Here is a 50,368-nt window from a genome sequence, read left to right on the forward strand (position 1 = left end):
GCTCGCCCAGGTGGTGCGCGTCTACGAAGGCATCCAGGACACGTTCAACGCCACCGGCGGTGCGCAGGTGTCCTTCGCCGATCTGGTCGTCCTCGGCGGTGCGGTCGGTGTCGAACAGGCCGCTCAGGCCGCCGGTTTCCCGGTGACGGTGCCGTTCACGCCAGGCCGCACCGATGCGACCCAGGCCCAGACCGACGTCGAGTCGTTCGACGCGCTCGAGACCCAGGCCGACGGGTTCCGCAACTACGTGTCCAAGGACGCGCAGATCCCCGCGGAGTTCCTGCTCATCGACAAGGCGAACCTGCTCACGCTCAGCGCGCCGGAGATGACCGTGTTGATCGGTGGTCTGCGCGTGCTCGGCGCGAACTACCAGTCCTCGCCGCTCGGCGTCTTCACTCAGACCCCGGGTGCGTTGACGAACGACTTCTTCGTCAACCTTCTCGACATGGGTACCGAGTGGGCACCGTCGACCACCGACGACAACGTCTACGAAGGCCGCGACCGCGCCTCCAACGCGGTCACCTGGACCGGTAGCCGGGTCGACCTGGTCTTCGGCTCCAACTCGCAGCTGCGAGCCGTGGCCGAGGCCTACGCGACCGACGACGCGAAGGAGAAGTTCGTCCACGACTTCGTCGCCGCGTGGACCAAGGTGAGCAACCTGGACCGGTTCGACGTCACAGCCTGATCCGAACAGCGAAACACCCTGCGGCGCAGGGTGTTTCGCTGTTGGTCAGGACTCGGCTAGCTCGGCCAGCCGGTCCACCGACGCCTGCAGCTTGTCGGCTGTGGTGGCCTTGGCCCGTACCTGACGCAGCTCGTCGTGCAGTGCGGTCCAGTCGTAGGTGTGGGTCACCCGGGTGTGGGTCTCGTCGATCGGCTCGAGTTCCCAGCGCCACAGGTGTCCGGGCGGGGTCTTGTCGCGCTCGGACGGATTCCACGCGATGCGGCGGCCCTCCTCGAACTCGACGATGTGGTTGTCGCGGTCGGCACCGTTGGTGAGCGTGGTGGTGAACACGTCACCGACCGCGCGGACCCGCTGGCCCGCGCTCGCCTGCGCGAGGTTGTCGTTGCCGTCCCAGCGCGGCTGCTGCTCGGGATCGGCGATCAGGTCGAAGATCGCGGCGGGGCTCGCCGCGATCTCTCTGGAGGCGTGGACGATGCGTGGCACGTCGATGGTTTCGGTCACCCGGCCGATAGAACCAGCAGCTCACCCACCCCGGCAACCATTCCGCTCGAGCGCGCGACTAATCGACGCAGACGCGCGGCGTTCCTCAGCTGCGCATGGCCGGCGCGCATGCGGAGGCACGCCTAACTCGTTCGGTACACCGCGAAGACGGGAATCTCGCGACTGGTGTTGTCGCGGTACTCGGCGATCACCTGGTCGTTGAAAGCGTTCATCATGGTCCTCTCGTCAGGTTGCTCCCCTGCCCCAACGATGTAGGTGCGCCCCGCATTCCAGCGCTGTCCACGGCATATGCGCCGAAGTCGTGACGTACTCTAACGTTGCGGGGTGCTAGGACATTCACATGCGACGAGCGGGGCGCTGGCCTGGGCCGGTACTGCCGCCGCGCTACCGCTCACAGTCGCCGCTTTCCCGCTGTTCGACAGCGACACAACGAAATTCGGCATCGCCGAACTCATCATGGGCACGCTGCTCACCGCGGGTGCCGCGCTGCTGCCGGACGCGGATCATCCCAACGGCACCATCTCGCACGTGCTCGGCCCGGTGTCACATCACCTGTGCCGGTTGATCTCCTGGGTGTCGGGCGGACATCGCCACGGCACGCATTCGCTGCTGTTCGTCGTTGCCGCGGTCGCGGCGACCTGGGCGGGCGAGCACTATCTCGGTAGGCCGTTCACGCTGGGCCTGGTGTTCTTCCTCCTCGCGCTGGCGGTGCGTTCGCTGCACCTGTGCCCGCCGGGCAAGAGCGTTCGGACCTACGGGACGGTGATCGTGCTGGCGACGGCGGGGACCTTCGCTGTCGACCACTGGATCGTCGACCGGCCGGTGTGGCTCCCGATCTGCGTGGGTCTCGGATGTCTGGCACACCTGCTCGGTGACTGCCTGACGGATCGGGGCTGCCGATTGCTGTGGCCGTTTCCGTTGCGCACCCGGGTGCCGCTGATCGAGCGGACCGGGAATCGGGTCGAGACCTGGGTCATCTCTCCCCTGTTCGTGCTCGGCACGATGGGCGCGCTCTGGTACGCGATCATGCACCGGCCGTGATCGCCGGGACGGCGGGGCTCCCCGCCGTCCCGAGCCGGCCGGCGCAGCCGGTCCTTCCAGTCATACTGCTGTTGCCACATAAGTTGATGCGCATATCGAAGTATCACGATGTTCATTGTGACCTGCCCCAGCCCCGAATGCCGGGCATCGTCGCAGGTCTCGAAGCTGCCCCGAACCCAACGCCTTTCAGTGCACAGTTGTACTCTCGGCCTGTGACGGAGCAGCTCCCCCAATCCCAGGCCGAAGTACAGGCGCTCACACGCCTCGCCGGTGACGAGTTCGTCGGCGCGGTCGACGGGATCGCGGCCATCCACCGCGCCATCTCCGATCGGGTGTTCGCGGCGGTGCGGTTAGGCGTGGGGCCCGCGGCGGCTCCGGTGAAGATCGTGCACGACGCCATCACCGATGGCGTGTACGCGGCCGTCAGCGGCACCGGCTTCGTGGTCGGCGAGGTCGCGAGCGCGATCCAGCTGCCCGGCCTCACCGCACCGTCGCGCACCGTGTGGGGTGCCGGCGTGCTGGCCGCGATCCAAGGGCTGATCGGTGACACATTGGCGGACGAGAAGCCGATCCTCGCCTCCCCCATGACCTTTCGTGTCGACGGTGTCCCGGTTCCGCCCGAACAGTTCGCCGCCCATGTCCCGGTGCCGACGACGCGGCTCGTCGTGCTCCTGCACGGACTCGTGGAGACCGAACACGCCTGGCGCCTCGGTAACCGCCCCACCTACGGCGAGCGCCTGGAAGACGACCTCGGTTACACCCCGGTCTTCGTTCGCTTCAATTCCGGCCTGCACATCTCCGAGAACGCCGCCCAGCTCAGCGCTCTGCTGTCACGCCTGGTCGACAGCTGGCCGATGCCGGTGCACGAGATCTGCCTGATCGGGCACTCGATGGGCGGACTGGTCATGCGCAGCGCCTGCCATCAAGCCGAGGAGTCGGGCCAGAAGTGGGTGCGATCGGTGCGACAGGTGGTGTGCCTCGGTTCACCGCACCACGGTGCGCCACTCGAACAGTTCGTGCACTACACGTCGGCCGCACTCGATCTCCTGCCCGAGACCCGGCCGCTGAGCACACTGTTGCGTAGGCGCAGCGCGGGCATCCGGGACCTGCGGCAGGGTTCGCTGGTCGACGAGGACTGGCGCGACCTCCACGTGGACACCCTGCGCGCGCGAGCGGTCAAGGAAGTGCCGCTGCTCCCCGGCGCCGAGCACTACTTCGTCACCACGACCATCACTCACAGCCCGAAGCATCCGCTCGGCGTGATCATCGGCGACGGCATGGTTCTCAGCGGAAGCGGGTCGGGGCGCGGCCGGACCAGGCGCCTCGATTTCGACGCGGTCAACGGCCTGCACATCCCCGCGGCGAACCACTTCAGCCTGCTCAATCACGATGCTGTCTACGAGGCACTGCGCAGTTGGTTGACGAGCATGCCCCGCCGCCCGCGTCAGGTGGATACGCTGTGGCCATGACTCTCGACCACGGCGACCCGGGCGACGCACCTGCCATTCCGCTGCCGACCGCTCCCCTGGCCAACGAGGCCCGCCCCTCGCCGGCCGAAGAAGCCAGAACGATCGCGGCGGGCACCAATACCGGCACCCTGGCGAGCCTCACCGCCGACGGCGCACCATGGGCGTCGTTCATCACCTACGGATTGCTCGACGGCGCTCCGGTGCTGAGCGTGTCACGTCTGGCCGAACACGGCCGCAACCTGGCCGCCGATCCCCGCGCCAGCATCGCGATCGTCACGCCCGACATCCCGGCCGACCCGCTGGCAGGCACCCGGATCACCCTCGCGGGTTTCGTGGAACGGCCCACCGGCGCCGAAGCCGAAGCGGCCCGTGCGGCCCACCTGACGGCGATCCCGGCGGCCAAGTACTACATCGACTACAGCGACTTCACGCTCTGGGTGCTGCGGATCGAACGGGTGCGCTGGGTCGGCGGGTACGGGCGGATGGATTCGGCCTCGGCCGCCGATTACCTTGCCGCACAGCCGGATCCGATCGTTGCGCACGCCGGGCCCGGCATCGCGCACCTCAACGCCGACCATGCCGAAGCCTTGCTGGCGATGGCCCAGCAGCTCGGCGGCTTTCCCGACGCCATCGCCGCCACCTGCGAGCGCGCCGACCGCTACGGCCTCGACTTGCGCGTGGAATCCCCCCGCGGTGTGGCGCGTACCAGGGTCGGCTACGCCGCGCCGCTGTCGGAGATCAGCGAATTGCGCGCGGCGACGGTCGAATTGGCCCGGCGGGCCCGCGCGACGGACTGATCACGCCTCGTACAGCTCGAGCGGCAGGTCGTCCGGATCGAAGAAGAAGGCCATCTGCTTGCCGGTGTGTTCATCGGTGCGCAGTTCTTCGGTCCGGACGCCGCGTGCCCGCAGCTCGCGCAGGGCAGCGGGCACACTCGTGACCGCCAACGCCAGGTGCCGCAAGCCCGCCGCTTCCGGCCTGCTCGGACGTGCGGGCGGGTCGGGGAACGAGAACAGTTCGACGCGAACCCCGCCGGGTAACTCGATGTCGAGCTTCCACGAATCGCGGTCGGCCCGGTAGTTCTCGGCCAGCACGGCGCCGCCGAGGGTTTCGGTATAGAAACGCTTCGAGCGGACGTAATCGGTGGCGATGATCGCGATGTGGTGGATGCCGAGAAATTGCACGGCGGTCAGGTCCACAGCACGGCGACCAGCACGTTCACGATGGCGAGGCCACCGGCGGCGTCGGTCATCCAGTCGATCTGCTTGCCCCGCTTCGCATCACCCCTGCCCATTTCGGCGAACGCGGCCACCGCCACCGCGACAACCAGCTTCACAGCCAGTTTCGTCGTGTCAGGGTCCTTGTCGAGCGAGTCGATTCCCGAGGCCATCCCGGCCAGGATCACGCCGGTGATCAGCTGCGCGCGAGCACCCCACACCATCAGCTCCGACACCACCGGACGCGACGCGACATAGCCACCGACCACCGCGGCCATGCCGAGCAGATGGCTGACGACCACCAGGTTGTACACGAATTCCATGGTTTCGAAGCCTAGTTCAGACGAAAGCGGCCGGTGCCCGAAGGCACCGGCCGGTTCAGACGAACTTTTCCGTGGGGAGCTCAGCCCACCTGCTGGTCCAGCAGGTGCGCGTCCTTTTTGACGCCGAAGGCGGTGATGATTTCCATGACACCGATGATGATCAGGAAGATGCCGACGACCCAGACCAGGGTGGCCAGCGACGTGATCGGCCACACGATCAGGATGACACCGGCCAGCGCGCTGATGAGGCCGTAGAAGATCTGCCAGCCACGGCCGGGGACGCCCGACTCCGAGATGGCGGCGAACAGGACGGCGACGCCACGGAACAGCCAGCTGATGCCGATGAACAAGCCGAGCAACATAATCGAGGCGAGGTCGTCGCGGAAGCAGAACACACCGATGATCAGCGACAGCACACCACTGATGAAGGACAACACGCGAAAGCTCGTGCTCGGCAGATGGGTGAAGGCGGCGATCAGCTGGAAGATGCCGCTGACAACCATGTAGATGCCGAACAGGATGCCCGCCACGAGCAGTGACGGACCGGGCCACACCAGCACGATGATCCCGAGGACCACCGCGAGGAGGCCGGTGACCAGAATTGTTTGCCAGGTCTTCTTGGCAAGAGCCGTCAACGGGCTCCCCAGCACGGTATTTGTCGTCATAACGTGATGTTATGCCCGGTCGCTCTGGTTATCCGGAAAATAGCTGGCGCTGTGATCGTGTCGCGATCGCGCATGGCCCGCCGCGTGGGCCGGGAAGCGGGCCACCACATCGTTGCCCTCGCGAAAGTTTGGTCCGCGACAGTCCCGGGTAGATGAAGAATGTGTCGGTTGTACTCGTGCTGCAAGCTCGGGGCCTCGGTGAGCTTCTCTCCGCGGTCCCGGCTCTGCGTGCCCTGCGCCGGGCCGAACCACAGAGCCGGATCGTCCTGGCGGCGCCACATCGACTGGAGCAGATCGTCGACCTGATCTCCTCGGTCGACGAACTCGTCGCCACCGCCGATCCGGCCGCCTTGATCTGGGATGGTCCCGCGCCCGAATTGGCGGTGAACCTGCACGGTCCCGACGGCGCCAGCGCGCGAGCACTGGCCGATACCGGGGCCGCGCGGATCATCGGTCACCGCACACCCGCCCTGCCCAAGCTCGCCGGTCCGCGCTGGGATCCCGAAGCGCATGTGGTCGACCGGTGGTGCCGACTGCTCGAGGGCGAGGGCATCGACGCGGATCGACGCAACCTCGGGCTGGTGCCACCGGTGGCCTCCATCAGCCGTCGCGATTGCATCGTCGTCCACATCGGCGCGGGTGCGCCCGCGCGGCGGTGGCCGCCGGAGCGGTTCGCCGCGGTGGTGCGGCACCTGCTGGTGCTCGGCCGCGACGTGGTGCTCACGGGCGACCCGTTCGAGCACGACATCGCTCGACAGGTGGCCGCGCAGGCGGGCTTGCCCGACGACCGGGTCCTCGCGGGTCGGCAGAACCTCACCGATCTCGCGGCGACGGTGGCCGAGGCCGCCCTCGTGATCAGCGGCGATACCGGTGTCGCACATCTGGCGACGGCGTTCGGCACCCGCACGGTCCTGCTGTTCGGTCCGACGCCGCCGCGCCGGGGCGGCCCGCCCGCACACCTGCTCGGCAGGCATGCCGTGCTGTGGGCCGGACAGGTCGGCGATCCGGACGGCTTGTCGCCCGACCCCGGCTTGCTGCGGATCGGGGTGCCCGAGGTGATCTCAGCGGTCGATATGCAACTGGCCAAGCAGGCATGGGCCGAATCCGGCAGGTCGCGCTACCGCCGCGTGGGCTGAGCCGGGTCGGCATCGGCCGCGTCCCGTAGCGCGGCGGCATGGGCCGCCAGCGCGCTGGGCCAGTACTTGTCGAGATAGTCACGGGCGTCGTTGAGGCCGCGGGGGTCAAGCGAGTAGAGGTGCCGGTTGCCGTCGCGGCGCATGCGGACGAGGTGGGCCTCACGCAGGACACGCAGGTGCTGAGACGCGGCTGAGCTGGTGATTCCGGTGGCGGCGGCGAGGTCGGCCACCGAGCGGGGACCCTGCGGCAACGATTCGAAGATCGCGCGCCGGGTGGGATCGGATAACGCCGTGATGGCACGGACTCCGTTAGCGGCCACTGAATCAGTGTCCCCGGGATGCGGAGTTTCGGCAACGATCTTGAGCAGGGGAATTTCACCCGGTGAGTCCAAGGATGTTGGCTATTCGTTAGGGTATTGTTATAGATCAACTGGGGTTATAGCGCTTCGTGATCGCGACCACAGGATTGGCCGCGAAGGTTACGGTTTAGCTACGTTCATAAACATGTTCGTGACCAACCCGTTATCTGCTCGAGTCTCCGACGCCTTCGCAGGTCGTTGGGGAGGCGTGGTCGCGGGTGCGGTGGCCCTGTCCGCACTCGTGGGTACCTCCGTCGCCACTTTCAGTGAGCCCGAGAGCCCTGTCCCCACTACCACGATCGCCGCGGATGCCACCGAGGCCATCAACACCGGCCAGTCGCCGTACCGCTTCACCGCGTACACCCCCGCCGAGGCCCAGGGCCCGCAGGGCGAGACCCCCGCGTCCGCCCCGATCGCGTGGGAGGAGCACCGCGAAGCGGTCGGCCTGGAATTGCCGCCGCTGCCGGTCCTCGCTCCCCCGCCGCCCCCGCGCCCGCAGACCGTTCGCCCGGTCACCGGCAGGCTGACCTCCTACTACGGCGCCCGCTGGGGCACCGCGCACAACGGCATCGACTTCGGTGACCCGATCGGCGCACCGATCTTCGCCGTCACCGACGGTACCGTGATCGAGGCCGGTCCGGCTTCGGGCTTCGGCCTGTGGGTCCGCGTCCAGCAGGATGACGGCACCATCGGCGTGTTCGGCCACGTGAACGACATCCTGGTTCAGGTCGGTCAGCACGTCAGTGCCGGTGAGACCATCGCCACCGTCGGTAACCGTGGCAACTCCACCGGCCCCCACCTGCACTACGAGGTGCATGTGCCGGACGGCTCGCTCTACGGCGCCCCGATCGATCCCCACCCGTGGCTCGCCGCGCGTGGCATCGATGCCGGCGTCGCCCAGGACTGATCCCTCGCTCATCCACTGATCGCCGCCCGGCGCGCGATCAGAAATTCCCGAAGCCGCGCGACCGCGAGCGTCGAGTTATGGTCTCCCGAGACCAGACCGACCTCGCGGTCGCGTTCGCCATCGATGGGTATCACCGCCAGGTCGGGATTGGCGACCTCGGCGGCGGGCAGCAGCGCGACCCCCTGCCCGAGCGCGACCAGTGCGCGCAGGGTTTCGAACTCGGTGATCTCGAACACCACTCGCGGTGTGAAACCCGCTGCGGCACACCAGGTGTCGAGCAGAGTGCGCAGCTGATAGCTGGGCGGGTTCGCGATGAACGTCTCGTCGGCCAGTTCGGCGAGGTCGATGTGGGTGCGCCGGGCCAGTGGATGCGTGCGTGAGACGTGCAGGTCGATGCGCTGACGTCCGAGGTCGACGGTCGGCAGGTCGGCGGGCGGCGGGATCATCACCGCGAGGTCGAGCCTGCCGTCGCGCACCTGCTCGGCCAATGCCTCGCCGTGTGCCTGGACCAGGTGCAGCCGGATCCGCGGCGCGCGGGTGTGGAACTGCGCGAGCAGCGAGGGAATACTGATCGGGCCCAGCGTGAGCGGGAACCCGAACCGCACCAGCCCGCTGTCAGGGTCGGCGTCGGCACGCACCCGGTGCACCGCGTCGTCGAGTGCGCGCACCAGTCCACGTGTTCGTTCATAGAGGTCGCGGCCAGCCGGGGTGAGGGCGACCCCGCGCCCGACCGGCTGGAACAAGGTCACGCCGAGTAGCTGCTCGATTGTTTTGATGCGGCGGCTGAGCGAAGACTGCGGCACCCCGAGCCGCTGGGCGGCCCGGGTGAAGTGACCTTCTTCGGCCGCCGCGTCGAAGGCAGACAGCAGCGGAGCCAGCGTATGCGCGCCCAACTCCGTTGAATCATCCATATTCGGATCATATATTTGGCGATTCCGTGTTGGACGGATCACTACTCCCGGCGTGACGATAGCGGTACACAGCTCACGGGAGGTTCGACCATGAACGACACCACACCCACACCGCTCGAATCCGGCAGTGGCGACGACATTCTCGACGCGGTGCTGATCGGTGGCGGCATTATGTCGGCCACGCTCGGGGCGCTGCTGAGCACTCTCGCGCCGGACTGGTCGATCGCACTGTTCGAGCGCCTCGGCGAACCGGCGGCCGAGAGCAGTCATCCGTGGAACAACGCGGGCACGGGGCACTCGGGGCTGTGCGAGCTCAACTACATGCCCGACGCGAGCGATGGCGCCAAGGCGGCCGGGATCGCCGACCAGTTCGCGCTCTCGCGCCGGTTCTGGTCCGCACTGGCGCACCGCGGCGAGCTGGAGCCCGCCACGTTTCTTACCCCGACACCGCACGTCACGGCCGTATTCGGCGAGCGCGATATCGCCTACTTGCGGCAGCGGTACGCGACGCTGCGGGAACTGCCGGCGTTCGCGGAGATGGAATACACCGAGGACCGTGCGGTGATCGCCGACTGGGCGCCGCTGCTCGTGCGCGGCCGCGCCGACGGCGACGCGATGGCGGCCACCCGGCACGTCGCGGGCACCGATGTCGACTTCAGGGCGCTGACCAGGTCGTTGTTGTCGACGATGCGTTCGGCGGGCAATGCGGTCCGGATGCATCGCGAGATCACCGGACTCACCCGAGGCAAAGACGGGCTGTGGACCGTGCGCGGGCGCGATCTCGACAGTGGACGGCGGTTCCAGGTGCGGGCCCGGTTCGTGTTCGTCGGCGCGGGCGGATACGCGTTGCGGCTGTTGCAGCGGGCAGGTCTGCCCGAAGTGCGGGGGTACGGGGTGTTCCCGCTGGGTGCGCAGTTCCTGCGGACCGACAATCCCGAGGTCGTCGCCGAGCACCACGCCAAGGTCTACAGCCAGGCGGCGCTGGGCGCACCGCCGATGTCGGTGCCGCACCTGGATCGTCGCGAGGTCGACGGCGCGGGCGCATTGCTGTTCGGCCCCTACGCCACGTTCAGCACCCGCCTGCTGCGCCACGGCAAACTCACCGACCTGTTCACCACCCTGCGCCCGCACAATATCGTCCCGCTGGTCGCGGTCGGCCTGCGGAATTTCGATCTGGTCCGTTACCTCGTGACCGAACTACTGGCCTCACCCCGGCGCAAGTTCGCGCAACTCCAACGCTTCTACCCGACCGCCGACCCCGCCGATTGGACCTTGGTCAACGCCGGGCAACGCGCCCAACTGGTGAAACCCGATCGCCGGCGCGGCGGAGTCCTCGAATTCGGCACCGAACTGGTCACCGGCGCGGACGGCAGCATCGCCGGTCTGCTCGGTGCCTCCCCCGGCGCCTCCATCGCACCGTCGATCATGCGGGACCTGCTCGAGCGCTGCTTCCCCGAACGCCGATACGAGTGGGCCCCCCTACTCGCGGAATTGCTCCCGCCGGTCGGTTCGGCCACCGAGTTCGCTTCGTAAACAACTGTTGGACAAGCGAATCCGCACTCCGGCTACAGCCGGGGTGCGGTGCGCGGTCACCGTGGGGACGCTAGGAGGGCGTCGATCAGGCGGTGGCTGCGGGCGGTCATCTGGGTGGCCGTCTGGTCGGGGTGGCGTAACCACCACAGGACCAGCGAGGTCACCGCGCCCATCCAGACGTCGGTCAGCGCGGACAGGTCGGTGGGGTCGGTGAGGTCGACGGCACCGATGGCGTCGGCGACACCGCGGGCGGCTTGGGCGGCGATCCGGCGGCGTGCGGCGCGGACGGCGTCGGCGGCGGGTCCGTCATCGGGGTGGGAGCGGTCGAAGAGCACGGTCCAGTCGTGCGGGCGCGGTTCCAGCGCGACGAAGATCGCGTCGAGGGTGCGTTCGGCCTTGGTGAGACCACCCGCTCCGGCGATGGCTGATTCGATCGCGTCGAACAGGACAGCCGCCGCCCGGTCCACACAGGCGATGTAGAGCCCGTCCTTGGACTGGAAGTAGGTGTAGACCAGCGGCTTGGACACCCCCGCGCGCTGGGCGACGTCGGCGAGGGACAGCCCCGCGTAACCCACGCGGCCGATCTCGGCGACGGCGGCGTCGAGGATCTGCTGTTCGCGCTCGGGGCGCGGGACGCCCTTGGTACCGGCTGTGCTCACCCATTTATCCAACCATTCGACCCAGCGCCGGTTGACACCCAATTGCCCACTTTGTAATTTACTATTCAGTAAATTGACCCGCCGCTCGACACGACAGGAGACCCCGTGTTCGCCGAAGTCGCACAATCGGTGCTGCTCAACCCGCCCGCGCTCCCCGGCATGATCGCCCGATTGGTCCGTGCTGAGCGGCAGGAGATCGCCGGGAAGACTGTGGTGCTCACGGGAGCCTCGTCGGGCGTCGGCAAAGCCGCGGCGCACGCTCTCGGCCGGGAGGGCGCGCGGGTGGTTCTCGTCGCCAGGAATGCCGAACCGCTCGCCGAGGTGCGCGATGCGGTCCGCGCCGAAGGCGGCGACGCCGAGATGATCACCTGCGACCTCGCCGACGCCGAGCAGAACGACGCACTGGCCAAAGCTCTGCTCGAGCAGTTCGGGACCGTCGACGTGCTGGTGAACAACGCGGGCCGTTCGATCCGCCGCGGGGCCGCCGACACCACCGACCGGTTCCACGATTACGAGCGCACCATGGCACTGAACTACTTCGGGGCGACGCGGCTCACGATGGGGCTGCTGCCGTCGATGCTCGACGCGGGCGCCGGGCACATCGTCAATGTCGCGACGTGGGGTGTGGCCGCCGGGTCGATGCCGCTGTTCACCGCCTATCACGCGTCGAAGGCGGCGCTCGGCGCGTTCGGACGCAGTCTCGGCGCGGAGACAAGGCGCCGCGGCGTGCACGTCACCACGATCGGCTACCCGCTGGTGCGCACGGAGATGATCGCGCCCACCGGCAAATACGCCGACGCGGCGGCACTGTCGGCCGAGGAGGCCGCCGACTGGATCACCACCGCGATCCGGACCCGCCCGGTCGAGCTGTACCCGACCTACACCCGTGTCCTGCAGGCCCTCGCGCTCGTATCGCCCCGCGCGGTCGATGCCGCCATCTGGCGCATGGGAATCTGAGACAACCCCTAGAACTGGGGTAGGCCGACCCGTACCCGGGTATCGGAATCGAACCGTTCCGCAGCGGGACGTGGTGTGGCGCACCGGATTTCTACCTTCGATTCATGGCGACGATCGACCTCACCCAGACTCTGTCCCGCATCGGTTTCCGCACTGCGCGCGATGGCACCGACCGTGCTCCCTGGCACGGCCCGCTGCTGGTGAATTCCGCGCTCATGGCCGCGCTGGTCGTGGTGTCGATCGTCGGGATGGTGGTGGACGACCGGCTGTTGCTCGGCGAGTCGGTGTGGCTCAAGCCGGCCAAGTTCGGCCTCGCCTTCGCCCTCTACGGCGTGACCCTGGCCTGGATTCTGCGGTTGCCGCATCGCGGGCGGCGGGCCACCTGGTGGCTGGGCACCGTCTTCGCGATCACCGGGGTCGCCGATGTGGGGTTCATCGCGATGCAGGCGGCGCGCGGGACGTTCAGCCATTTCAACGACTCCACCGACCCGGTCAACGAGATCGGACAGCAAGTGTTCGCCTCCGGTGTGCCCGGGTTGTTCCTCGCGAATCTTGTCCTGGCGGTGATCATTTCCTGGCAGAAACTCGCCGATCGGCCGACCCGGATCGCGTTGAAGGCCGGGCTGTGGCTGGCGGTGACCGGGATGGCGCTCGGGTACCTGATGGGGTTGACCGGGCCGCAGCTCGTCCGTCAAGCGGACGGCACCGTGGTGGGGCTGGTCGCCGGGCACACGGTGCGGCCCGGCGATACCGCACGTGACAGTGCCGCGGGCATGCCGATCACCCACTGGAGCACCATCGGCGGCGACCTGCGCATCCCGCACTTCGTCGGCCTGCACGGCATCCAGGTCCTGCTGCTGCTCGCCGTCGTCTTGGTCGCCCTAGCTCCCCGTTACCCCTGGTTGCGCACCGAAACGACCCGCGCCGCCCTGCTCGTGGTTGCCGTCCTCGGCTACTTCGGCTTGCTCACGCTCGTGGCGTGGCAGGCCCTGCGCGGACAGGCCATCACCAGCCCCGACCTCGCGACCGCCGGTGCCGCCGCGGCCCTCGCGCTCTTCGTCGCAGGGGGCGTCACGGCCGTGTACCTGCGCGCCAGAGAGACATTGTCGACCTAGCGCCGTTGTCGCCCACCCGTCCCGTGTTCCCACTGATTACCGTGGGGAACACGGGATTTCGCGCGATCAGCGCAGCCGTTCGGCTTCCCGGGCCAACTGCACCAGGGTCGCGCTCAACTCCGACAACTCCGCCGGGGAGGCACCCTCCCCCACCGCCGTCGCCACATCCTCGGCCGCACACCGCGCCGCGAACCACCGATCGGCAAGATCGGCGGCCTCCTGCGCGGTGAGCACGACCGCGTCCTCGGGGATCCCGGTCCCCTTGAGACTGCTGCGGTGCTCATAGGCACGTTGGCGACACGATTGGCGGCAATAGCGGCGACGCCGACCCGACTCCGAATCCACGATCTCCCGCCCGCACCACAGGCAGGACAGCAGGCGACTGCGCGACATGATCGGAAACCCTATCGGCCCGCGAAGCGATTCGCCGGTTCAGGTCTCGCTGAGCGGGCACCCCCTCGGTACCGAACTACCGTCGGGCGCTGATTCGGGGGTAGCTCGGACGTGAAGGCCCTGCGACTACAATGGAACAGTTCAGACTTCCCGTGCGTTGAAGTAATACCAAGACCTGTTTTCGGCGCGCCTCCGCCGATGGACTGACCGAAGGGTGCGACGAAGGAGTACCCGTAGGGAGGGAAGAGGCGGAGTTCAGCGCCGAAAACCGCGGCCCCGGCCGCCAAAAAATACAGGAGCACACATGGCAGATCGCGTACTCCGGGGCAGCCGGCTCGGAGCGGTGAGCTACGAGACCGATCGCGACCACGACCTGGCCCCGCGCCGGATCGCCCGCTACCGCACCGACAACGGTGAGGAGTTCGACGTCCCGTTCGCCGACGACGCGGAGATCCCGCCCACCTGGTTGTGCCGCAACGGCCAAGAAGGTCAGCTCATGGAGGGCACCTCCGTGGAGACCAAGAAGGTCAAGCCGCCGCGCACCCACTGGGACATGCTGCTGGAACGTCGCAGCAAGGAAGAGCTCGAGGAACTGCTCAAGGAGCGCCTCGACCTCCTGAAGACCCGTCGCCGCGGGTAGAAGTTCGAACACACGACGCCGAAGGCCGCCTACCCGATTCGGGAAGGCGGCCTTCGGCGTTCTCGGCGCGCCAAGAATTCAGTGACTGGCGACCTTGCGGTACTGCAGTAGTGCCGCGGGCATCGCGATGGCGAGGATGACCAGCGAGCAGATGATCGCGTAGAGGATGCAGTTCTCGGCCGCCCAGCCCGTCGCCGGGACGAAGCTCGGGGGTGAGTCGTTCTCGAAGAGCTTGCGGCCCGCTGCCGAGACCGCGGTGATCGGGTTCCATTCGGCGATGGCGCGCAGCGGGCCCGGCAGCGTCTCGGCGGAGATGAACGCCGAGGAGATGAACGTCAGCGGGAACAGCCAGATCAGCCCAGCGCTCTGTGCCACTTCCACCGTCGGGGAGACCAGACCGGTCAGCGCGCCGACCCACGACATCGCGAACGCGAACAGCAAGATGATCGCGAACGCGATCACCGCGTCGCCGACGCTGCCGTGGATGCGCCACCCGACGATGTACCCGCAGATCGACATCACGCCCAGACTGACGATATTGACGACAAGGTCCGAGAGGGTGCGCCCCATCAGGACCGCCAGCCGCGACATCGGCAACGTCCGCATCCGGTCGATGATGCCCTTCTGCAGGTCACCGGCCAGCCCGACGGTGGTGAACGCGGCATTGAACGCCACGGTCTGGGTGAAGATGCCCGCCAGCAGGAATTCCCGGTACTGGTCGCCGCCGAGCGAGGCACCGAAGATGTAGGCGAACAGGAACACGAACATCAGCGGCTGGATGGTCGCGGTGACCAGCAGCGTCGGCACTCGCAGGATGGTCAGCAGGTTGCGGTAGGCGACGATCGCACTGTCACGCACGAACCGGGCCCGTGGTTCCCGCTCCTCGGAAGCGGAGGGACGGGGGGTGTTCGGCTGGATCGGCAGATCGCGGGTTTCGTACTCGTCCACCGTGACGTCGGGGGCACTCATGCCTGCACCTCGCTGACGCTCGGCTCCGGGATGACTGCCATGGCAGCAGTGTCTATCAACCGCTCGCTGCGCTCGCTCACGACAGGACCTCCTCTTGCACGTCGTCGGTTTCGGGTTCGGGGATCGGCGCCGCCGGGGTGCCGGTGAGGGAAAGGAAGACATCGTCGAGAGTGGGGCGCACGACGTTCGCGTCGAGGACGCAGACGCCGGCGTCGTCGAGGCGGCGCAGCGCTTCGACCATCGTGCGTGACCCGTTACCGACGACCACCGACACCTCGTCGCTGCCGGGTTCGTGGATGGGCTCGCCGACGCCGACCTGCTGCAGGACCGTGACCGCGGGCCACGGGCTCTGCCCGGCGGCCAGGGTGACGGTGAGCCGGTCACCGCCGATGGAGGTCTTGAGTTCGTCGGCGGAACCGCGGGCGATGACCGTGCCCTTGTCGATAACGGTGATCCGGTCGGCGAGCAGGTCGGCCTCTTCGAGGTACTGGGTGGTGAGCAGGACGGTGGTGCCGTCGTCGACGAGATCCCCGATCACCTGCCACATGTCCAGGCGACCGCGCGGATCGAGGCCCGTGGTCGGTTCGTCCAGCACCACCACCGGCGGCCGCGCCACCAGCGCACCGGCCAGGTCGAGCCGACGCGCCATGCCACCGGAGTAGGTGCCTGCCCGCCTGCCCGCCGCGTGGTCGAGTCCGAACGCGGTGAGCAATTCCTCCACGCGGGCGACGGACTGCTTGCGGCCCATGCCGTACAGCCGCGCCACCATGCGTAGGTTCTCGTAGCCGGTCAGGTTCGCGTCGACCGCCGCGTATTGGCCGGACAACCCGATCCTGGTGCGCGCGCTGGCCGGGTCGGCCAGCACATCGATACCGGCGACCCGCACCGAACCGGCGTCGGGCCGCAACAGTGTGGTGACGATCCGCACCGTGGTGGTCTTGCCCGCGCCGTTGGGTCCGAGCAGACCCAGCACGGTGCCCGCCGGGATCTCCAGGTCGATCTCCTTCAGTACGCGCACTTTGCCGTAACTCTTGGCAAGGCCGCGTACTTCTACCGCGAGGCTCACGGTCGCATCTCCTTCTGGCCGGTGCCGCACACGGTGATCTCCGGGACGGCGTCGAGGTGGCGATGCAGCACGGGGCCGATCACCGCCAGCGATTCCGGTGTGGTCATCGCCGCGTGCCTGCAGGGCAGGTCGTGGTTGTGGATGTTGCCGGTGACGAAGGGCTGCCAGGCCTGCGCGCACCGGCTCGGATCGGCGGCGTTGATCTCGTCCGCCACGGCGGTGAAGAACACGAGGTCGCCGTCGAAGGTGCGCGGCCGGAACCGGTTGGCCATGACGGTGCCGTCGGCGTACCCCGTGTAGAGGCGTTGCAGGTGGTCCACCGAGAGCGCGGCGAACGGGCCCGCCTGTGCCCGCAGTAGATCCGCCGCTTCGTGCAGGTCGAGGTCGGCGGGCAACGGTGCGCCGTCGACCAGATCGGCGCCGAACTCGCCGAGGATATCGGCGACGCTGGGCATCGAGGTGTCGAGCCAGCGGTCGCCGAGCTGGTAGCTGTCCATCATCGCCAGCAGCTCGACGTCTTCGCCCGCGTCTTGCAGCTGAACGGCGATCTCCTGCGCGATCAGGCCGCCGAGCGACCAGCCGAGCAGGTGGTAGGGCCCGTGTGGCTGGATCGACTTGATATGGGCGACATAGTGTCCGGCGGCCTCGGGAATCGAGGTGAAGCCGTCGTCGCCGGACACGTGCGGGGCCTGCAGGCCGTACACCGGGCGCTGCGGGGCGAGATGGGCAAGCAGTCCCGCGTAGCACCAGGCCAGACCGATCGCCGGGTGCACGCAGAACAGCGGGGTGTCGTGCGGGCTGGTGGACGGGCGGATAGCCAGCACCGGGCTGGTCGCCGCCTCGATCACCGCGTCCGGGTCGATGTCGTCGAGCTTGGCCGCGATGGCCGAGGGAGTGGCGTCGCCGAACATCATCTGGACGGGCATCTCGTAGCCCTGCTCACGCAGTGCCGCAACGACTTTGGTGGCCAGCAGGGAGTTGCCGCCGAGTTCGAAGAACCCGTCGTCCACGCCGACCCGCTCGACCCCGAGCACCTCGGCGAACACCGTGCACAGCGCTGTCTCGGCGGCGGTCACCGGTGCGCGGTAACCACCGGCCGCGATGAACACCGGCTCGGGCAGCCGGGCGCGATCGAGCTTGCCGACGGGACTCAGCGGCACTTCGTCGAGCAGCATGATCGCCTGCGGGACCATGTAGTTCGGCACGTGCGCCGCGACGTGCTCGAGCAGTTCGGGCACGCTCGGTGCGGTCCCGTTGCGCGCCTTCACGTACGAGACCAGGGCGGTCGCGCCGGCCTGCGTGGTGTGCCCGATGGTGAGCGCGAGCTCGACATGGGCGTGCCGGGCGAACGCGACGTCGATCTCGCCGAGTTCGATCCGGAAACCGCGGACCTTGACCTGATGGTCGGTGCGGCCGACGTACTCCACGTCCAGCGCCGACTTCGTGCCATTCCGCCAGCGCACCAGATCGCCTGTGCGGTACATCCGTTCGCCGGGTGCGCCATAGGGATCGGCGACGAACCGCTGGGCGGTGAGACCCGGCCGGTTGAGGTAGCCGCGGGCCAGGGCCGAGCCGGCCAACTGCAGTTCACCGGTGACACCGATGGGTGTCGGATGCAGTCGCCGGTCCAGCACCGTCGCCGCGACACCGCGGATCGGCCCACCGATGGTGATCGGCCCCTGCGGGCTCATCGGTTGCGGCATCAAGGTGACGATGGTCGTCTCGGTGGGGCCGTACACGTTGTAGAAGTTGCGCCCCGGCGCCCAGCGGGCGAGCAGGTCCGGCGGTAGCGCCTCACCGCCGGTGAGTACGTGGGCGAGCGAGTGCACGCCAGACGGATCGACGGTGCCGAGCGCGGCGGTGGTGATGAACGCGTGGGTGATCCGTTCCCGGATGAACACCTGCCGCAGATCCTCGCCGCCCACCACCCCGACCGGGGAGATCACCAGCGTCGCCGCACCACCGAGCGCGAACAGGATATCGAGCATCGCGGCGTCGAAGCTCGGGGTGGCGAAGTGCAGCACCCGGCTGCCGGGACGCACATCGAACCGGTCGGCGGTCTCGGCGGCGAAGTTCGACAGACCACCGTGGGTGACGACGACACCCTTCGGTGTACCGGTGGAGCCCGAGGTGTAGATCACGTACGCCGGATTGTGCAGGCGCAGTGGGCGAAGCCGATCGGCGTCGGTGATCGGCGAGTCGTCGGTGCCGAGCACGCTGGCCCGGGTCTGCGGGTCGTCCAGGACCAGCCAGCGGGTGTCGGTGGGCAGCAGATCGCGGTGCTCGAGCAGCGTCAAACCCAGTGCCGCAGCGGAATCGGTGAGCATGTGACTGATCCGCTGTGGCGGGTAATTCGGGTCGACCGGCACGAACGCGGCACCCGCCTTGGCGACGGCCAGCATGGTCGCCACCGATTCCACCGAACGCGGAATACCCAGTGCCACCAGGGTTTCCGGCCCGACGCCCTGACCGATGAGGACCCGGGCGAGCCGGTTGGTCCACCGGTCGAGCGCGTCGTAGGTGACCACTGTGTCGCCGGCGCACAGCGCGACACCGTCGCGGGAACGAGCGACGGCGGCACCGAAGACCGCGGGCAGCGTCACCGCCTGCTCGGCGCGGGTGCCGTGCACCGGCGCGAGCGCGGTCCACTCGACCGCGTCGAGCAATGCCAGGTCGCCCACCGCGGTGTTCGGGTCGGCGGCCACGGCGGTGAGCAGCCGGACCAGACGGTCGCCGAGCTTGCGCGCGGTGACCTCGTCGAACAGGTCGGCCGCGAAGTTCACCGACAGGCTGATGCCGTCGCCCACCCGGTGGGCGGTCTGGGTTTCGGTGAAGGTGAACTGCAGGTCGAACTTGGCGACACCGGCGTCGGCGTCGACCGCTTCGATCCGCAGGCCGGGCAGTTCCAGCATGCGCACGGGGGTGTTGCGCACCGACAGCATCACCTGGAACAGCGGGTGATGTGCCTGGGAACGCGCCGGATTGACCACTTCGACGAGCCGTTCGAACGGCAGGTCGGCATTGGCGAAGGCGTCGAGGTCGCCGTCGCGGACGGTGCGCAGCAGGTCGACGAACGCGCGCTCGTCGGCCACCTCGGTGCGCAGCACCAGGGTGTTGACGAACATGCCGATCATCGCGTCGAGCGCCGGATGCCCGCGCCCGGCGCTGGCGGTGCCGACGGCGATGTCGGAGGTGCCGGTCACCCGGTGCAGCAGGACCGCCAGTGCCGCGTGCAGCACCATGAACATGCTGACGTTGTTCGCGGTGGCGATGCCGCGCAGCGCCCGGTGGGTCGCCGCGTCGACCGCGCAGTCGACGGTGCCGCCCCGATAGGAGGGCACCGGCGGGCGCGACCGATCGGCGGGCACGGTGAGCAGTTCGGGCAGGCCGTCGAGCACGCCGCGCCAATGGTCGAGCTGCTTGCTGATCAGCGAGTCCGGATCGTCCTCGGTGCCGAGGAGTTCCTGTTGCCACAGGGTGTAGTCGGAGTACTGGATCTCCGGGATCTGTTCGCCGAACGGTTCACCGGTCTGGATGCCACGGTAGGCGGCGGCCACCTCGGCGGCGAGCGGCTCCAGCGACCAGCCGTCCATCGCGATGTGGTGCACGACCAGCACCAGCACGTGCTCCGTCGAACGCGCCACGGCGTATTTGGCCTTGGCCGGTGGCGACTGCCCGGTGTGGTCGACGCTGATCAGCGCCGCCCGCATCGGCACCGAGGCCGACAGGTCGAATCCCGGGGTGACGAAACGGGTCACCGCGGTGTCGACCTCGCTCGCGGTGGCCGTCGCGTGGAACAGCGTGACGGCGGCGATCGCCGGGTCGAGCACCAACTGCTCGGGCTCCCCTGAGCTTTCCGGGAACACCGTGCGCAGCGTCTCGTGCCGACGTTGCACCGTGTGCAATGCGGCGATGAGTGCATCGAGGTCGACGGTGCCGTGCAGACGCAGCACGACCGGGATGTTGTAGGCCCCCGACGAGTTGGTCTCGCCCGCGGAGCCGACGTTGAAGCGGTTGAGGAACCACAGCCGGCGCTGCGCCGCGGACAGCGGGATCCGCTCCGGCCGCTGCTGGGGCACCAGGTCGGGCCGGTGTTCGTCGCCGGACGGTCCGGATTCGATGAGCGCGGCGAGTTCGGCGACGGTGGGCGCCGCGAACACGGTGCGCACTTCCAGGCGCACATTGCTGGCCGCGGCCAGGCGGGCCACCAATTGAGTGGCCAGCAGCGAGTTGCCGCCGATGTCGAAGAAGCTGTCGGTGGCGCGAACTTCGCTCGCCCCGACCAGATCCTCGAATACCCGCGCGACCGTCCGCTCGGCGTCGGTCTGTGGTGCCCGCCCCGCCGCGGCGGTGAATTCCGGTTCGGGCAGCGCGGTGCGGTCCAGCTTGCCGACCGGTGTGAGCGGCACCCGGTCGATCAGGTTCAGCGACGCGGGCACCATGTGCCCGGCCAGCCGGACCATCGCGTGACGCTTCACCCCTGCCAGTTCGGCCGGGTCGATGCCCTCGTTCAGCTGGATCCAGGCGACGATCCGATCATCGCCCGCGATCCGCCGAACCTCGGTGTGTACGAAGCGGACCTCGGGGTGGCTGCCGAGGACGGCGCTGATCTCGCCGAGTTCGATCCGGAAACCGCGCACCTTGACCTGGTGGTCGCTGCGACCGAGGTAGTCGATCTCACCGCCCGCGGTCCAGCGCACCACGTCGCCGGTGCGATACATCCGGCTGCCCGCCGGGCCGAACGGGTCGGCGATGAATCGTCCCGCGGTCAGGCCGTAGCGCTCGTGATAGCCCTGGGCGATGCCCGCGCCACCGATGTAGAGCTCACCAGGTACCCCGGTGACGACCGGCCGCAACCGTTCGTCGAGGACGAGGGCCCGCGAACCGCGCACGGGCGTTCCGATGGCTACCGGGACACCCACCCGCAGCTCCGACATCGCGGCGATGACGGTGAACTCGGTGGGCCCGTAGGCGTTGACGAACCGCCGACCCGGTGCCCAGTTCTGCACCAGGTCCGGGGGTACCGCCTCGCCACCAGCCATCAGGCCGCGCAGCATCGGCAGCGGCCAGCGGGTGGCATCGATCGAGGCCAGCACCGCGGGCGTCAGGAAGGTGTGGGTGATCTGTTCGTGTTCCAGCAGGGCCCCGAGTTCGTCACCGCCGTAGATGTCGATCGGACCGATCACCATTTCGGCGCCCGAGTAGACGGCGAGGAGCATGTCGAGCACCGAGACGTCGAAACTGGGCGTGGAGAAGAAGAACGTTCTGGAGAACCGGTCAAGACCCATGCGTTCGCGCAGGTCGAGCGCGAGGCTGGTGAGACCGCAGTGGGTGACGGTCACACCCTTGGGCAGGCCGGTGGAACCGGATGTGTAGATCTGATAGGCCAGGTCGGCGGTGCGCACCGGACGGATCCGCTCGGCGTCGCTGATCCGGACGTCGTCGTAGCCCGCCAGCTCGGTGTTCAGCTCGTCGCCGTCGATCAGCAACCACTGGGTGTCGATCGGCCCGGCGGCCTCGCGCAGCGCGTCCGCGTCGGCGCGGGCGGTGATGACCGCGCGGGCACCGGAGTCGGTGAGCATGTGCCGCACCCGGTCGGCCGGATAGCGGGGGTCGACGGGGACGAACGCCGCACCACTGGCCGCGACGCCGAAGATGGCGAGGGCGCAGTCCAGTGAACGGGTCAGACCGACCGCCACCCGGTCGCCGGTGCCGATGCCACGGGCGATCAGCGCGCGGCCGAGACGGTGTGCCCGGCTCGCGACTTCGGCGTAGTCGAGCTCGCCCACTTCCCCGGCGACGCTGCCGTCGGCGAACCACCGCAGCGCGGGCCGGTGCGGATACTTCGCCGCGGCACGCTCGAGGATGTCGGCCAGGACGACCGGCGTGACCGGGGCCGGTCCCTGCGCGGGGACGTGGTCTCGGTGCTCGAGCACGGTGAGCGGGTCCAGATCGCACACCAGTTGCCGTGGGTCGGCAGTCACCTGGGTCAGGATCTGCACGAACCGGTCGGCGAGGGTCTCGATGGTGGCGGCGTCGAACAGTTCGGTGGCGTAGACGAACTCGAACCGCAGCCCGTCGTCGTCGGCGGGGGCGACCCGCAGTTCCAGGTCGAACTTGGCCAGGGCGATGTCGAGCTCTTGCGCGGCCAGCCGCAGTCCGGGCAGTTCCAGCGACGGTGTGCGGTTGTCCTGCATGCTCAGCGCGACCTGGAACAGCGGGTGCCGGTTGCTCGCCCTGCTCTCCCGGCCGAGCGCGTCGACGACGCGTTCGAACGGCACATCGGCGTGCGCGAGGGCGGCCAGCTCGGCGTCGCGGTCGGCGTGCAGCAGTTCGGTGAAGCTGCGGCCGGGGTCGACATCGGAGCGCAGGACCAGGGTGTTGACGAACATGCCGACGAGGTCGTCGAGCTGGATGTCGGTGCGCCCGGCGACCGGGGTACCGATGGGGATGTCGCGTCCGCCGGTGACGCTGCGCAGCAGCACCGACAGCGCCGAGCGCACCACCATGAACAGGCTCACACCGGTGTCGCTGGCCAGCTCGTCCAGTGCGTGTTGCAGCGGTGCCGAGACCTCGCAGGTCACGGTGCCCGCCGTCCCCGTCGGTTCGACGGGGCGGGGGCGGTCGAACGGCAGCGGCAGTTCGTCGGGCAGTTCGGACAGGGTTTCGCGCCAGAACGCGAGCTGGGTGGCGGTGATGCTGTCCGGATCGTCCTCGGTGCCGAGTACCGACCGCTGCCACAGGCTGAAGTCGGCGTACTGCACGGGAAGTGGCGCGCGCTCGGACGTGGTGCCGCCGGTCCGGGCCACGTAGGCCAGGGCGAGGTCGCGCGTCAGCGGGCCGAGCGACCAGCCGTCGGCGGCGATGTGGTGCACGACGACGCCGAGCAGGTGCTCGTCGGATGCGGTGCGCTGCAACGACACTCGCAGCGGCGTCTGCCGGGTGAGGTCGAAGCCCCTGCGCGCGAGCGCGGTCAGTGCCGCGTGCGCCTGATCCGGTGCGGTGTCGACGACCTCGACCGCAGGCATGGCCTGGGCGAGCGGCAGGATCACCTGCTGCGCGCCGGAGAGATCTTCGGGGAAGACCGTGCGCAGTACTTCGTGGCGCTCCACCAGGTCGCTGAGGGCGGCCCGCAGTGCGTCGACGTCCAGATCTCCGCCGATTCGCAAGACGAAAGCGATGTTGTAGGCGCTCGATTCGGGGGACAATCGGTTCAGGAACCACAGCCGTTGCTGCGGCAACGACAGTGGTATGCGTCCCGGGCGCGGGGTGTGTACCGCCAGCGCCACCCGCTGCGTCCGGGGCGCTTCCGTGATCAGCCGGGCGATGCCCGCCACCGTCGGCGCCTCGAAGATCTGCCGGACGGGCAGGTCCACCTCGAAGTCGGCGTGCAGCGCGGCAGCGAGCCGGGTGGCCAGCAGCGAGTTGCCGCCGATGTCGAAGAAGCTGTCCTCGGCACCGGGGATCTGGCGGCCCAGAATCTCGGTGAACACCGCGGCTACCCGCATCTCGAGGTGTGTGCGCGGCGCGCGCGACCCACCGTTGACCACGAATTCCGGTGCGGGCAGCGCCTTTCGGTCCAGTTTGCCGGCCGGGGTCACCGGCATCGCGTCGAGCACCGCCAGCGCAGCGGGCACCATGTAGCCGGGCAGCCTGCCGCGGGCCGTGTCGAGCAGGGCGGCCGGGTCGATCGGGCCGTCGGCGGTGACATAGGACGCGAGCCGCTGCTGGCCCTGCTCGTCGACGTGGACGACCGTGAGCGCGGACCGCACGCCCGGGTGTTCGCGCAGCACATGGTCGATTTCGCGCAGCTCGATGCGGAAACCACGGATCTTGATCTGGTCGTCGGCGCGGCCGAGGAACCGCAGGCGTCCGGTCATGTCGGCGACCACGAGATCGCCTGTGCGATACATTCTTTCGCCGACTCGTCCGTGTGGGTTGGCGACGAATCGCTGCGCGGTGAGCGCCAGCTTGCCGAGGTACCCGCGGGCCAGGCCCGGCCCCGAGACGTACAGCTCGCCCGGTGTCCCCGGCGGCACCGGGTTCATCCGGACGTCGAGTACGAACAACCGCATGCCACGCACGGGCGCGCCGAGCGGCACCGGCTCCCCCGGCATCATGGCCGCGCTCGCGGTGACCGCGACGGTGGCCTCCGACGGGCCGTACATGTTGTGCATCCGATACTTCGTGGCCCAGGCGTCGACGAGCTCGTCCGAGCAGGCCTCACCACCGACGATGACCGTGCCGAGGGCAGCGAAGTCGCCCGGGGGCACGGTGGCCAGCGCGGCGGGGGTGATGAACGCGTGGGTGATGCGTTCCGAGCGCAGGAAAGCGGCAAGTTCCGCACCACCGTAGAGGTCGGCCGGGGCAACCACGATCGTCGCACCCGCGGCGAACCCGAGCAGCAGTTCGAGCACCGAAGCGTCGAAGCTGGGCGAGGAGAAGTGCATGGTGCGCGCATGGTCGGTCACCTTGAACAGCTGGATCTGTTCGCTGGCGAGCGAGGCGATACCCGCGTGGGTGACCACGACGGCCTTGGGGGTACCGGTCGAGCCCGAGGTGTAGATGAGGTACGCGGGCTGACCCGCCCGCATCGGGTGCCTGCGGTCGGCATCGGAGAGCGGAGTGGCCGAACGCACCGCGCAGTCGGCCTCGAAATCGGCCGTCCCGAACACCATCCATTCCGGTGCCCGACGATGCTTTCCGGTGGCGGTGGGCAGCCCGGCGAGGTGTTCGGGCAGGGTGAGCCCGAGCGTCGCGCCGGAGTCACCGACCATGTGCGCGATGCGCTCGGCCGGGTAGGCGGGGTCGACGGGCACGTACGCGGCGCCGGTTTTGGCGACCGCCCAGATGGCGATGATCGACTCGAGGCTGCGCGGCAGCGCGACGGCGACCACCGTTTCGGGTGCGGCACCGTGCGCGATCAGGCTGCGCGCCAACCGGTTCGAGCGTTCGTCGAGTTCCCGGTAGGTGGTGTCGAAGCCGAGGTAGCGCACCGCCACCGAGTCGGGCAGGTGTTGCGCGGTGTCGCCGAGCAGCCGGGCCAGCGTGCCCGCCGGTTCGGCCGGTGCACCGGCCACCGGAACCAGCCGGGCGATCTCGCGGCGGTCGAGCACGTCGAGGTCGCCGATGGCCGTCGTGGGGGTCGCGACGGCCGCGGCCAGCAGCCTGGTGAAACGCCGGGCGATGGCCTCCACCGTGGCGCGATCGAAAACGTCGGTGGCGAAGCCGAATTCGGCGTGCAGCGGCCCGTCGTCGTGGTTGTCGCGGACCTCGAGCTGCAGGTCGAACTTGGCGACGCCGACCTCGATCGGCACCAGTTCCGCTGTGACACCGGGCAATTCGACGCGCAGTTCGGGGGTGCGGTCGTAGGACAGCATCACCTGGAACAGCGGGTGCCGGGTGGTCGAGCGATCGGGGTTGACCAGTTCCACGAGCCGTTCGAACGGCACGTCGGGGTTGGCGAAGGCATCGAGGTCGGCCTCGCGAACCAGGTCGAGGATACGGTCGAACCCGGCGCCTAGGTCCACGTCGGTACGCAACACCAGGGTGTTGACGAACATGCCGACCAGCTCGTCCAGCGCCGGATCGGACCGGCCCGCGATGGGCGTACCGATGGTGACGTCGGTGCTCGAGCACAGCCGGGCCAGCAGGGTGGCCAGCGCCGCGTGCAGCACCATGAACATGCTCACCCCGCGACCGGTCGCGAGTTCGGCTGCGGCACGCCGAGTTTCGGCATCGATCACGAATTCGACGGTGTCCCCGCCGGTGCCACGCTGCTGTGGCCGCGGCCGATCGAGGGGCAGGTCGAGCTGATCGGGCAGCCCGGCCAGCGCGCCGCGCCAGTGCCCGAGCTGCCGGGCGATGGGCGCTTCGGGGTCGGTTTCCTCACCGAGCAGTTCCCGCTGCCACATCGCGAAATCGGCGTACTGCACCGGCAGCGGCGCCCACCGGGGTGCGGCACCGCCGGCGCGCGCCGACACCGCCACCATCAAGTCCCTGGCCAACGGGGCGACCGACCAGCCGTCACCGCTGATGTGGTGCAGCACCACCAGCAGCAGGTGATCCTCGGCGCCGACCCGGTACAGCGCGACCCGCAACGGTGTCTCGGTCCGCAGATCGAAACCGCGCCCCGCCATCTGCGCGGCCAGCGCGGGGATCTCGGCGGCGGACACGTCGGTCGGCGAGAGTTCGGGTTCCACCCCGGCCGCCGGGTGGATCAGCTGGTACGGACCGTCGGGACCTTCGGGGAAACTGGTCCGCAGGCTCTCGTGGCGGTCGAGGATGTCGCGCAGACCCGCGCGCAACGCATCGAGGTCGAGATGCCCGGTGAGCCGCAAGGCCAGCGGCATGTTGTAGGCGGCAGCGTGTTCGGCGAACCGGTTGAGGATCCACAGCCGCTGCTGGGCCAGCGACAACGGCACCCGTTCGGGCCTGCGCGCGGGAACCAGTTTCGGCGTGGAGGTTTCGGGCCGATGGGTGCTGATATAGCCGGCCAGCGCGGCGATGGTGGGTGACTCGAACATTTCCCGGATGGTGAGGTTCGCATCCAGGGTGGTGTTGATCCGGGCGACCGCGCGCGCGGCGACCAGGGAGTTGCCGCCCAGGTCGAAGAAGCTGTCCTCGACACCGATCGCGGTGCCGTCCAAGGCGAGAACCTCGGTGAGGATCTCCGCGAGTGCGCATTCCAGTTCGGTCTGCGGCGCGGCGGCACCGGTGGTGACCCGTACACCCACCTCCGGCGCGGGCAGCGCCTTGCGATCGACCTTGCCGTTGGCGCTCAACGGCAGTTCGTCGAGCACGACCAGCGCCGAGGGCACCATGTAGGACGGCAGGCCGCGGCGCAGTGCCGAGAGGAGCACGGCGGGTTCGGGTGCGTGAGCGCCCTTCGCGGCGACCACATAGGCGACGAGTTCGTCGTCACCGGTGCGAGCGGTGCGGGCCACGCAAACCGCACGGGCGATGCCGTTCTGGGCGAGCAGCGCCGATTCGATCTCGCCGAGTTCGATGCGCAGTCCGCGGATCTTGACCTGGAAGTCGGTGCGGCCCAGGTATTCCAGGACACCGCCGTCGATCTGCCAGCGGGCCAGGTCGCCGGTGCGGTACATCCGCTGCCCCGGGGTGAAGGGGTTGGCGACGAACCGGTCGGCGCTCAGGTCGGGGCGACCCAGGTAGCCGCGAGCCAGCTGCGCACCGGCCAGGTACAACTCGCCGACGACACCGGGCGGTACCGGCCGCAGATGCGGGTCGAGCACGTAGGTTTGGGTGTTCCACACCGGCGAACCGATCGGCACCGTGGTGGCGTCGGCCGGGCACGGCCAGTAGGTGACGTCGACCGCGGCCTCGGTGGGCCCGTAGAGATTGTGCAGCTCCGGCCCACCGTCGGGACCGTGCAGCGCGGCATGGAAATCGCCGACGGTGGCGCCGGGCAGCGCCTCACCACTGCAGAACACCCGGCGCAGCCCCGCCCCGCCGCGCACCCGCGGGTCGGTGACGAACAGCGACAGCATCGACGGCACGAAATGCGCTGTGGTGATGGCCCTTTCGGTGATGATCCGGGCGAGGTAGGCCGGGTCACGGTGCCCTTCGGGCGCGGCGACGACCAGGCGCGCGCCGACCTGCAGCGGCCAGAAGAACTCCCAGACCGACACATCGAAGGTGGCAGGAGTCTTCTGCAGGACCGCGTCGGTGTGGTCGATGGGGTATTCGGCCTGCATCCAGCGCAACCGGTTCACGATCGCGGCATGAGTGACGCCGACGCCCTTGGGTTTACCGGTGGAGCCGGAGGTGAAGATGACGTAGGCGAGGTGATCGGGCCGCAGCGGCGCGGTGCGGTCGGCATCGGTGATCGGCGCGACGTCGTTGCCGCTGACGTCGAGAGTGTCGAGATCGACCCGGACCGCGCCCGCGGGCAGCCGGACCCCGTCGCGGTCGGCGGTGAGCACGCACACCGGATGCGCCTGTGCCACTACCGCTTCGATGCGATCGACCGGGTGATCGGGATCCAGCGGCAGGTAGGCCGCGCCGGTCGCGAGCACCGCGTAGATCCCGACGACCAGATCGATACTGCGATGCAGGCACACGCCGACCGTGGTCTCCGGGCCCGCGCCACGGGCGATCAGTTCGCGCGCCAGCTGATTCACCCGGTCGCCGAGTTCGGTGTATCCGAGTGTGCGGTCGGCGAATTCGAGACCGATGGCGTGCGGACTACGGCGCACCTGATCCTCGAACAGCGAGACCAGCGTCGCGGCCTGCATCGGCATCTCGGTGGCGTTCCACTCGCGCAACACACTGTCGTTCTCCGCGGCGGTGATCGCGGTGAGCGTGTAGGTGGGGGTGGTCGGCTCGGCGGCCAGGAAGCGCGCGAGGAAGTCGAGGTAGCGGGAGTGGTGGGCGGCGTTCTCGGACTCGCCGTAGAGCTTCGGGTTGGCCTCGAAGTCGAGTTGGATGCGGCCGCCGTCGACGTTGTAGATGTTGATCGAGAGGTCTTCGACGGGGCCGGTGGCGAGAACATGCAGCTGACCGGCGATTTCGTCGAACTTCAGCTCGTCGTGGAACAACATGATGTTGACCATCGGCCCGAAGAAGCCGCGCGCGTCGCGGGAGTAGCCGCAGTCGCGACGGATGTCGTCGGAGCGGTAGCGCTGGTGGCGCAGGGCGCCGGTGATCTGCAGTTCGGTCTGGCGCACGACGTCGGCGACGGTGGTGTGCTCGTCGAACCGGACCCGCAGCGGCACCACGTTCGACACCACGCCCGCCGAACGGCGCAGCGCGACGGTGGTGCGGGCCGAAACCGGCAGGCTCAGTACGACATCGGAGTCGCCGGTGACCGAGCGGACGTAGGCGGCCAGTGCGGCGACGATGAGCGCCGAGTTGGCCGATCCGTGCGTGGCGATCGCGTCGGCGAGCAGGGTGTCGAGGTCGGCGTCGAGTACTGCTGTGGCACGGTGGCGTCCCGCGTCGTGGGTATCGCCCGCGGCGGTGACCGACGACAGTGTCATCGGTTCGCCGACGCCGGCGAGCTGTTCGGTCCAGTACTCGCGGTCGGCCCGGAACCGGCTGGACTCGCGGTAGCGGGATTCGTCGGCGTAGAGCGCGACGAGCGCGGCGGCCCGGGAGACCGACGGTTCGCGCTGCTCGCCGACGGCCGTGTAGATCTCGGCGGTGCGCGAGAGCGCGTTCATCGCACCGTAACCGTCGATAACGATGTGGTGCCCGCGTTCGTACCAGAACCATTCCAGGTCACCGATTCGCAACACCACGTTGATGGTGAGGGGTTCGTGCTCCATATCGACCGGGGTGCTGGCGTGGGTGTTCATCCAGGCCAGCGCGGCGGCCCGTGGGTCGGATTCGCCGCGCAGGTCGATTCGGCCCCAGCCCGGCCGCCAAGTCGGGTCGACCCGCTGGTGGGGCACGCCGTCGATCTCGAGTAGGCGGACATGTCCCACCTGGGATTCCGCGCCGAAGCGTTCCACGGCGTACAGCAACCTGCCGACGTCGAGATCGCCGTGCAGTTCGACGTAGTGAGCGATGGTGAGCGGAATGTCGGGCCGGATCCGTTGCGCGTACCACAGTGCTGTCTGACCGGGCGAGAGGGCGAACGGTTGGCCCGGGTCCTCGTCGGTGACGCTCGAGCTGACGTGGTCGGTGGCCAAAGAACTCATCAAGCACTCCGTTTCTGCCTTGTGTCACAACTCCCCGAGCAGCGCCCGGGCACAAGAGTGCCCATGGGCGTGGCTTTTCCACGCCCATGATTCGGAGTACTCCGGCAGCCGGATGGCTGCCGATCTGAATTTATTTCGAGCTCAACGAATTACACCCCTGTAGCAGCAACTTCGTGCCGCTTCCCCCGGGTTGAAACAAACCGCTTATTCAGAATTGTCCGAACTGCGCACAGCCTGAGTCGGATTCGTCCTGTAGCGTCGAAGAAACACCAGTCCGACGCCGATCGCGGTCAGGATAACGGACGCCAGTTCGGGCCATGCACCGATTCGGGTAGCGATTGTCGTCGTGTCGCGCAACGGTAACTGGGCCACCAGCGCGGCCGGGACGACCTGCTCGGTATGCTGGATGAGCGCGCCGTCAGCGGTGATGATTCCGCTGACCCCGGTGGTTGCTGCGACGACGAGCGCACGCCCGTGCTCGACCGCCCGCACCCGCGACATGGCGAGTTGCTGATAGGTCATCTCGCTCTCACCGAACGTGGCGTTGTTGGTCGGCACCGTCAGCAATTGGGCGCCCGCGGCGAGAGAGTCCCGGAATGCCCGATCGAAAGCGACCTCGTAACAGGTCGCCACGCCGATCGGCACGCCGGCGGCCGTGACCGTACCGTCACCATCACCTGGCACGAAATAGCCCGCGCGGTCGGCATAGGAAGAGAACAAACGGAAGAAACCACGCATCGGCAGGTATTCGCCGAACGGCTGGATGATCTTCTTGTCGTGCCGCTCCCCCGGGCCCGCCGTGCCGTTCCACACGATCACCGAGTTGGTGGTCGTGCGGTCACCGTTCACCAGGACCGCGCCGACCAGGATCGGGGCGCCGATCCGCACCGAGGCCTCGGTGATCTCGGCGGCAGCGTCGGCATTGCGCAGTGGGTCGATGTCGGAGGAGTTCTCGGGCCAGATCACGATGTCGGGCCGCGCGGTCTCGCCGCGGGTAACAGCGTCGGCCAGTTCCTCGGTACGCCGGACGTGGTTGTCCAGCACCGCGCGGCGCTGGGCGTTGAAGTCGAGCCCGAGCCGCGGCACGCTGCCCTGGATGGCGGCGACCGTGATCGTCCGGATACCCGCGTCCGGGGCGGGCAGCGTCGGCCGCAGGAGCACGCCGGCCAGGGGAATGACAGCCACGGCCACCGCGGCGGTGGCGAACCCGGTGCGCACGGCACGGGTGTTCGCGCGCGGCGCGGGGGTGCGTGCCCAGGCGCGCAGGCGCAGTGCCAACGCGGCGAGACCGGTGCCGGTGAGGGCGACGGCGAAGCCGACCAGCGGCGCACCACCGTAGGCGGCCAGCGGCAGGTACCACCCGTCGGCTTGCCCGAACGCGACACGCCCCCAGGGGAATCCGCCGAACGGGAAACTCGACCTGACCCATTCGCTCGCGGTCCACGCCAGCGCGAGCCACACCGGCCAGCCCGGCAGCGCGCTCAGCCACCGGGCGAGCACACCCCACAGCCCGAAGTACACCGCGCACACCGTCGAGAGCGCCAGCCACGGCACCGGCCCCACATAGATCCCGGTCCACGGCAGCAACGGCACGAAAAACGCCAGCCCGCCGAGCATTCCGTACCCGAACCCGCCGCGCAGCTTCCCGGGCCCGCGCACCGCGACGGTGAGCAGGGCGATGGCGACCGGCGCGAGGAACCAGAACGGGCGGGGCGGGAAGCTGCCGAACAGCAACAAACCACCGGCCGTCGCCGCCAGCATCCGCAGCAACATCGGGTAGCGCTGGCCCCGGGCCGTGTCGGCGACGTCGGGAGTCGTAGCGTCGGGATGGCCCGTGGCGGGTTCGATCATGGTGTGCTGCTCCGTGATTCGGTTGCTGGCGCGGCGTCGACGGCGGGTCAGGCGGTGTAGATCGTGGTGCCGTTGTGCACGGTGCGCAGGCAGGTCGGCAGGTCGGCACCCGGGTCGAGGCGTGGGAGGCCAGGAACGCGGGAGCGGGGGTCGGTGGACCAGCGCTGCACGGTGTCGGCGGCCGCGGCGACCACGAGGTCGCCCGCGTCCCACACGGCGTAGGAGGCCGGTGCGCCGGGGACCAGCGTGCCCGCAAGGCCGTCGCGCACACCGCCCGCGCGCCAGGCGCCGCGGGTGGCGGCGGCGAAGGCCGCGCGCGGGGACAGTCCGTGGCCGGAGGTGCGGTGGTGGACGGCCGCGCGCACCTGTTCCCACGGGTTCATGGCGGTCACGGGCGCGTCGGAGCCGATGGCGAGGGAGATACCCGCCGCCGCCATCGCCGAGAACGGGTTGAGCCCGGCGGCGCGCTCGGCGCCGAGGCGGGTCGCGTACATCCCGTCGGGTCCGCCCCAGGCGGCGTCGAAGCCGGGCTGCACGGACGCGATCACGCCGAGCGCGGCGAGTTGTGCGATCGCAGCGGCGTCGGTCATCTCCGCGTGCTCCACCCGGTGCCCGCGGGCGGCGATCGCCGGACCACCGAGTTCGGCTGCCACCCGGGCGAATCCGGCGACGACGGTGTCCATGGCGGCATCGCCGATCGCGTGGAAGCCCGCCTGGATCCCGGCCTCGGTGCACGCGCGAAGGTGTGCGGCGACCGTGTCTTCGTCGAGGAAGCTCTTGCCGCAGCCCGCCGCGTCGTCGTAGGGCGCACGCAGCAGTGCCGTGTGCGAGCCGAGCGAGCCGTCGACGAACAGGTCGCCGCCGAGCGCGTGCACACCGAGCTCGTCGAGCAGCGCGCGCGCTTCGTCCGCGGTGCGCACGGCCTGACCCCAGTAGGCCCGCACGGCCACGCCGTGTTCGAAAGCGAGCAGCTCGCCGATGTCGTCGCGGCCGGAGATATCGGGCCCCGCGCATTCGTGGACCGCGACGATGCCGTGTGCGGCCGCCGTGTCGAGAGCGGCTTTACGGGCCGAATCACGCTGGGCGCGAGTGAGTTCGGCGAGTGCGACCGTGCGCACCCGGTGGTGGGCGTCGGCGCGCAGCAGGTCCCCACGCTGATATCCGTCACCGAGGTCACCGGCCGCGTCGAGCAGCGCCGAGGATGCCACGGCCGAATGCGCGTCGACGCGCGCCAGGTAGACGAGCCTGCCCGCACCGGCGGCCGCGTCGAGTTCGGCGACCGTCGGCGGACGCTGTTCGGGCCAGCCGGTGTCGTCCCAGCCTTCGCCGATGATCACCCCGTCCGGCTGGTTCGCGGCGTGCGCTCGGACCGTCTCGAGCAGTTCGGCCAGGGATCCGGCGACACGCACGTCGAGCCCGGTCAGCTGGAGGCCCAGCGCGGTGACGTGCACGTGCGGGTCGACGAACGCGGGCGCCACGAACGCACCGTCGAGGTCGATGATCTCCGCATCGGGATGCATCGCGCGCCCTGGCGCCTCGGCGCCGAGCCACACCACGGTGCCGTCGGTGACCGCCATTGCGGTCGCGTCCGGGGAACTGGAACTGTAGAAACGACCGCCGATCAGCAACTGGGTACTCACGGTGCCCCAGTCTGCCGTATCGACGGATCGTCACCTCGGCAGGGACAGTCTCCGCTCGGCGGCGAGCGAGGTCAGGTCGGCAGCGACAGTGCGGCGCGCACTTCGGCGTCGCCGAACCCGGCCCGACAGTGCCCGCCCGCCTCCACGGCGATCAGTTCCAACCGCCATGCGGCGGTGGTGAAGTCCGACATCGACTGTCCGGCAGCGGTGCTCGCTCTACGCACCGCGTCGGCCAGTTCCTCGCTCACCGTGACGGTGATCTGCTCGGTGGCCATGTCGGTACTGTAGACCCTTCGCCGCCGGGAGCGGGCAAGTCCGTTGGGGCAGTCTCGATTCAGGCGGAGCCGATCGCGCGCGGGCCCGCGGTGTGACCGTCGTCGTACCACTGCCCGACCACGGTGCCGTCGACCACATCACCGTCGGCATCGACGACCATCCCACGATACGGCGAGGGCGCGAACGAGGGCAGCGGACCGAAGCGCCGGGTACCGAGCTTCTCCAGTGCCGGTCGCAGCAACGCCCTGGTCGGCGGGAACAGTGCGAGCAGGCCGACGAGTCCGGTGACCAGGCCCGGCACGAACAGCAGCACCGATCCGGTGGCGACGATCACCCCGTCGGCCACCGCGCTCTCGGCGGTCACCTCACCGCGTGAGGCCCGCCGGAACCGATCGAACACCCGCCTGCCCTGCCGCCCGAGCAGCACCAATCCCACGCCGGACACCGCGACGAGCACGACCAGCGCCCAGCCGATGCCGATCAGCTGGGCGAGACCGACGAGCGCGGCGATCTCGACGACGAGATAGAGGACGAACAGCAGGGCGGTCATGGCGATCCTTTCGGACGATCTATCCACTCAACGCACGAGCGCCCGATTTTTCTCCCGTGCGGCCCGACGAGTTCAGCCACCGGGCCGCACGAGCCCGGTTTCGTAGGCCAGCACCACCGCCTGCACCCGATCGCGCAAGCCGAGTTTGGTGAGCACCCGGCCGACATGTGTTTTCACCGTCGCCTCCGACAGGAACAGCGCCGCGGCGATCTCGGCATTGGAGCGGCCGACCGCGATCTGTTCGAGCACTTCGCGTTCGCGTGCGGTGAGGACGTCGAGGATCTTCGGGTCGCGCAGACTGGCCGGGTCCTCGGCGACGAGCCGGTCCAGTAGCCGCTTGGTGACCTTGGGTGACACCACCGCGTCACCGGCGGCGACGCTGCGGATAGCCGAGACGAGGTCCTCGGGTGGGGTGTCCTTGAGCAGGAATCCGCTCGCACCGGCGCGCAGCGCACCGAGAGCGTGTTCGTCGAGGTCGAAGGTGGTCATCACGAGTACCCGCACACCCTCCCCCGCGGCCACGATCCGCGCCGTGGCGGTCACCCCGTCGACGACCGGCATCCGCACATCCATCAGCACCACATCGGGGCGCAGGTCGCTCGCCCGCCGCACAGCCTCGTCACCGTTGCCCGCTTCGCCGATCACCTCGATGTCGGGGTGCGCGCCGAGCACCATTTTCAGGCCCATCCGCATGAGTTCCTGATCGTCCACCACGAGCACGCTGATCGGCATTGCCCCACCCTAATAGGCACAGCCGCGCAGCGTTCCTCCGTCTTTCGCGCATGGCCGGAGCGAAGGCGGAGGTACGCCTAATAGGCACAGCCGCGCAGCGTTCCTCGGTTTTTTCGGAGCGCGGGGGTCACTCCGTTTCGGTACGCAGCGGAAGATCCGCCCGGACCTGCCAGCGGCCGTCGTCGAGCCTGCCCGCGGTCAAGGTGCCGCCGAGCACCGCGACCCGTTCGCGCATCCCGACCAGTCCCATCCCCGTGCCGGGAATCTCGGTGCCAGGGCTCACCTGCGCGGGGACACCGCCGCTGTCGGTGATCTCGACGAGGACGTCCTCGTCGCGCCGGTGTACCCGGACCACCGCCTTCGGCTCCGCGCCTGCGTGGCGCAGGGTATTGGTGAGCGATTCCTGCACGATGCGGTGCACGCCGAGGCTCACCTCGGGGGCGATGTCGTCGAGCTCACCGCTCAACTCGAGGTCAACAGCCAGGCCCGCCTCGCGCATCATCTGGGCCAGCTTCGCAATACCCGCGCTGCCGTGTTGTGGCAGCAGTTCCGGTGCGTGCTCGGTGCGCAGCAGCGCGACGGTGCGGCGCAGCTCGCGCAGGGCGTCGCGACCGGTACCCGCGATGGTGGCAAGCGCGCGTTCGGCGGTTTCGGGGTCTTGGCGCAGAGCGTATGTGGCGCCGTCGGCCTGGACGATGATGACGCTCACCGCGTGCGCGACCACATCGTGGAGTTCGCGGGCGATACGGGTGCGTTCGGCGGCGACCGCTTCGTGTGCTCGACGCTCCTTGTCGTAATCGGCCACCGCGAGGCGGGCCGCGACCTCGGCGTCATACGCGTGCCGGGCGCCGTTGAACTCGGCCAGTGTCCAGCACAGTGCGTAGATGAGCGCGGCCATCGCCAGATCTCCGCCCCTCGGCTCGTTGAGCAGCGAAACCGACAACACCAGGTCGAGCGCGACGAAGGCAAGATAGATGAGCCCGTCACGCCGGCCGACGTAGGCGACGAGCGTGTAGAGCATCACCCCGAGCCCGATCAGCGCGACGTGGTCGGCCGCCTGATCATCGGTCAGGTAGCCGATCAGGGTGTTCAGCAACGACAGCACCAGCATCGCCGCCGCCACCGCACGCGGGTACACCCGGCGCAGGATCAGCGGCAGCGGCAGGATCACCGAGAAGATCAGATAGACGACCTTGTTGCGTTCGTCGCCCACCCCGAGGGCATCGAGCAGCAGGAGCAAACCCGCCAGAATCGAGTCGGCGACGATGGGTCGTCCGCGTAGCCACAGGCTGAACCGGCGCACGGGGCCCAGCGTAGCCCCGGCTGGCTTTCCGGCCGTGATCTTGATTGCCTGGACGTGTGCAACTCGGAGACTGGACGGTCCTGCTGGTGGCCGCGGCGGCGGCGGGCTGGGTCGATGCCGTGGTCGGCGGCGGTGGGCTGATCATTCTGCCGACGCTGTTCCTCGTCGTCCCCGGCATCACACCGCAGACCGCGCTCGGCACCAACAAGCTCGCCTCCCTCGCAGGCACCGCGACCGCGGTGGCGACCTTCGCGCGCAAGGTGCCGATGCAGTGGAAGGTGCTGCTGCCCGCTGCGGTGATCGCCGCGATCACGGCCGCGTGCGGTGCGGCGGCGGTGTCGCTGATCGACCGCGACCTGTTCATCCCACTGGTGATGGTGGTGCTCGTCGGGGTCGCAGTGTTCGTGACCATGCGACCGTCGATCGGCATGACGATGGCCACCCATCCACCGACGCGGCGCAAGGTGATCCTGGTGGTCGGCCTCGCCGCCGGTCTGATCGGCCTCTATGACGGGCTGCTCGGACCAGGGACCGGCACCTTCCTGATCATCACCTTCGCGACACTGCTCGGCACCGAGTTCGTGCGCGCGGCGGCGATGGCGAAGGTGATCAATTGCGGGTCGAACGTGGGTGCGCTGCTGTTCCTCGGCTCGACCGGCCACATCCTGTGGGGTCTCGGCGCGGGCATGGCGGTGGCGAATGTCGCCGGTGCGCTGATCGGTTCGCGGATGGCCTTGGCCAGGGGCGCCGGGTTCGTCCGGATCGTGTTGCTGGTCGTCGTGGTGGTGATGGTGATCCGCCTGGGGTGGCAGCAGTTCGGTTAGTGCACCGGTTCGGGTGGCGCGGCGGCGGCGAGCCAGGGCTGCAGGACCCGCGAGGTGGTCTCGTGGATCTTGCGATGTAGTCGTTCACCGTCGTCGATGCCGTGCTGAGGCTGCTGGAACAGCACGGTCAGCGCGCCCGACACCGCGCCGACCACGGCACCGACCAGCGCCGCGGCGCCGACCTCGTCGAGTTCGTGCGGGAACGCGATATGCAACTGGTGCGCGATCTCGCGCTGCGCGACCAGTTGCGCGTGCGCGGCGCGACCGCTCACCGAGGGGACAGTCCGCGAGACCCGCGCCCGCAGCGCGGCCACTCGCGAGCTGATGTCGTCGACGAGGTGTTCGCCGGGGTTGTCGCCCGCGGCGCGCAGTGCCCGCAGCAACACCTCCACCGGTCGCTCACCGGGCCGTCGGGTGGCGATGGCGGCGACCGCCGCGCGCACCCGTTCGTCGCTCTCGGGGAAGAGCAGTTCTTCTTTGCTCGCGAAGTAGTTGAAGAAGGTCCGGGTGCCGACCTCGGCCTCGGCCGCGATGTCGGCAACGGTCGTTTCCTCATACCCTCTGGCCTCGAACAATTCGACGGCGGCCACGAGGATCGCACGTCGGGTTCGTTCCCTTTTTCGATCGCGCAGGGCAGATGGCGGCACGGCGGGCACCCTACGGCATTTCCGGCACCGCTCGCGGGAGGACCGCAGTCCGCGCGTCACGGCAACGGCTGCCGGACGCGGCTTTTCGCACACAATCGCACGGAGCGTCCTTGCACGACATGCAGGCGAGCAGCGGATGTATCGACCGACATGACGTAGCCGGATGTGGTTGCGGCGCACATGTGTCGGTGGCACCGGTTAGCGTAGGTCCGGTGAGTACCACGACTTCCAGAGATGTGGACGAGGAATTCCGCGCGCTCGGGCTCGGCAGTCTGGCCGAGGCCGCGCTGTCGGCGGCGCGCGCGGCCGGCGCCGAGCATGCCGATCTGCGCGTGCAACGGTTGGTCACCCAGTCGATCCGCTTACGCGACGGTCGCGTCGAAGCGGTCACCGACGCCACCGAACTGGGGCTGGCGGTGCGCGTGATCGTGGACGGCACCTGGGGTTTCGCCTCGCATGCCGCGCTCATACCCGAGATCGCCGCCGAGGTCGCGCGCCGGGCGGTGACCGTGGCAAGGGCGCTGCGTTCGCTGAATCGGGAACGAGTCGAGTTGGCCGACGAGCCACGCTATGACGATGTCTCGTGGGTCTCGGCCTACGACCTCGACCCGTTCACGGTGCCGACGGCCGACAAAGTGGCGCTGCTGCAGGACTATTCGGAGCGCTTGTCCGCGGCCGATGGTGTCGACCATGTCACCGCCTCGGTCTTGCAGGTCAAGGAGCAGACGTTCTACGCCGACACCGCGGGTTCGTCGATCACCCAGCAGCGAGTGCGCCTGCACCCCCAGTTGGAGGCTGTCACCGTCGATTCCGCCTCGGGGGTGTTCGAGACGATGCGCACGCTCGCCGCGCCCGCGGGCCGCGGCTGGGAGTACGTCACCGGTGCCGACGGAACGTGGGACTGGACCGGCGAACTCGCCCGGATCCCCGCCTGGCTGGCCGAGAAGGTGAAGGCGCCCGGCGTCGTCGCGGGCCCGACCGATCTGGTGATCGACCCGACGAACCTGTGGCTGACGATCCACGAATCCATCGGCCATGCCACCGAATACGACCGCGCGATCGGCTACGAATCCGCCTATGCGGGTACCTCGTTCGCGACTCCCGATCAGCTCGGCACGCTGCGCTACGGCACGCCGATCATGCACGTCACCGGTGACCGCACCCAGGTCAACGGCCTGAGCACTGTCGGTTACGACGACGAGGGCGTGGCCGGCCAGCAGTGGGATCTGGTGCGCGACGGCGTCCTGGTCGGCTACCAGCTCGACCGTGTGTTCGCCCCACGGCTTGGCCTCGACCGCTCCAACGGTTGCTCGTATGCCGATTCGCCGCACCATGTTCCGATCCAGCGGATGGCGAACGTGTCGTTGCAGCCCGATCCCGACCATGACACCAGTACCGCGGAACTCATCTCCCGGGTGCAGGACGGCATCTACATCATGGGCGACAAGAGCTGGTCGATCGACATGCAGCGCTACAACTTCCAGTTCACCGGCCAACGATTCTTTCGCATTCGCGACGGCGAGCTGGCCGGGCAACTGCGCGATGTCGCCTACCAGGCGACGACCACCGATTTCTGGGGGTCGATGGAAGCGGTCGGCGGACCGAGCACCTGGCAGCTCGGTGGCGCGTTCAACTGCGGTAAGGCACAACCCGGTCAGGTGGCGGCGGTGAGCCACGGCTGCCCGTCGGTGCTGGTGCGCGGGGTCAACATTCTCAATACCCGGACGGAGGGCGGTCAGTGAACGAGGGTCTGTTCCCGGCGGGCGCGGTGGTCGAGCGTGCGCTGGCGGCGTCGAAAGCCGACGAGGCGATCGTGATCGTCACCGATGCGCACGAGGCGTCGCTGCGGTGGGCCGGCAACTCGATGACCACCAACGGTTCGTCGATTTCACGGGAGTGGGCGGTGATCTCGGTGTTCCGGGACGGCCCGAACACCGCGCGGGTCGGCTCCATCAGCTCCACCAGCGTCGATCCCACCGAGATCGAAGCCGTGGTGCGTGCCAGTGAGGAGGCAGCTCGCACCGCCGCCCCGGCCCGCGACGCGATGCCGTTGCTCGAACCCACCGACGACGACACCGCCACCTGGGATCAGGCGCCCGGCGCCACCGAGATCGAGGTGTTCGCCGGGTTGGCGCGCGACCTGTCCACCGGATTCGACGGCAGCGACCGCCTCTACGGTTTCGCCCACCACCAGGTGCACACCACCTGGTTGGGCACCTCGACCGGTGTCCGGCGCCGGTTCAGTCAGCCCACCGGTTCGGTGGAGGTCAACGGCAAGCGCGGCGAGGGCAAGGATCTGGCGAGCGCGTGGGTGGGTGTCGGCACCGCCGATTTCACCGACGTCGACACCCCGGGCCTGCTCACCGAGCTGTCGCGGCGCCTGGACTGGTCCAAGCGCCGCATCGAACTGCCCGCCGGCCGCTACGAGACCCTGTTGCCGCCGTCGTCGGTCGCCGATCTGATGATCTATCTGGCGTGGAGCATGGAGGGCCGTGGCGCGCACGAGGGCCACACCGCGTTCTCCCGCGCCGGTGGCACACGAATCGGTGAGCGGCTCAGCGACATTCCGCTCACCCTGTACTCCGACCCGACTGCCGGCGGTCTCGAATACCGGCCGTTCGTGGCGACTCCGTCGTCGTCGGAATCGCTGTCGGTGTTCGACAACGGTCTGTCCGCCCAGCGTGTCGACTGGATCGGCGAAGGCGTCATCGAATCGCTGGTCTATCCGCGCGCGACCGCAGCCGAATTCTCCGCCCCCGCAACGATTCCCGGTGAGAATCTGCTGCTCACCGGTGGCGGAGACGCGTCGCTGGACGACATGATCGCCCGCACCGAGCGTGGCCTGCTCCTCACGTGCCTCTGGTATATCCGCGAGGTCGACCCCGCCACCCTGCTCCTCACCGGCCTCACCCGCGACGGTGTCTACCTCGTCGAGGACGGTCAGGTGACCGGCGCGGTCAACAATTTCCGCTTCAACGAGAGTCCGCTCGACCTGCTGCGCAGAGTTTCGGAAGCGGGTGCCACCGAGATCACCCTGCCCCGGGAATGGAAGGACTGGTTCACCCGAACCGCGATGCCACCACTGCGCATCCCCGACTTTCACATGTCCTCGGTGAGCCAAGCGACCTAGCGGGCACAGGCACGCAACGATCGGCAGCCTTCGCGCCTTGCCGGCACGAAGGCGGAGAGAGGTCCAACCCGTCTCGACGGCCGACCCGACCCGTCCTGGTCGGCGGCGCGGCGCGTGAAAGCATGACCGGGTGACTCGTATCCGGATGTTCGCCACCGACCTCGACGGCACACTGCTGCGTTCCGATCGCACCGTCGCACCGCGCACCGCCGAGGCCATGGCCGGTGCGCAAGCGGCGGGCATCGAGGTGGTGTGGGCGACGGCGCGTGCGCGCCATTCGGTGCACGAGTTGGCGCAGTCGTGCGGTTTCCGCGGTAAGGCGGTGTGCGCCAACGGTGCTGTGCTGCTCGACCTCGCCGACGGCACACCGGAGATCATCGACACCGTCTCGATCGATACCGGCGCGGCGGGCGCGGTGATGGCGCAGATCCGCGACCTGATTCCCGGTGTCGTCTTCGCCAACGTCGGCGCGACCCGGTTCGTCGCCGAGCCCGCCTACGCCGCCCTGTGCAAGTTCACCGATCATCACCGGCACCCGCACGACATGGAGTTGTCGGAGACCTTGCCGACCGGCCTCGAAGCGATGGTGAAGATCGTGGCCCGTCATCCCGAGCTACCCGGCGCGCAGCTGTACCGGACGGCGGTGGCGGTCGGGATCACCGGAGTGGAACTGACCCACTCCGGTGCCGCGTATATGGAGATGGCCGCCGAAGGCGTGTCGAAGGCCAGCGCCCTGGCCCGATTGTGCGCGCTCGACGGCATCGACCGGTCGGAGGTGGCGGCCGCGGGCGACGCGCTCAACGATGTGGCCATGCTGACGTGGGCGGGTACCGCGCTGGTTCCGGCCAACGCGGCACCCGAGGTCATCGCGCTCGCCGACCGGGTGCTCCCGACCAACGACGACGACGGTGTCGCCTCCTACCTGGAGGAATTGGTGCGCGACACCGCGATCTGACCGACGCCGGCGCGGCGCGCGCTCACTACGACCGGGCCGCCATGGCCTGAGCGGCCTCGCGGCGCGCGTGATCGAGGTACCGCTCGTAGCCGTTGTCGGACGACGGCTCGCCCACGCTCAGGTGCAGAATGGCGTCGGCGCCGGCGACAGTGTCGGCATCGAGCGGAAAGTAGCCCTGCGCCGGAGTCGTATCGGTGCGGGTTCCGGCGACCGCGACGGCGGATGCGGGGGTGAGTCCCCAGGTCTCGATGCCGTCCTGCAGCGCGCGTTCGTAGGTACCCGGCGCGGGGTCACCGAGGGCGAGGATGTCACTGCGGCCGAGGCTGCCGAGCACCACCGCGTACCGGTCACCCAGGAGTGCGCCGACGATCTCCCCCGCACCAGCCCAGGTCAGGTCCATCGGGCCCATTCGCATGCTGCTCGGGGTGCGGCGCAGATGCAGATTGTGCGCGAAGACCACGGTCGGCCCGCGGCGGGCTTCGCCGGTGCGGATATCCAGGAGGTTCTGGGCCATGAGGGCGTCGCGGGTGGCCGAGAGCCGAGACCAGCGTGCCGACGCGTCCAGCGGCTGCGCGGCCTGCCTGTGATAGCGCAGCAGCCCCAGTGCCGCTGTGAGATGGATTGCGGCCCTGCGCCATTCGGCGTACGAGGTGACCGCGATCCGTTCCGGCGCCCGGGAGTACATGGTGACGAGTAGGTCGTCGGCCAGCACCCGCACTCGATCCGCCTCGACGGTGGCGCCCGGGGATTCGGCCGGATCCATGATCGCCTCGGTGCGGCTCCATCGCTCGTCCTCACCGACGAGGTCGGTGATGTCGAGGTCGAGCTCCAGATAGTCGCGGGCGAATTCGAGGTAGCGGCGCGGGCTGGGGGCGCTCATGGTTTCCATGGCGGCGTCGAAACCGTGGAAGGTGACGTGCTCGGCGGCGGGCCGCTCCGCGTTGTACGTGCGGAGCCAGGCGACCAGTTCACGGTTGGCCGCCATCTCGCCGAAGCCGTGCGACAAGCCTGACCGCAGCACGTCGTCGAGGCTGCCCGGCCCGCCGCGCACGTAGTCGTTCACGGCGAGGGCGGCGACACGATCGGATTCCAGGGCGATCGAGCGGAATCCGTGCTCGGCCAACTGGGCGAACAGCTCGTTGCGGAGCAGCGCGAAACCGGGTTCGCGGTGGGCGGGTTCCCCCAGCGCCAGCAGTTCACAGGAGGAAGGGACGAAGTCGCTCATTCTCTGAGTCATGTGTATCAATCGTATCGTTGAAACAACGGTGGAGACATGACCTGGATTCTTCTGTCATTCCTCCCGTAAAGTCTCAAACCAGTGAGAAACCTGAGACCATCCGACCTGGCCCGCGAGCACGGCCTCTCGACCCAGGCGATCCGCAACTACGAGCAGGACGGTTACCTCCCTCCGGCCGAGCGCTCCCCCACCGGCTACCGGATCTACACCGACCTGCACGCGAGCGCGCTGCGCACCTTCCTCACCCTGATCACCGCCTACGGCCACGCGACTGCGGGCAGCATCATGCGCGCACTCCACGAGAACGACCTCGACAAGGCCCTCACGATCGTCGACCGCGGGCACAGCCAACTCCTCCGAGACCGCGAGACCCTCACCTCGGTCCGCCGAGCGGTAGATCACCTCATCGACGAATCGAGCTCTCGCACAGAACTTTCCGAGAACACCAGAACGATCGGCGAACTCGCCCACCACCTCCGAGTCACCCCCGCCACCGTGCGAGCCTGGGAAGCAGCCGGCATCCTCACGCCCACCCGCGACCCCGCCACCGGCTACCGCCACTACGGCCCCACCGACCTCCGCGACGCCGAACTGGCCCACATCCTGCGCCGAGGCCACTACCGCCTCGACCACATCGCCGCCGTCATCGGCCAGATCCGCGCCGCCGGCAGCACCGAAGCGCTGGCGGCCGCACTCACCGACTGGCAAGCCACCCTCACCGCCCAGGGCCTCGCCATGCTCGATGCCGCCGCCGCGCTGAGCCGATATTCCGCCGCGCTACGCCGCTAGTCTGGAACGACCATGCCTGACCTCCTCGGAATCAATCATCTGACGCTCACCACCGCCGATCTCGACAGGCTCGTGCGTTACTACACCGAATATCTCGGCGCGACACTGGCTTTCGAGCGGGCTGCTACCCCGGCCGATCCGCGGATCGCCGTCATCGATGTCGGCGGCGCCGACCACCTGATGCTCGTGGAGTCCACGACCGCGCCGCTCACCGATCGCGATCCACTCGGCCGCGCGGGATGGGGTTTGCGTCTGAGGACGCGGGAACAACTGCGCGAGGTTCGCGATCGCCTCGTGGAGGCGGGCCTCCCGGTCGGCCCGATCGAAACCCTGCCCACGCAGTGGACGATGACCGCAGACGACCCCGACGGACGTCCCGTGGACGTCCGGGCGCACCGTCCCCGCCCCGGTGCGCCCGCCTGACCTCCGCTAGACGCGTTCGAGCACCGCCGACGCGCCGATCCCGCCGGCCGCGCAAATCCCCAGCAGCGCAGTCTCTTTCCCGGTGCGCGCCAACTCGTTGGCCATGGTGGTGACCATGCGGGCACCGGTCGCGCCGAACGGGTGGCCCAGGGAGATCGAGCCGCCGTGCACGTTCAGCTTGTCGATATCCACGGTGCCGACCGGCTCGTCGCGGTCGAGGCGAGCCTTGGCCCACTCGGCGCTCTCCAGCATGCGCAGCACCGAAAGAGTCTGGGCGGCAAAGGCTTCGTGGATGTCGACGAGGTCGATGTCGGCCAGGGTCATGCCCGCTTTGTCGAGGGCGCGCGGCATCGAGATCGCGGGGCCGATGAGTACCTGGTCGGCGGGGTCGACGCTGACGAAGCTCCATGAACGGAAGGCGGCCTGCGGGGTGAACCCGAGGGCGCGCGCCTTCTCCTCGCTCATCAGCAGGACCGCCGACGCACCGTCGGTGAGCGGGCTGGCATTGCCCGCGGTGACCGTGCCGTTCTTCTCGAACACCGGTTTCAGGGTGGCGAGTTTCTCGATGCTCGTGTTCGCGCGGACGAGTCCGTCGGTCTCGATCAGCGTGCCCGACGGCGTGGCGACCGGCACGACCTCGTCGTCGAATCGTCCCGACGCGATCGCGGCCGCGGCACGCTGGTGCGAGCGGGCGGCGAACGCGTCCTGATCAGCGCGGGAGATCCCGTTGATGCGGGCCATCTTCTCCGCGGACTCGCCCATCACCTCGCCGGTGGTGCGCTCGGAGATCTTGGGCTGGCGCGGCAAGATGTCGGTGAACGGCGCGAGCTGTCGGACCACATCGAGGTAGTCCATCGGCTTGGGCTTGCCGAGTGCCACCGGCGCGACCGCGTGCACGACCTTCTGCGGCAGTTTGATCTCGGCGTTACTGGTGGAATCGCTACCACCGGCGATCATGATGTCGTACTCGCCGCGTTCGATCGCCGCGGCTGCCGAAGTCACCGCCTGCAAACCGGACGCGCACGCGCGGGTGACCGTGTACCCCTCGCAACCGAAGTCCAGGTTCAGGTCGAGGGCGATCTCCCGCGCGATATTCGGCGCATGACTCGGCAGGACCACCCCGCCCCAGACGATGGACTGGATCTCGCCCGGCGCGATCTGAGTCCGCTCGATCAGCCCGCGGACGGCCGCGCCGGCGAGGGCGATGCTGTCGAGGCGGGTGAAGTCGGTGAACGCGCGCACGAACGGGGTCCGTGCTCCCGCGACGATGACGGCTCGGTTGCGTTTGTCGGCCATGTGGATCCCTTCGCCAAATGCTGCCGAGCAACCACAGTATCCGATACCGGCGGTTCTACCTATGGGATCAGCGCAAGTCAGGCGGGAGTGATCTCGATACCGATCGTGCCCGCCTTGCCCCGGCGCAGGTTGCTGCCGAGGATCACGAGCGGGCCGGTCAGCCAGTATTTCCGGCGGATCGCCGACCGGAGCTCGTCGGTCTCGGCGGCGTCGAGCAGCCGGGCGGTGCCGGTCACGATGGCACCGTGCGCGTCCCCGCGCACATTGCAGGGTTGCACCGTCACCTCGGGGTTGCGCCGGACCCGCTTGACCTTCCAGCTGTCGGTGACCGTCCAGACAAGCAGTTTGTCCTCGCGAGCCACCGCCCAGAGCGGCGTTCCCACGGGAGTGCCGTCCTTGCGGAAGGTGGTGAGTAGTACGTAGTTCGCGGTCGCCAGTTCGCCGAGGCGGTTCGTCATGCCCACAGCTTAAGGGTCGCGGACGCGAGCCGGTCCGCAGCCGCACATGGCCTTCGGAGAAGGCGCGGGTGACCGAAAAGGGCATGGGCGCTTTCGCGAAATTCTTCGTAACCTCGCAGGCGAATCGACTCTCTGGCGAAAGGCCGACGATGACCGATACCGCGGTGCCCCTGCTGTGGAGCGGCGACCTGCCGAGCACCCTCGAGTTCTACCGGGCGCTCGGCTACACCGTGACCCACGAGCAAACCCGCCCCTATGTGTACGGCGCGATCGAACAACACGGCTGCGCCCTGCATTTCGCACCCGCTCCGCCGGGCATCGAGCTGCCGGTGGAGCATGCGGGCGCGCTGGTAATGGTCGATGACGTGGCCGCGCGCCATGCCGAGTACACCGCCGCATTGCGCGCCCATTACGGCAAGATTCCGAGCAAGGGTTGTCCGCGGATCACCAGGTTCCGCCCTGGTCAATCCCGGTTCTCCCTGGTCGACCCGGTCGGCAACACGGTCCTGGTGATCCAGCGCGACGAGCCGATGGAACTCGACTACGGCGGCTCGCGCGAGCTGCAAGGCCTGGCCCGGGTTCTCGACAATGCCCGCATCCTGCGCGATTTCAAGAACGACGACCGCGCGGCGACGCGCGCCATGGAAGCCGGCTTGCACCGCTTCGGCGCCACCGCGACCGCGCTCGACCGGGCCCGCGCCTACGCTGCCCTCGCCGAGCTCGCCGTCGTCGCCGAGGACACCGACCGGCTCGCGCACTGGAAATCCGAACTCGACACCGTCGAACTGACCGCCGAGGAGCGCGCGGCGATCGCTGCCGATGCCTCCGATCTGCTCGCTGCCTTGCGCACCGTAACCGACTGAACGGCCACCTGCTCGGTCGAGCAGTAGGCTTCGACCATGCGCGGTCGATCGAATGAACTCACCACCCGTCGGCGGCGGACCCGTTGTCTCGCAGCAGCAATCACGGTCGCCGCCGCCCTCGGGATCGGCCCGATGGGTACCGCACAGGCCGGTGCGCCGTCGTGCGCCGACGGTTGGTACGCCGAGGTGCTGGCGGCCGATCTCGGCGGCTTGGAAAATCTCGAATACGACGGCCGCGGCGGCTTCTACGTGAGCGGCATCGTGCGCGGCGAGCTCCTGCATGTTGCCGCCGACGGGCAGGTCACCACCGTCCGCACCGGCCTGGATAACCCCGCCGGGCTGCGACTGATCGGCGAGGACCTCTACTTCATCACCGGCGACGGCACCACACCGAACGGCGGCGGCACCCTGAGCCGACTCGACATCGGCACCGGCGAAGTCACCGTCCTGCTTCCGAACCTGGTGCAGCCCAACGGATTGCTCCTGCTCCCCGACGGCGACCTGCTCATCTCCCAACTCTCCGTCCCCTGGCCTCCGGTCGGCATCAGCCGCTACCGCCCCAGCACCGGCGAATTCACCCTCGCCTGGTCCCCCGTTCCCCGCCCCAACGGCCTCGCGCTCGCCCCCGACCACCGGTCGGTCATCACCGAGGATGTCCTCACCTCCCAACTCCTGCGGGTCCCGCTCGACGCCCCCGACCGCCCCACCCCCATCGCCACCGTGAACGACGGCCTCTTCCCCGCACTCGACGACCTCGACGTGACCGCCGCCGGGCTCACCTTCGTCACCGGCGACTACTCCGGCAGCGTCTACCAGGTAGACCCGGCAACGGGCGCCTGGTGCACCCTCGCCACCGGCTGGACCACCCCGCGAGGCCCACTCCCCGGCCCACCCCCCATCGGCCCCACCTCAGCCCGCCTGGCCCCCGACCCCACCACCGGCGCCTGGTCCCTCTACATCACCAGCATCGACGGCACCCTCCGCCGCCTCCGCCCACCCTCCATGCTCGACCTCACTCCGTCCTATCTCCGCTGAACACCTCGGCCAGGAGACCAGCGGTGGCGTGCCGTCGATATCCGTGGTGCACTTCCAGATTCGGCTATCGGGAGGTCAGCGTGCGATCGGCACCGCAGTGGGCACGGCAGGACGGGTTCGGAATTCGGGTGGAGTGGGGGCTGGTCGGGGCAGAGGTACTCGGGCCCGGCGCTGGGTGCCTCGTGGTGATCGATGTGTTGTCGTTCACGACGTCGGTGTCGGTGGCTACCGCCGCGGGCACCACGGTGTTCCCGTATCGATGGCGCGATGATTCGGCGCGGGCGTTTGCCGAGGAGAACTCCGCCGAACTCGCCGTCGGACGGCGGGAGACCGGTCCGTGGTCGTTGTCTCCGGCGGCGATCCGGCGTGCACCGTTCACGCCGCGGCTGGTACTGCCCTCACCCAACGGCTCCACCATCGCCGCCACCGTCGCGGGGACCCCGGTCGTCGCCGCTTGTCTGCGCAATGTCAGCGCGGTCGCCGACTGGCTCGTGGCTCAGCAGTGGGGTAGTCCCGATCAGCCGATCGTGATCGTCCCGGCGGGCGAGCACTGGCCGGGCACCGATACTGTGCGTCCGGCGCTCGAGGACTGGCTCGGTGCCGGTGCGCTCGCCGCCGCGCTGATCGAGCGCGGCCTGACTACGCCGTCGCCCGAAGCACGCACGGCGGCAACCGTATTCGTTGGAACATCCGATGTCGGCGCCCTGATCACCGACTGTGCGTCGGGCCGCGAACTCGCCGCGATGGGTTTCGCCGATGATGTGGCCATCGCGATCGAACGGGATGCCGATAGCACCGTTCCCGTTCTCACCGACAACGCCTTCGTCGACCACAGATCCGGATAGCGATGGACCGGATGCCATCTCGCGCGCAACCGCCCGATCACGGACGGGGACCGTCGAGGACGACGTTGCGGGTCTCGATGTCAGGGTCGGTGAATGTCAGCAACGCGTGCGCCTCTTCGGTGACGGCGGCCGCATCGTGTGTGCTGAACGGCCGGCTATAGGGGCGGATGGTGATCGTCGCGGATCCGTTGTCCCGGTTGATCGTCCAGTCGCCTGCGGTGAATCCGTCGACCAGCAGGATCTGCGGAACGGGGCGCTGGGTGCGGTACCCCTGCTCGCCGTGCTCCTCGGTGATCACACGGGTGCGGTCCGCGTGGGAGAGCAAGACGTTGTCGAAGTCGTACAGAAACCTCGGCGGTGCCGGAGTGTCGGAGTCCTGGAGCACCGCATCGGGTAGATCGAACAGCTGCTGGCCGTGTTGATCCTGAAAAGTCTTCAAGTTCGGCCGTATCCGGTCGACAATCTCGCGCAGTCGGGTGAGGCCGGACCACATCTGCATGTCTTTCACACTGGCGGGGCCGAAGGCGGCCAGGTAGCGCAGGATCATGCGCTCGAGCGAAGGGACAATGGTGTGGTCGGTGCCGATCCACGCGTCGGCGGTGGTGTGCGCGATCGGCCCGCTGCGGCCCCAGACGCCGCGTGGCGGCACCTGTACCAGGGGCACCTGGTTGCGGATGGCGTAGACCAGCGAGGCGGGCGCGCGGTCCGGCCATCGCCTACCGAGCAGTGTGCCGAGTTGCTTGTTGGTCAACGGTTCCGGGGCGAGCAGCTCGACACCGTCGGCCATCAGTTTCGCCATGTCGATGCCCTCGATGGGCTTGCCGTGCGTGTGGTTGCGGTAGAGATCACGATCCAGGACAGGTTGGATCAGTGGACGCAGCGCACCGGCGTCGTCCGGGGTGACCAGGTGAATCGTCGAGCGCATCAAGGCAATGCGAACCAGCTCGCGGTCGGTGAGCAGCTCGGCGGCTTGTTCGGGGACGAATCCGGCCAGCCGTGACCACAATCCGACGTACCAGCTGTGGGGGGTCTGGGCTTGCAGCCCGACCAGGTGCCGCACCGCGTCGACGACGGACAACTCGGAGCGGCGCAACAGCAACTGCCGATCGAGGGTGGCGCGATTGAGCGCCCGGCGACTGAGTACCTGCGTCATTCAGTAGAACCTTTCGACACGAGTGGGGGGGGGGGGGGGCCCCCCCCCCCCCCCCCCCCCCGCCGCCCGGCGCGGGCGACCGCACCGCACCGCCGTAATTTGGCCAGTGGGCGCTCGACAAAACGGGGGCGTCCGGGGGGGCGCCCCGCCG

The 50,368-nt window shown here is 68.9% G+C and carries 41 protein-coding genes (1 of these 41 running past the window's edge); 19 read left to right on the forward strand and 22 right to left on the reverse strand.

From position 1 onward, the window contains the following. Window positions 1–685: the end of a catalase/peroxidase HPI gene (katG, locus tag ACFWO8_RS17805; RefSeq protein WP_378951776.1), read on the forward strand. Its footprint begins 1,544 nt before the window's first position; 685 of the gene's 2,229 nt are visible here — the last part of the coding sequence; its start codon lies beyond the left edge, outside the window; the stop codon is at window positions 683–685. Between the two features lie 45 nt (window positions 686–730). Here katG and ACFWO8_RS17810 read toward each other — a convergent pair whose 3' ends face one another. Beyond that, complete coding sequence (locus tag ACFWO8_RS17810) at window positions 731–1,186, reverse strand: SRPBCC family protein (RefSeq protein ID WP_378951779.1); 456 nt, start codon at window positions 1,184–1,186, stop codon at window positions 731–733. Window positions 1,187–1,510: 324 nt separating this feature from the next. On the opposite strand from ACFWO8_RS17810, the gene ACFWO8_RS17815 reads away from it, so the two are divergent. From ACFWO8_RS17815 to ACFWO8_RS17825, 3 genes are all read left to right on the forward strand, one after another. Continuing rightward, a complete protein-coding gene (locus tag ACFWO8_RS17815; RefSeq protein WP_378951782.1) occupies window positions 1,511–2,227 on the forward strand; it encodes a metal-dependent hydrolase in 717 nt (238 codons plus the stop codon). A 212-nt stretch (window positions 2,228–2,439) separates the two neighbouring features. Continuing rightward, window positions 2,440–3,696, forward strand: coding sequence for an esterase/lipase family protein (locus tag ACFWO8_RS17820; RefSeq protein WP_378951785.1), 1,257 nt, complete (start codon window positions 2,440–2,442; stop codon window positions 3,694–3,696). Continuing rightward, a complete protein-coding gene (locus ACFWO8_RS17825) occupies window positions 3,693–4,493 on the forward strand; it encodes a HugZ family protein (RefSeq protein ID WP_378951788.1) in 801 nt (266 codons plus the stop codon). The genes ACFWO8_RS17820 and ACFWO8_RS17825 overlap by 4 nt, the downstream gene beginning before the upstream one ends. Here the strand turns inward: ACFWO8_RS17825 and ACFWO8_RS17830 are convergent, their stop codons facing one another. The 3 genes from ACFWO8_RS17830 to ACFWO8_RS17840 form a co-directional block, all read right to left on the reverse strand. Beyond that, window positions 4,494–4,895, reverse strand: a complete 402-nt coding sequence (locus tag ACFWO8_RS17830; RefSeq protein ID WP_378951791.1) for a VOC family protein — start codon at window positions 4,893–4,895, stop codon at window positions 4,494–4,496. Then, the gene (locus ACFWO8_RS17835) at window positions 4,886–5,236 is read right to left on the reverse strand and encodes a hypothetical protein (RefSeq protein ID WP_378951794.1); all 351 of its coding nucleotides are present in this window, start codon (window positions 5,234–5,236) and stop codon (window positions 4,886–4,888) included. The genes ACFWO8_RS17830 and ACFWO8_RS17835 overlap by 10 nt, the downstream gene beginning before the upstream one ends. 80 nt (window positions 5,237–5,316) lie before the next feature. Beyond that, window positions 5,317–5,901: an HdeD family acid-resistance protein gene (locus ACFWO8_RS17840; protein WP_378951797.1), complete on the reverse strand. Its 585-nt coding sequence runs from the start codon at window positions 5,899–5,901 to the stop codon at window positions 5,317–5,319. 161 nt (window positions 5,902–6,062) lie between these two features. Between ACFWO8_RS17840 and ACFWO8_RS17845 the strand changes: the two genes are divergently transcribed. Then, the gene (locus ACFWO8_RS17845) at window positions 6,063–7,037 is read left to right on the forward strand and encodes a glycosyltransferase family 9 protein (protein ID WP_378952045.1); all 975 of its coding nucleotides are present in this window, start codon (window positions 6,063–6,065) and stop codon (window positions 7,035–7,037) included. On the opposite strand, the gene ACFWO8_RS17850 is transcribed toward ACFWO8_RS17845, so the two are convergent. After that, window positions 7,019–7,357 (reverse strand): ArsR/SmtB family transcription factor, encoded by a 339-nt coding sequence (locus ACFWO8_RS17850; RefSeq protein ID WP_378951800.1) that lies wholly within the window; start codon window positions 7,355–7,357, stop codon window positions 7,019–7,021. The genes ACFWO8_RS17845 and ACFWO8_RS17850 overlap by 19 nt on opposite strands. 184 nt (window positions 7,358–7,541) lie before the next feature. On the opposite strand from ACFWO8_RS17850, the gene ACFWO8_RS17855 reads away from it, so the two are divergent. Continuing rightward, a complete protein-coding gene (locus ACFWO8_RS17855) occupies window positions 7,542–8,303 on the forward strand; it encodes a M23 family metallopeptidase (RefSeq protein WP_378951803.1) in 762 nt (253 codons plus the stop codon). Between the two features lie 8 nt (window positions 8,304–8,311). On the opposite strand, the gene ACFWO8_RS17860 is transcribed toward ACFWO8_RS17855, so the two are convergent. Then, window positions 8,312–9,214: a LysR family transcriptional regulator gene (locus ACFWO8_RS17860; protein WP_378951806.1), complete on the reverse strand. Its 903-nt coding sequence runs from the start codon at window positions 9,212–9,214 to the stop codon at window positions 8,312–8,314. A 90-nt stretch (window positions 9,215–9,304) separates the two neighbouring features. Between ACFWO8_RS17860 and mqo the strand changes: the two genes are divergently transcribed. Then, window positions 9,305–10,747 (forward strand): malate dehydrogenase (quinone), encoded by a 1,443-nt coding sequence (gene mqo / locus ACFWO8_RS17865; protein WP_378951809.1) that lies wholly within the window; start codon window positions 9,305–9,307, stop codon window positions 10,745–10,747. A gap of 56 nt (window positions 10,748–10,803) precedes the next feature. Here mqo and ACFWO8_RS17870 read toward each other — a convergent pair whose 3' ends face one another. Next, window positions 10,804–11,406 carry a TetR/AcrR family transcriptional regulator gene (locus tag ACFWO8_RS17870; RefSeq protein WP_378951812.1) on the reverse strand — a complete coding sequence of 201 codons (603 nt, stop codon included), beginning with the start codon at window positions 11,404–11,406 and terminating at the stop codon, window positions 10,804–10,806. Window positions 11,407–11,511: 105 nt separating this feature from the next. On the opposite strand from ACFWO8_RS17870, the gene ACFWO8_RS17875 reads away from it, so the two are divergent. Further along, window positions 11,512–12,363, forward strand: a complete 852-nt coding sequence (locus tag ACFWO8_RS17875; RefSeq protein ID WP_378951815.1) for an SDR family oxidoreductase — start codon at window positions 11,512–11,514, stop codon at window positions 12,361–12,363. A 104-nt stretch (window positions 12,364–12,467) separates the two neighbouring features. After that, on the forward strand, window positions 12,468–13,478 hold the full coding sequence (locus tag ACFWO8_RS17880; RefSeq protein ID WP_378951818.1) for a hypothetical protein: 1,011 nt from the start codon (window positions 12,468–12,470) through the stop codon (window positions 13,476–13,478). A 66-nt stretch (window positions 13,479–13,544) separates the two neighbouring features. Here the strand turns inward: ACFWO8_RS17880 and ACFWO8_RS17885 are convergent, their stop codons facing one another. Then, on the reverse strand, window positions 13,545–13,871 hold the full coding sequence (locus ACFWO8_RS17885) for a hypothetical protein (RefSeq protein WP_378951822.1): 327 nt from the start codon (window positions 13,869–13,871) through the stop codon (window positions 13,545–13,547). 304 nt (window positions 13,872–14,175) lie between these two features. Between ACFWO8_RS17885 and ACFWO8_RS17890 the strand changes: the two genes are divergently transcribed. Next, entirely contained in the window at window positions 14,176–14,511 is a 336-nt protein-coding gene (locus ACFWO8_RS17890; RefSeq protein WP_067453486.1) for an RNA polymerase-binding protein RbpA, read from the forward strand. 78 nt (window positions 14,512–14,589) lie between these two features. On the opposite strand, the gene ACFWO8_RS17895 is transcribed toward ACFWO8_RS17890, so the two are convergent. From ACFWO8_RS17895 to ACFWO8_RS17935, 9 genes are all read right to left on the reverse strand, one after another. Beyond that, window positions 14,590–15,480, reverse strand: coding sequence for an ABC transporter permease (locus ACFWO8_RS17895; RefSeq protein WP_378951825.1), 891 nt, complete (start codon window positions 15,478–15,480; stop codon window positions 14,590–14,592). A 76-nt stretch (window positions 15,481–15,556) separates the two neighbouring features. After that, entirely contained in the window at window positions 15,557–16,546 is a 990-nt protein-coding gene (locus ACFWO8_RS17900; protein WP_378951828.1) for an ATP-binding cassette domain-containing protein, read from the reverse strand. Beyond that, window positions 16,543–30,210 carry an amino acid adenylation domain-containing protein gene (locus ACFWO8_RS17905; protein WP_378951831.1) on the reverse strand — a complete coding sequence of 4,556 codons (13,668 nt, stop codon included), beginning with the start codon at window positions 30,208–30,210 and terminating at the stop codon, window positions 16,543–16,545. The genes ACFWO8_RS17900 and ACFWO8_RS17905 overlap by 4 nt, the downstream gene beginning before the upstream one ends. 204 nt (window positions 30,211–30,414) lie before the next feature. Next, a complete protein-coding gene (gene lnt / locus ACFWO8_RS17910; protein ID WP_378952048.1) occupies window positions 30,415–31,983 on the reverse strand; it encodes an apolipoprotein N-acyltransferase in 1,569 nt (522 codons plus the stop codon). 125 nt (window positions 31,984–32,108) lie between these two features. Then, on the reverse strand, window positions 32,109–33,701 hold the full coding sequence (locus tag ACFWO8_RS17915) for an amidohydrolase (RefSeq protein WP_378951834.1): 1,593 nt from the start codon (window positions 33,699–33,701) through the stop codon (window positions 32,109–32,111). 71 nt (window positions 33,702–33,772) lie between these two features. Further along, window positions 33,773–33,976, reverse strand: coding sequence for a hypothetical protein (locus tag ACFWO8_RS17920; protein ID WP_378951837.1), 204 nt, complete (start codon window positions 33,974–33,976; stop codon window positions 33,773–33,775). 59 nt (window positions 33,977–34,035) lie between these two features. After that, entirely contained in the window at window positions 34,036–34,527 is a 492-nt protein-coding gene (locus tag ACFWO8_RS17925; RefSeq protein ID WP_378951840.1) for an FxsA family protein, read from the reverse strand. A gap of 72 nt (window positions 34,528–34,599) precedes the next feature. Then, complete coding sequence (locus ACFWO8_RS17930) at window positions 34,600–35,259, reverse strand: response regulator (RefSeq protein ID WP_378951843.1); 660 nt, start codon at window positions 35,257–35,259, stop codon at window positions 34,600–34,602. Window positions 35,260–35,386: 127 nt separating this feature from the next. Further along, on the reverse strand, window positions 35,387–36,562 hold the full coding sequence (locus ACFWO8_RS17935) for a sensor histidine kinase (RefSeq protein ID WP_378951846.1): 1,176 nt from the start codon (window positions 36,560–36,562) through the stop codon (window positions 35,387–35,389). 56 nt (window positions 36,563–36,618) lie between these two features. Here ACFWO8_RS17935 and ACFWO8_RS17940 point away from each other — a divergent pair, with 56 nt between their 5' ends. Continuing rightward, complete coding sequence (locus tag ACFWO8_RS17940) at window positions 36,619–37,386, forward strand: sulfite exporter TauE/SafE family protein (protein ID WP_378951849.1); 768 nt, start codon at window positions 36,619–36,621, stop codon at window positions 37,384–37,386. Here the strand turns inward: ACFWO8_RS17940 and ACFWO8_RS17945 are convergent. Next, the gene (locus ACFWO8_RS17945) at window positions 37,383–38,033 is read right to left on the reverse strand and encodes a helix-turn-helix domain-containing protein (RefSeq protein WP_378951861.1); all 651 of its coding nucleotides are present in this window, start codon (window positions 38,031–38,033) and stop codon (window positions 37,383–37,385) included. The two genes, ACFWO8_RS17940 and ACFWO8_RS17945, sit on opposite strands and share 4 nt — an antisense overlap. 212 nt (window positions 38,034–38,245) lie before the next feature. Between ACFWO8_RS17945 and ACFWO8_RS17950 the strand changes: the two genes are divergently transcribed. From ACFWO8_RS17950 to ACFWO8_RS17960, 3 genes are all read left to right on the forward strand, one after another. Beyond that, window positions 38,246–39,775: a TldD/PmbA family protein gene (locus tag ACFWO8_RS17950; RefSeq protein WP_378951864.1), complete on the forward strand. Its 1,530-nt coding sequence runs from the start codon at window positions 38,246–38,248 to the stop codon at window positions 39,773–39,775. Between the two features lie 8 nt (window positions 39,776–39,783). Beyond that, window positions 39,784–41,163 (forward strand): metallopeptidase TldD-related protein, encoded by a 1,380-nt coding sequence (locus ACFWO8_RS17955; protein WP_378952051.1) that lies wholly within the window; start codon window positions 39,784–39,786, stop codon window positions 41,161–41,163. Window positions 41,164–41,293: 130 nt separating this feature from the next. Continuing rightward, entirely contained in the window at window positions 41,294–42,118 is an 825-nt protein-coding gene (locus ACFWO8_RS17960; RefSeq protein WP_378951867.1) for an HAD family hydrolase, read from the forward strand. A 25-nt stretch (window positions 42,119–42,143) separates the two neighbouring features. Here ACFWO8_RS17960 and ACFWO8_RS17965 read toward each other — a convergent pair whose 3' ends face one another. Further along, window positions 42,144–43,355, reverse strand: a complete 1,212-nt coding sequence (locus tag ACFWO8_RS17965) for an erythromycin esterase family protein (RefSeq protein WP_378951870.1) — start codon at window positions 43,353–43,355, stop codon at window positions 42,144–42,146. A gap of 81 nt (window positions 43,356–43,436) precedes the next feature. On the opposite strand from ACFWO8_RS17965, the gene ACFWO8_RS17970 reads away from it, so the two are divergent. Together ACFWO8_RS17970 and ACFWO8_RS17975 are read left to right on the forward strand one after the other, a co-directional pair. Further along, on the forward strand, window positions 43,437–44,144 hold the full coding sequence (locus tag ACFWO8_RS17970; protein WP_378951873.1) for a MerR family DNA-binding transcriptional regulator: 708 nt from the start codon (window positions 43,437–43,439) through the stop codon (window positions 44,142–44,144). A gap of 12 nt (window positions 44,145–44,156) precedes the next feature. Continuing rightward, window positions 44,157–44,567: a VOC family protein gene (locus ACFWO8_RS17975; RefSeq protein ID WP_378951876.1), complete on the forward strand. Its 411-nt coding sequence runs from the start codon at window positions 44,157–44,159 to the stop codon at window positions 44,565–44,567. Window positions 44,568–44,573: 6 nt separating this feature from the next. Here ACFWO8_RS17975 and ACFWO8_RS17980 read toward each other — a convergent pair whose 3' ends face one another. Beyond that, window positions 44,574–45,863 (reverse strand): acetyl-CoA C-acyltransferase, encoded by a 1,290-nt coding sequence (locus ACFWO8_RS17980; protein WP_378951879.1) that lies wholly within the window; start codon window positions 45,861–45,863, stop codon window positions 44,574–44,576. A 77-nt stretch (window positions 45,864–45,940) separates the two neighbouring features. Continuing rightward, complete coding sequence (locus ACFWO8_RS17985; protein WP_378951882.1) at window positions 45,941–46,321, reverse strand: PPOX class F420-dependent oxidoreductase; 381 nt, start codon at window positions 46,319–46,321, stop codon at window positions 45,941–45,943. Between the two features lie 149 nt (window positions 46,322–46,470). On the opposite strand from ACFWO8_RS17985, the gene ACFWO8_RS17990 reads away from it, so the two are divergent. The 3 genes from ACFWO8_RS17990 to ACFWO8_RS18000 all read left to right on the forward strand — a co-directional run bounded on the left by ACFWO8_RS17990 (window position 46,471) and on the right by ACFWO8_RS18000 (window position 49,064). Further along, complete coding sequence (locus ACFWO8_RS17990; protein ID WP_378951885.1) at window positions 46,471–47,184, forward strand: glyoxalase; 714 nt, start codon at window positions 46,471–46,473, stop codon at window positions 47,182–47,184. A 36-nt stretch (window positions 47,185–47,220) separates the two neighbouring features. Then, window positions 47,221–48,219 carry a hypothetical protein gene (locus ACFWO8_RS17995; protein WP_378951888.1) on the forward strand — a complete coding sequence of 333 codons (999 nt, stop codon included), beginning with the start codon at window positions 47,221–47,223 and terminating at the stop codon, window positions 48,217–48,219. An 80-nt stretch (window positions 48,220–48,299) separates the two neighbouring features. Continuing rightward, window positions 48,300–49,064 (forward strand): 2-phosphosulfolactate phosphatase, encoded by a 765-nt coding sequence (locus ACFWO8_RS18000; RefSeq protein WP_378951891.1) that lies wholly within the window; start codon window positions 48,300–48,302, stop codon window positions 49,062–49,064. Window positions 49,065–49,101: 37 nt separating this feature from the next. Here ACFWO8_RS18000 and ACFWO8_RS18005 read toward each other — a convergent pair whose 3' ends face one another. Beyond that, window positions 49,102–50,217, reverse strand: a complete 1,116-nt coding sequence (locus tag ACFWO8_RS18005) for a winged helix DNA-binding domain-containing protein (RefSeq protein WP_378951894.1) — start codon at window positions 50,215–50,217, stop codon at window positions 49,102–49,104. Window positions 50,218–50,368: the final 151 nt, after the last annotated feature.

The organism is Nocardia sp. NPDC058480 (assembly GCF_042720495.1).
Classification (GTDB): Bacteria; Actinomycetota; Actinomycetes; order Mycobacteriales; family Mycobacteriaceae; genus Nocardia.

Coding starts and splice junctions, on each gene's coding strand:
- ACFWO8_RS17905 (WP_378951831.1), bottom strand. CDS start 30,210: ATGAGTTCTTTGGCCACCGACCACGTCAGCTCGAGCGTCACCGACGAG.
- ACFWO8_RS18005 (WP_378951894.1), bottom strand. CDS start 50,217: ATGACGCAGGTACTCAGTCGCCGGGCGCTCAATCGCGCCACCCTCGAT.
- ACFWO8_RS17885 (WP_378951822.1), bottom strand. CDS start 13,871: ATGTCGCGCAGTCGCCTGCTGTCCTGCCTGTGGTGCGGGCGGGAGATC.
- ACFWO8_RS17995 (WP_378951888.1), top strand. CDS start 47,221: ATGCGCGGTCGATCGAATGAACTCACCACCCGTCGGCGGCGGACCCGT.
- ACFWO8_RS17890 (WP_067453486.1), top strand. CDS start 14,176: ATGGCAGATCGCGTACTCCGGGGCAGCCGGCTCGGAGCGGTGAGCTAC.
- ACFWO8_RS17895 (WP_378951825.1), bottom strand. CDS start 15,480: ATGAGTGCCCCCGACGTCACGGTGGACGAGTACGAAACCCGCGATCTG.
- ACFWO8_RS17860 (WP_378951806.1), bottom strand. CDS start 9,214: ATGGATGATTCAACGGAGTTGGGCGCGCATACGCTGGCTCCGCTGCTG.
- ACFWO8_RS17925 (WP_378951840.1), bottom strand. CDS start 34,527: ATGACCGCCCTGCTGTTCGTCCTCTATCTCGTCGTCGAGATCGCCGCG.
- ACFWO8_RS17975 (WP_378951876.1), top strand. CDS start 44,157: ATGCCTGACCTCCTCGGAATCAATCATCTGACGCTCACCACCGCCGAT.
- ACFWO8_RS17980 (WP_378951879.1), bottom strand. CDS start 45,863: ATGGCCGACAAACGCAACCGAGCCGTCATCGTCGCGGGAGCACGGACC.
- ACFWO8_RS17990 (WP_378951885.1), top strand. CDS start 46,471: ATGACCGATACCGCGGTGCCCCTGCTGTGGAGCGGCGACCTGCCGAGC.
- ACFWO8_RS17965 (WP_378951870.1), bottom strand. CDS start 43,355: ATGACTCAGAGAATGAGCGACTTCGTCCCTTCCTCCTGTGAACTGCTG.
- ACFWO8_RS17880 (WP_378951818.1), top strand. CDS start 12,468: ATGGCGACGATCGACCTCACCCAGACTCTGTCCCGCATCGGTTTCCGC.
- mqo (WP_378951809.1), top strand. CDS start 9,305: ATGAACGACACCACACCCACACCGCTCGAATCCGGCAGTGGCGACGAC.
- lnt (WP_378952048.1), bottom strand. CDS start 31,983: ATGTTGCTGCGGATGCTGGCGGCGACGGCCGGTGGTTTGTTGCTGTTC.
- ACFWO8_RS17840 (WP_378951797.1), bottom strand. CDS start 5,901: ATGACGACAAATACCGTGCTGGGGAGCCCGTTGACGGCTCTTGCCAAG.
- ACFWO8_RS17835 (WP_378951794.1), bottom strand. CDS start 5,236: ATGGAATTCGTGTACAACCTGGTGGTCGTCAGCCATCTGCTCGGCATG.
- ACFWO8_RS17930 (WP_378951843.1), bottom strand. CDS start 35,259: ATGCCGATCAGCGTGCTCGTGGTGGACGATCAGGAACTCATGCGGATG.
- ACFWO8_RS17855 (WP_378951803.1), top strand. CDS start 7,542: ATGTTCGTGACCAACCCGTTATCTGCTCGAGTCTCCGACGCCTTCGCA.
- ACFWO8_RS17985 (WP_378951882.1), bottom strand. CDS start 46,321: ATGACGAACCGCCTCGGCGAACTGGCGACCGCGAACTACGTACTACTC.
- ACFWO8_RS17825 (WP_378951788.1), top strand. CDS start 3,693: ATGACTCTCGACCACGGCGACCCGGGCGACGCACCTGCCATTCCGCTG.
- ACFWO8_RS17920 (WP_378951837.1), bottom strand. CDS start 33,976: ATGGCCACCGAGCAGATCACCGTCACGGTGAGCGAGGAACTGGCCGAC.